Source organism: Peribacillus sp. TH27 (assembly GCF_016650915.1).
Lineage (GTDB): Bacteria > Bacillota > Bacilli > Bacillales > DSM-1321 > Peribacillus > Peribacillus butanolivorans.
This window is the reverse complement of record NZ_JAEKEV010000002.1, coordinates 5,607,371-5,665,041: the sequence shown is the minus strand read 5'-3', so window position 1 is coordinate 5,665,041 and position 57,671 is coordinate 5,607,371. Positions and strand designations below refer to the sequence as shown.

Here is a 57,671-nt window from a genome sequence, read left to right as displayed (position 1 = left end):
TGCATAGTCCCGATCTTGCTATCCACAAGTTGTTCGTCCTTTTAAATAGAATATCTGAGATTTTTGGTCCCAGTAGAACAGTAATACAGGCTAATGCCCAAGGAATCATCCCTAGATAACCTAACGCTTTTAAATCGTAATTGAAGACGTCCTGCAGGTATTTTGGAGCCCAGGTTAAAATTAAAAAATTGATGTAGTTCGCACAAAAGTGAGCAATCGAATTTAACATTAATGTTGGACTTTTTAAAAAATGATACCAGGGGGAAATGGTCTTATCTCCACCTTCATTCTTTTTTATGTCATTAGAATAACGAATTACTTCTAGTTCTTCTTTTGAAACAAGGGGATGATCTTCAGGATAATCTGTAAATATTTTGCGCCATATAATCGCCCAAATTATACCAATCGCTCCCAATACGACAAACATCATTTTCCAACCTACTGTAGAAATTAAAAATACGGCAATTGGGGCCGTAATTAAAGCTCCAAATGGGACTCCTAATATACCTATTCCATTCAAAAATGCTCTTTCTTTTACAGGTGCCCAATTTGCCAACGTCCGGGCATTGCCCACAAGAGCAGGTCCTTCTGCTAATCCAAATAAGATTCGAAATACAGCAAATCCTGCAAGTGCAGAACCTCCAAAAACGGCAATACCAATATCCCCTGAAACCCCCATACCCAAAGCAAATATAGACCAAGTAACAGCCGAAAGCATCCACACAAATTTAGGACCTTTTTTATCGGCTAATAGTCCTCCAAAAAAACCGCCAAAAATATATCCGTATCCAAAAAACCTAATACATGCCCCCATGATTTAGCATTTAATCCATATTCATTTATTATATACTCCTGTGCATAAGCCATTATAGAGCGATCAACATAATTAATAATTGTAATAAAGGTAATCATCATCATTAAGAAATAGCGGTATTTTCCACTCATCTGTTTCACCTCTTTTTAGTATTTTTGTAGAGTTTCTTATTCATCATTACTTAGTGAAATAAATTTAAAATCCAATCAATTTGTAAGGGATTTCATTTCTAATCATTGCTTTCTTATGAAAAATTCATTTAAAATATCTGTTACCAGCACCATACTTTATTCGTTGTGTACTCTTTCCATAATCACCTCTCCTCCTCACAATCGTATATTTAGCTGATAAATTATAATTATTGAAATATTCTAAATTTATCCTATAATGAATTTTAATAGGAGTATATCAGTTATATATTAAGGTTACTTTAGGTTTTCCTAAAGAAAGGAGGGAATATGCTATGCAAATACAACAAATTGAATATATTATTGAAGTGGCAAAAACAGGTTCGATTACTGAGGCAGCAAATAACCTTCATGTTTCTGTAGCTACTATAAGTCAGTCTTTATCAAATTTCGAACAGAAATTTGGATTAAGCTTATTTAAAAGATCAAGATTGGGAACCAAACCCACAGAACAAGGAAAAAGAATAATAGAAAAAGCATATAAAATTAGCGATTTGTTAGTAGACTTAGAAAGAGAAGCAAAATTTCAGAGCACAAATATCGATAAAGAACTTAGAATAGTTGCTAGCCCGAGTACTTTACTTACTTTTTTACCTAAAGCTATTTCCGCCTTTAATAAAAAATATCCAAACACAGAGATTATTATTGAGGAAAATCAGAATGTAATTAGGGAAATTTCAAACAATGAGCATGATCTAGGTTTCATCACGGTTGATGAAATGACTTGGATTAAGTGGGGAAATTCAAATAAAAATGTATTGCATTTTGATACATTATTTCAAGGAAGAATGTATATTTGTGTTTGCGAAAATTCTCCTCTTGCTTTCAAAGAAAGTATTACACCTGAAGAATTACTAAATCAAAAATTAATTTTACATACCATAACCAAACCTATTTTAGATGATATAATACGCCAATATGGACCCCTTAAGGTTTTATTTGAATCTCCTAATACGGAAACGATAAAAAACTCGATAGCCGAAGGGATAGGGATTAGTTTCCTCTCTGAATTTACTGTAATTAATGATGAAAGAGTTATTAATGGTCAAATTATTATAATTCCCTTAGTTAATTATGAACGCTCCAATTTAACTTGTGGTTTTATCCGTTCAAAAAAAGATATTTTTCAACATCAGCAAGAGGTTTCTTAAAAATTATTAAGGAGCAAAATGGTAAGGGGATTTTTTAATTTATCATAATTCTTTCAATTAGGATCTTATTAATATCTCCATCAATAGGCTATAATCAACATTCATTACTATTAACTTCATAAAGTAAACTACAAATCCCTATAATTTTTGAATATTTTTAGTCCATTTCAGTAACCGCTTAAAAAAATCATTAGCTAAGATATTACACCGTACAGATGCATATGTAAGCTTTTGTACTATACTAAATAACTTTTTCACTTTTTAAAAAGATCTTCCCTTCTGTTCTCTCTTTGTTAGCATTATTTCTAATCAAAAAGTACCCCATATTCAGTTTTTTATGTCTTATGTCAATATCGGATTCCCTTTGTATTTTGGTGAAAAAAATAAATCAATTTAAAATTTATTGAGCCTTTCTCTGTACTTATCTCCTTAGTTGATGTATATTTCAACATACTTGGATAATAATCAAGTAAAATGGTTTAAACTAACCATACAATATTAATGGAGTGATTTCATGAGTAAAGCTAAGGCTAAAACTGGAACAGGTAAAGGTACAGGTACGGGAACGGGTAAGAAGGGTTGGAATCGTTGGAAAACTAGTGCCAACAAGAAAAAGAGCGCAAAACCTTATGTAAGTAAAGGCGTTAAACACGCGAATGACTCAAAGACAACTACCAATAATACTGGTGATAAGTCTGAAAGATAATCATTATGTAATTCCTATGAGTTAAATTAAAGGTTACTACATTATGTTCCATATTCTCATACAGGGTATTTAAAAATCTGTATGAGAGAAATGGGTCAAATAGATTAATAATGGGTCAAATAGATTAATAACTCTAACTTCCTTCACTCTATAGCTATTGAATTAACCAAGAGCATTTATATATAATAAAGAAAAAGACACTCCCAAACCGGTAGTGTCTTTCGTGTTCATTTGAGGTTTTTTTAATTTATACAGATACAATCACGAAATGTTCATCTAATCTGACTTTTATGTTTGTTGTGTTAACTTTTTTCGATGATAACTTTATTGTAAAACCGTTGGTAGCCCTTTTTAACAGAGTTTGTTTCTGAATGTATGGCTTCACCAACAACTTGAGCAGATTCAATCAAAGGGGCTACATTATAAAAATGTACTATCTGTTTAGTTTTATTCATAAGCTAAGTAATTTTCGCCATAAGAAGGAACGAATTTTCTACTCTAAGAAATTTTGTCTCTTTTTTGCTAGACTCTTTGTAAAAAGTTAGAAAGCGCTCCAATATCATTAAATTGATATTATTTATTTGGCTACTGCTTTTAATAATTGATTGACTAACAATTGAGATTTCAGACCTTCTAGTCCATCAATCAGTGGTTTCTCATCATTTTGAATACAATTAATAAAATGTTGTACAGCATCTTCAAATCCTCTTTGCTTTAACGTTGTATCCCAAGATGGAGAAAATGAAGTTGAGTGGCTGTTATTAGAAGCAATTTCTAAAGTATTCATGTTCCTAACACTTAAAATTGCTCCATCTGTTAATAGTTCAAGCCTCTCAAGATTAGTACCTGCTTTTCGATGCATGTCTGTAAAGAAAGGTATACCCTCCTTGGATTTATAAACATGTCCTGCATAAACAAGGTAATTCTCACTACTGATATTTACTGTTCCATGCAGCACATCTAAATCACCATTAGCTAACCATCTTGCAGTATCAACTACATGTAAATAATCATCTAACATTCTAAAATCATAAGAATAAGGTCCCATACTATCTGTTCTATGTTTTTCTATACGAACTGATGCTATGTTTTGAGCTTGTTGTTTTGCTTGTACATACATAGGAGCAAAGCGGCGATTAAATCCAACCATAAGCTTTCTTCGTGATTTTTCACTTAACTCTACTAATTTTTCAGCTTCAGCAACAGTTGCAGCTAATGGTTTATCGACATAAACATCTATTCCTTTAGTTAATAGAGAAGATACGACTTCAAAATGTGAGCTAGTGGAACTATGTACGAAAACAGCATCACACTCTGCAGCGAGTGTTTGTAAGCTATTAAAATCTTGAATACGATACTGATTGCAAATCATTTTTCGTTTATCTTTACTTGGTGAAAAAGCACCTACAAATGACCAATCCGTTTCTTTAGTAAGGATTGGTAAATATGCTTTTTGAGCTATACTTCCTAAACCTATCATTCCAATACGAGGTTTTTTCATGTTTGACATCCTTTGCATTGATATTGTTAATAACAAAATTAGTTTACACTGTTTCAGTTGTAAAGCCAAATGAACAAATTATTTTTGCATGTGGTCGTGTAATAGGAGTATCAAGTGAACATACTCGAGTCTGTCAAATCCCTTTGTTATTTTGTAGTTCAGATTCAATGCTACTATTTAATCAAGAACCTGGGGCGTACTACCATTTCATGTATGGTATTAACATCAAAACTCTCTTTTTCAAAATCTCCGAGAACGCGAATAATTTTCTCTATTTTTTCTCCTTCTTGTTGCGTTATAAACACCAAAAACGATTCTTCCATACACTCCATCAATTTTTATTCTTCCATTTTTATACTTTTTCACTTTGTTTGATTGCATACATTAATACGAATTCATGCAATCTCCACTATTCTATCTAAGCGTCTGTCCAAAAACTCTAACTGATCAAGAGTCGTATCATCTGAAAATGATGAAGACAAGTTAAATTTACCCTATAATAGTTACCATTTCCTATTATTTTATATTTAATATTTTTTTACTTTATCAAAAAATACCATATCTCATGATGAATAGTAAAAGAAACAGTGGTTCTGACAGAACCACTGTTTCTTTTACTTAAAATTCCTTTGAGAAAAATGGCAAGAATAACTTTACTCCTCGTCTATTAAAAGGTAAAAATTTCATATCCGCAATTAAATGACTTATGTAGCCTAATATACAAGTAGTGAAAATCCCCTCTATCCCCAAAGATGATTCGAATTGATGAGCAATGACGCCAAAGAAAACGATGCCAGCAATCGAATGCGTATAACTTCTATGAGGTGTGAAAGATGCTAGAATTATATAGATACCTAACAGCCATAACCAGTTTTCCTGTAAAGATAGGCCGCCTCCTAATACCCCTAATCCTGTCAGGGTCAGCATATGCCTTTGCGTTATAAATGTAGATATTATAATAATGCCAATTCCTGCTCCTACACCAACCCACTTTTCCGTTTCAGAACCTTCCAAAACGCTATAAATAATCATGAGAATCCCGATGGTTTGTGCTAAAGTTCGGATGAACTTGTGTGAAAAGGTAATTCTATTGCTTAACTTTCCGTCAATATCCATGTCGGGCATTAGACCTGAAACACCCCCAACCCCAACTAAGAATAAAGTAGTGGTTGGATCGGTTTGAAGTGTGTTTGCTGTTAAAAATCCCACTGTCGCTCCTAATGCCATATGCGCTGTCCCGTTCACTGTCTCTCTCCTGTTCTTCTAAGAAGTTATCTTCCATATCACAATCGAATGTTTGTTCGAACACCTTGCTTTTTAACTATACAATATTTTTTACTGAATTTCTTTATTTCTTTTAAAAAAATGGGATTATTCCTTGATTTCAAAATAAGAAGAACCTTATTCCCTCTTTGTAATGTTCTTAGAATCCTTTGAATTTTGTTCACTCACTTCTAGTCGTATCACCATTTTCAGGTTAAATAGTTATTGGGCTATCCTACTCGTGAAAATCATGAAAAACGAAGAGGCAATAAGTGCTAAAATTCAAAATAAATCATGAACAATATTACAAAGTACACAAAGAGGAATTGAAATAAAGAATATGGAAGCTCATCCTGGTGTCGCTAAGCTCGATGCAATAAGGCAGATTTCTCTTTTTGAGAAAGAAACTCATAATGCTTAAGTAAATATAGCTACACAAAGCTAACCAGAAATGTTAGAGCCAAGTAGACTTCGTCTTGACTTACTCTATAAAAATATTATATTGAAATTAACCTTATTAAAGGCTCGTATTTATATACAAAACCTTTAAAAATTTTTTTCTAACGAGACTTTTTTATTAGAAACTTTATCAATAATATGAATATACTAATCTATAAGGGGAGTGATCCAAATAGCCTTTCTAAACGCCTTCAATAATTTTAAAAAAGGGAAAAAGTCTAAGAAAATAAAAAACATGGATTTTAGAGAGCAACACGTAAAGAAATCTTCTGAGCTTATTGGTAATAATGTAATCGTTCAAAATATAATTAACAATCACCTTACAAAAAAAATAACCACTTGTAGGGTGGTTTTTATTTATTGTATGAAATTTCTTCATTCTTCACCATCGTCAACGTTACATCATATATATAGTTATATTGTAGATAATAATCGTATATGACATTGTGTAGAATTTTTATTAGTGATTTATCGAAGGTATCGAATTCCGTTTGATAACTGCTTAAAACCGTGACAAATTTGCCGTCTAGGTTTTCATAATAATGCAAGAGAAAATTCTTATAATATTCACTGTCACTGTTGCTTTTATTCGTTATACATGGATCACCAGTTTGGATGGACTTATCAAGCATCGATTTGATGGATTTAGGTAGCTTAGCTTTTTTGAATTGATTTAAGTTATAAATTTCATAAGTAAAGTCAAGTCCTAATTGATTGGAATAAAACTCGATAGTACTATCCAATGTATAAATTAAGGGAGCTTTAAAATCCTTGCTATTTGCAATCTCCTCTGATATCTCCAGCTGAAATTCCTCAGATGTTAAATATGCTTGCAAATTTCATTTTTGAACTGCTCACGCTAAACACCTCAAAAACAGCTGCATCTTGTTTTTCAATCTCAATTTCTATATTAAAAAACTTAAAGTGTTTTAGCCGGTAAAAAGCAATCGGTGCTAATAGAAAAAGTAGTATCCACACTAGGTAAAGAAATAATGTGTTGAAGATTATTTGATAAAACTCAGATGTTACAATCGGTTCTATGATTAACGTTATCAATGTATGTTCAAAGCCTTCAGAAATAGCTGGATTCTGTGTATTTACGGGATTGACGACTTTATCAGGCTCCTTCCACGTTTGGATTCCTAATAGGGCCATCGCAACCAGTGTATAAACAAAAATCAAAATAGTCCCAATCACATATAATTTTGGCATGAATCCTATAATTCTGTCGAAAACAGAAATTCGCTTATTTTTCTGCTCCTCTATAGCCAATGTGGACGCTCCTTTTACAAATTAATATAAAATAGAAAAAGTCAATAAAGGGACAAAAAAAGCATCCTAGTCTTTTCCTATTTAATAATATGTTTGTAATCAAGCGAACATACGTAAATGTTGGTTGAGGGTAACTGATTTCCTTTTTTCATCCATTCCGAAACAGATACCTTCCCGTTTGGCTTGATATTTACAGCCATTTCTAGTGTCATCTATGAAGTTTCACTTTCTAGTTTTATCCACACCAACATTATGACGTGGGTATTATCATATGTCCTAAATGTAACAGGATCTATGTACCTAGTGTCACGACGATTGCACCCCGAAATTCGTGAACTTCCCTTATACTTGAAATTAAGGCTATTACGGGTTCTTAAAAAAAAGGAATAATTCGAAAGCGCTTTCGATTAAATCAAAAATGCCAGGCTCCTCAATCGTGTAAATGAGGAGGTCAGCTTTTATACATAGAATTCCGTATCATTTTAGTTGTCCTTTTATCGCAAATTCTCTCACTTTATTTAAAAACATCTCCAATGCTTTTGATGCTTCGAAATCTTTCTTTTTCACCACTGAAAAAGGTCTAATAAAGGCTTCATTTTTCAAATGAAAGGTCTTCAATTCACCGGTTTTCAGTTCTTTTTGCACGGTTAATCGGGATAACAGTGCAATGCCAAGACCAGCCATAACTGCTTCTTTCACTCCTTGAATACTGGTAAAAATAAAGCTTCGTTTTATGTTTAGATCTAGTTTGTTTATAAGTTTATCTGAATACGTACGAGTTCCCGACCCTTGCTCCCTAAGTACCCATGTTTGATCCTGAAGCATGGCACCATCTATGATTTCCATTTGTGAAAGTGGATGATCAGGCGGAACGACGACAATCATTTCATCATTCATGAATGAGTTAACATCAATATCTTTATAATCCGTTTCCCCTTCAATCAGACCTATATCAATCTGGTTAGAACGTACGCCTTGAATAACTTCATTAGAATTTGAAATAATAATTTGAATATCAACTAGAGGATATAGGACAGAATATTCCGCCAAAACTTTCGGAAGATAATATTCTCCTATTGTAAAACTAGCCCCAATTTTTAGAGTCCCACTTACCACGTTATTAAAATCATTAATTTCTCTTATTGCTGTCTCATAGTGATTCAGCATTTGCTTTGCATGCCTATATAAGATTTTTCCAGGCTCTGTTATTTGAACCTGTTTCGGGGAACGGTAAATCAGTTTCGTCCCCAATTCATTTTCCAGATTCCTTATATGAAGGCTAACTCCCGGCTGTGACAGATTAAGAATATCACCTGCTCTTGAGAAATTTTTCTGTTCGATTACGGTTACAAAAACCTTTAAAGGATCCATAGTTACCTCCTCTTTATAATTTATTTTACCATAAGTAAAAGTGATTATTACAATAGCAAATATATATTTCACTTATTTTTAATTTACCCTTAAAGTAAAGGAAACAATAAAGATGGAGTGTTCAACTTGGGAAAAACAGCAAGAGAAACAATAAAGCTTGGCTTTATTAAAGGGATAGTTTTAACCCTACTAATTGCTATTGCAGCAAAATTCTTGGCAGAGCTCCCCTTCCTTCATATAATGGGGCAGCTCGTCATAGCGATATTAATAGGGGTGTTTTGGAAATCCATAGTCGGCTTGCCTGATTATGTGGTTGCAGGGACCAATTATTCTAGTAAGGTTCTTTTGCGATTTGGTATCATTTTGTTAGGGATGCGTTTGAACTTAAAGGATATTTTTAATGCTGGACCAAAAACTTTTGCTGTCGGAGCTATTAGTCTTGTATTTGCTATATTAATAGTTTATGGATTGACCCGTCTTTTTAAGGTCGAAAAAAAGCTGGGTATTTTGACAGCCTGTGGAACAGGAATTTGTGGAGCTGCGGCTGTCCTTGCGATTTCCACACAAATTAAAGCAAAAGAAAAAGATACAGCGATTGCCGTGGCAACGGTTGCGGTATTGGGAACAACCTTTACATTTGGTTACACCATTCTTTACCCATTCCTAGGTTTATCAGATCAGGGATACGGAATTTTCTCGGGAGCTACACTGCATGAAATTGCTCATGTAATTGCCGCTTCAGCACCAGGTGGAAATGAGGCAGTAGATATGGCAGTCATGGTCAAGTTAACAAGGGTTGCCTTACTCATTCCTGTTGCAATTTTTATTGGATTCATAATGAATTTGAAAGAGAGAACAGCTAATCCTGGGAAGAAATTTTCATGGAAATCTATCCAGATTCCTTGGTTTATTTTAGGGTTTTTAGCAACTAGTGCACTTTATTCTACAGGAGTAGTACCAGAAGCTATTGCTGAATACATTGTTTCACTTTCTTATATCCTCATGGCAATGTCTATGGCGGGACTCGGATTAAATATAGATCTTGTAATATTCAAGAAATATGGTGGAAAACCATTTGTTGCTGGTCTATTCGGTTCAATCTTATTATCAATTCTTGGTTATGTATTGGTCCGCGTATTACAATTAAATTAATATTCACAAAACAAGCATTCCTTAATTGGAATGCTTGTTTCAGTTTGTAGACAAAAGGGGTTCGGAATGTTTTAATTCCGGACCCCTTTTGAAATCCCCTTTGAATTTTGCTCAAGATTAAGAGATTGGGCCTCTACGAGCCCACTTTATTAAGCCATTCTTGGACCTTGCCATGTCCAATTGGCTATCTTCTTTAAATTCATGGCAGCGAAAGTAAGCATCGCCTGCATCGACAATTTTTTAAGTCCCCTTAAAGTAGTCCAACGCATACCATGCTTTTCTTTTGCATCTGCGAATACACGCTCTATTGTTTCTTTACGTTTCGCATATATAGGTTTTACATCCTTGTGATGACGCAGATGATCTGCTTCTTCCATATAATTTTGCCAGATATGGCGTGTCACCACTTTTTGATGGTCTTTGCTTACTGTACACTGTGATAAAAATGAGCATGTCGCACAAGTGTGTTTGGGTGATTTGTACTCGCGATAGCCCTCTTTATTTGTTGTTGAGTACTTTAAAATCTCGCCCGATGGGCAGAGATAACAATCAAAATGTTCATCGTAAACATAGTCATGCTTGCGAAAGAACCCTTCTTTTGTTCGTGGACGTGTATAGGGTAAAGCTGGTGTGATTTCTTTCCCAAAAAGGTAGCTTGTAATGGCTGGTGTTTTGTAAGTCGCATCTGCGGCAACAGCTTCAGGTTTTCCAACTTTCTCAATCACTTGTTCAACAAGAGGCTCTAAGATATGACTATCATGCGTATTTCCCGGTGTTACAATCGTCCCCAGCACAAAACCGTTGCGGTCCGCAGCCGCATGAAATGAATAGGCAAACTGTTTTGTTCGTTCATCTTTTACATAGTAGCCACTCTCAGGGTCAGTTGTACTTTCTTTAATTTCTTTGGTTTCTTCTTTATCAAATTTATCCGGTGGAAAAGGCTTCTTTCCATTGTTTTCACGATCTTGATTTATTTCTTCTTGAAGGCGTCCTTGATATGCTCGTGTTTCCTTACGAACGATTTTCTTTTCGAATTTTCGCTTATTCGCACTGGCTTTCACATGTGTTGAATCAACGAATACGTGCTCTGCACTTATTAACTTTCTTTCTGAAGCTGTCATTAAGATACGATAAAAAATCCGTTCAAACAGGTCTGTATCTTTAAAGCGACGCTCATAATTTTTCCCGAACGTTGAGAAGTGAGGTACTTTATCATGGAAACCGTAACCTAAAAACCAACGGTAAGCCATATTCGTTTCAACTTCTTCAATCGTTTTACGCATCGAACGAATACCGAAGGTATATTGAATGAATGTCAATTTAACTAAAATAACTGGATCAATACTTGGGCGCCCTATCTCTGAATACATATCTTTCACCAAGTCATAAATGAAAGTGAAGTCAATGTCCCCCTCAATTTTACGAACCAAATAGTTCGCTGGCACCAGTTGATCCAAAGTAATCATTTCAAGTTGATCTCGCTGAATAGAATTATGTTTCGAAAGCATCGTCATCACCTCAAGTTTTAATACTTCTATATTAAAACAAAAAGGACTGTAGGCAAAAGTGGTTATATCTAATTGTTAAAACAAAGTTGATTGGAACGGAAGGTGCGAGACTCCTGCGGGAAATGCGTGTCCAAGGGAGACCCCACAGGCGCAAAGGCGCCGAGGAGGCTCCCTGACCGCCCGCGGAAAGCGAGTGCCTGGAGTGGAAATCAACGTCGAATTTTTACAACCCCTCAAAAAAACTGTAGACAAGCATTCCTTAATTGGAATGCTTGTTTTTCTTTAATAGATGCGGAACGTTAGCTCCATAAAAAATTTCATCCATCTCTGTTTGTAGTCTTTCTATAATTTCCTGTCGTTCCTCTGAATTTAATTTTTCTTCTGTGAAGCCGAATAAATAATTATTTATATCGAATCTTTTCAACTTACATTTCGTATGAAATATATTTTCCTGATACACATTGACGTCTATCATATCATATAAACTCTTTACTTCATCAGGGATGTAATTTTGAATGGAATTTATATCATGATCAATGAATAATTTCCGTCCATTTTTATCCCGTGTAAATCCTCGGACACGGTAATCAATAGTAATTATGTCAGTATCAAAGGAATGTATAAGATAATTAAGTGCTTTTAGTGGAGAGATTTCTCCACAAGTAGATACATCGATATCAGCCCTGAATGTACTAATGCCTTCATTTGGATGAAACTCAGGGTATGTATGAACAGTAATGTGGCTTTTATCCAGTTGCATGACAACATTATTGGGTAATGGGCCAGGGGATTCCTCATAGGTACCAGTCGGAACTTCGACGACAGGTCCTTCGGAAACAAGCATCGTTACACTTGCACCCTGTGGAATATAGTCCTGTTTTGCCGTATTCAAAACGTGTGCTCCAATTAAATCCGATACGTTTTGCAAAATCTTCGAAAGCCTTTCTGCATTATACTGCTCATCGATATATTCTAGGTAGGCTTCGCGTTCTTTCTTTGTTTTTGTAAAACAAATATCATACATATTAAAACTTAATGATTTCGTAAGATTATTAAAACCATGGAGTTCAATTCGTTGTTCTGGTGTAAGTTTCATGTTTGATCGATTCCCCTTATTTTTTTACAACTGTTCTTATAGTTACCCTTTATTAGAAATAAAAAACTAAAGGGAAGAATTTATGGCTAATAACCTTAATAAAAAAAGAGCAGTTGCAACTGCTCTTTTTCCCTATTTTGCTTCGGATTGTATTAATTTCTTTCTTTTAATTGGTGAAAGTGCACGTTCTAACCACCCTAATAAAATGTCAGCCAGAATAGCCATTAATGCTGTTGGTATAGCTCCTGCGAGAATAATTGCGGTACCATTCGAAGCATTGGTTCCCCTGACAATGATATCACCCAGTCCACCTGCACCGACGAATGTGCCGACTGCAGTTACACCAATCGCAACGACAAGTGCCGTTCGTAGACCAGCCATGATGACAGACAGGGATAATGGCAGTTCGACCATTCCTAGTAATTGGAACTTCGTCATCCCCATAGCCTTACCCGATTCTAAATAGGCATGATCAATGTTTGTAATTCCTACATACGTATTTCTTAGGATTGGTAGTAAAGAATATAAAAACAATGACAAAATAACTGTGTTTGTCCCCAGTCCCATTACTAACATAAGGAGAGCAAGCATTGCTAAGGCTGGTGTGGTTTGTATGACATTAGTTATCGAAAACACCCAATTACTCAACTTTTTATGCTTTGCGATGAATATACCTAGCGGGATAGCAATGATTGCGGCAAATAGAACTCCGTAAGCAGACATTAAAAAGTGGCGATAAAATTCAGTAAGTACGTACATCCAATTCTGGGAGTAATACGTTCCCAGTTGTTCCAAGGTTTCCATTAGATTGCACCTCCCATTTATTCAAAATAATTATGTGCTTCAAGGAACTCCGTTGCTACAATCGATGGTTCTTTCAAGTTTCCATCAACTTCATAGTTCAGTTCCTGCATCGTTTCGGTTGTGATTTCTCCAATTAACTTAGTTAGTTGATTTTCTATTTCCGGATATCGTTCTAACGCATCTTTCGTGACAACGGGTGAACAATCATAAGGAGGGAAATATTGTTTGTCATCTTCTAAAAGCTGCAAATTATTCACCTTAATCCGTCCATCTGAAGAGTATGCGAGGACAATGTCCATCTGACCATTTTTGACAGCGTCGTAAACTAGTCCAATTTGCATCGGATAGGTTTCTCCGAATTCTAATCCATAGGTGTCTACGAATTCCTTATAGCCGTCCCCTTTTCTTTTCAGCCAAGCACTATCGACACCTAATCTCAAATTCCCTGCATCTTTTTCCAAATCGGATATTTTTTTATAGCCTTTTTCCTCTGCCAATTCATTTGATATCGTAAATGCATAAGTATTATCAAATCCATAAGAATCGTAAAATTTGAATCCATATTGTTTTTTAAATTCCTTTTGAACAATTTCCATTGCCTTTACTGGATCTTTTTCAATATCCTGAGCTAAAACACTCGTTAAATCCGTCCCCGTATAACGAGTTGCGGCTACATCAATATCCCCACTCTCCATTGCTTGTTGCTGTACGAAATTCGAACCTAAATTCTTAATAATCTTCGTATCAAGGTCTGTATTTCGTTCAAGTAGTTGTGCTATCATGTTTGCCAAGATTTCGGATTCGGTCATACTCTGCGCACCAATTTTAACCGTTTTTTCAGAAGATGACCCCAACCCAGGCAACGAGCAGCCGCTGATGAATAATGAAAACAATAAAAGGGTAGTAAAACTTATTTTTCTTATTTTTTTATACATGGTATTCCTCCTCAAGCAACTTCCTTCATACCTTTTAATCCTTTTGGTACGACTTTTCGTTCAATGATCGAGAAAACATAATCCACCAGGATAGCCATGATGATTACCGGTACTGCACCTGCGATGATATATTCTGTTTGGTATAAATTCAAACCAATAAATATGTAATCCCCAAGTCCTCCGCCTCCAATAAAGGAAGCCAATGTTGCCCAGCCAATTAAATAAACGGAGGCAGTGCGAATCCCAGCCATAATGACGGAAAGTGCAAGTGGAAATTCAACTAGACGAATTCTCTCCCAACTCGTCATCCCGATGCCTCTACCAGATTCAAGTAAATTTTTATTTACACCTTTAATGCCTGTATACGTATTCCTGAGAATAGGTAAAACAGAATAGAAAAATAACGCAATAATAGCAGGTGTCTTCCCAACACCGAGGAATGGAATGAAAAATGCTAGTACTGCCAAGCTTGGCAACGTCTGCATGATGTTTGCAATTCCAATAATTATAGATGCGCTTTTTTTCATACGGGTCAACAAAATGCCAAGCGGTACAGCAACTAGTATTCCAAGGAATACAGCAATCATAGATATATATAAATGCTCCCACGCCTTGTAAAGCAACTCTAGCCAATTCGTTTGTAAAAAATCGAGCAATGTTTCCATCTCATTCACCTCCTAAAACATCTCAGCCATTTCAGCCACTAGATTATCTTCTTCCCCCCAGATGCTGTCGTACACGATGTCAACCAGTGTAGCTCTAGTAACAATTCCGACCAAATGTTTATTTTGGTCAACGACCGGCACATATTTAAATCCGCGTTTTAAAATCTTCTGAACTGAATCACGGATTAATGAGTCTTGTTTCACAGAATAGACTTCAGTATTGATTACTTCACTAATAAATGTAGCTTTTTTACGATATTCACTAATCGTTTCAACATCTACAAATCCTTTTAATACATTCTCTTCATCTACCACGAGCAGAGAATCAACTCGTTTTTCTCTCATAATAGTGATAGCGTTAGTAAGAGACTTTTCCTCAGTAATTGAAATGGGATTACGACTCATGATTTGTTCGACCAATTGTACGTTCGGTCTTGTTTGAAGCAATCGTTCTTTACCGATAAATTCTTCAACAAATTCATTGGCTGGATTTCTGAGAATTTCATCCGGGGTTCCCACTTGAACAATTTCCCCAGCCTTTAAAATCACAATACGATCAGCAAGTTTAATCGCTTCATCCATATCATGGGTAACAAAAACAATTGTCTTATTAAGTGTGCGCTGCAGATTTTTAAATTCCTCCTGAAGAGCATCGCGGGTGATCGGATCTAGAGCACCAAAAGGTTCATCCATTAATATGAGTGGTGGATTAGAAGCTAGAGCCCTGAGAACGCCAATTCGCTGTTGCTGACCGCCGCTCAGTTCGTAGGGATACCGTTCTAAATATTCGGGACCCATATCAACGAGCTGCAGCAATTCTAGCGCACGTTCTTTTTTCTCTTGATCACTCCATTTAAGTAGTTTTGGAACGAGGGTGATATTTTCAAGAATCGTCATATGAGGGAAAAGACCAATTTGTTGAATTACATACCCGATCTGTCTTCTAAGCTTAACCGGATCCTTTTCCATTATATTTTCTCCATTTATGAGTATCTTACCTTCGGACGGTTCAATCAGGCGATTAATCATTTTCATTGTCGTTGTTTTCCCACAGCCACTCGGACCAATGAAACAGATGAACTCCCCTTTTTTTATATCAAGTGTTATATTCTTTACAGCTTTCTTCCCTCCCTTATAGACTTTCGATACATTTTCAATTTTTAACACGACAAGCACCTCCATCATTCGCATACAATTACAAATTTTACAAATTCATTTCACTTTTCATATGCACAGTCTCTTATACCCATACGAAAAAATATTAAACCTTTTATTAAAATAAACTAGTTCAATGTAATTACATTAAAGAAATGGAATGAAAAAAACTACCTCATTTTAATAAAGGTAGTTAATAGATTTAAGTTTTTAACATTGAATTAAAACCCGATATTTTTAGCGATGAGGGTTTTCACTATTTCATCTGACCCTGTATAGAATGTTGTCAAACGAATGTCTCGATGACGCCGGGCAATTTTATAATCACCCATATTTCCGTATCCATCATGTAACTGCATGCACTTTTCAGATATTCGCTTTGACATCTCCGTAATCCAATATTTAGCCATCGATACTTCAGTTATGATATTCTCCCCATTCATATGTTTACAGATCAAACCATCAACAAACGTTCTACCCAGCTGAATATCGGTCGCTATTTCAGCAATGGTAAACTGTGCCTTATTAAATTTACTTATTTTATTACCAAATGCTTTTCGTTCTTTTATAAAATTCATCGTTAAGTGGAGCATGTCCTTAGCTGCCATTAAAGACCCAATCGCACACATAAGTCTTTCCTGCTGCAGTTTTTGCATTATATATGATAGGCCCTTCCCTTCCTCCCCAAGGATGTTCCCAGCAGGAACTGAAGCATCATCGAAAAATAGTTCGGCTGTTTCTGAGCTATTCTGGCCTGCTTTTTCAAGCTTTCTGCCTCGTGTAAGCCCTGGCGTATCTTTATCAATAAGCAACAAACTGATTCCATCATTGGAAGGATTAGCATCAAGATCAGTTTTACATGCTACAATCAATAAGTCAGCTTTAAAGCCATTTGTGATAAACGTTTTGGCTCCATTGACAATATAATACCCTTCTTTCTTGATGGCTGTGGTTTGGATATTCGCTAATTCTGAATCCATTCCTGGCTCTGTCATTGCAAAAGCAGAAATCATTTCTCCTGAACTGAACTTGGGTAAATACTTTTGTTTTTGATCTATTGTTCCGAATGAAGCAATATACGGGGCTACAACATCAGAATGAATTGAAATGCCTACTAAGGCTGATCCAACCATTTCCAATTCCTCTGCCAGAACAACTGAATATCCAAAATCTGCTCCTACCCCACCGAATTCCACATCAAGCCATGGACATAAAAATCCGTTATCCCCAATCTTTTTCCAAAATGAGCGAGGTACTTCCCCCTCTTTTTCCCACTTATCATAAAAGGGGATAGCTTCCTTGTCGAGAAATTCACGAATTGATTGTTTAAATAATAAGTGTTCTTCTGTGAGGAAGGAACGTGAATCATTCTTATTGAACGCCATCGTGTTAACCATGGGTTAACCTCCATTCGCTAATGATTTTGTTGAGATACATCAATGTGAAATATCTTGTAATCCACAACCATAATCAAGATAAATAGGCTAAATATATAGATGTAAACGGTTACAATAATAAAAATCATCAAACTGTCAAAATGGCCCATAATATTCATGTTCAACAAAAGTATTGAATTCCCTTTTAAAAATCTATTTTTCACCATTTTAAATTCATTTTTGATTATATTATTTGAAAAGCTACATGATTTAAGAAAATGATGATTGATACTTAACTGATTAAATATGGGTTAATCTTGTATTCTGCCGAGGTTATTTTTGTAATATAGGGTATTTTGGGATTTAATAATTCCTCACTTTCCGAATGCCTACATATTGCACAAACGTGGTCTTCTCTTCCTCTGATACATGATATGATTACTTTAGGCATAAGAAAAGGCGATCCTTCTTAATGAAGAATCGCACCTATCATTCCATAAGGAGTACCTCAAGCAAAACGCAGAGTTACAACGTTAAGAATATTCCAGAATAAAAAAAATCCCAATCTCTCAGTGATATAAATGAGAAATTGAGATTTAATTATTCTTCACCATTGCGCCTTAAGTTGGTTACCTTGGAAACGTTTTTAACCAATCATTTCCCTATTAGTGGAAAATTCAGTTATAATCTTTTGCCCAATCATATTCAATCATTAAATAAATTTTTTTCGCCTTGATTGTTTCTTATTGATCTCATTCAAAATAACCGCTATTTCGTGCGAATTTTCAATATGATGTTCCAATTTGGATTTATACAAGCTCAACTATTGATTATATGTTGGAACGGAAAAGTCACCAAATCAGTCGCTTTGGGCTTCATACATGGGGCTATTTTTTATACTAGAAAAAAATTATTGTTGACCCTCTGTGTAAATTTGAAAAGTTACACCGAATTTGTCCGATACAATCCCATAAGCAGGGCTAAAAAAAGCTTCCTGCAGCGGCATTTTTACTTGTCCATCTTGCGACAAGTATTCAAAAATTTGTTTTGATTTTTCGATATCGTTAGTTGAAATACAGATCGTAACCTGATCTCCAGTTTGACTAGTTTGACCTGGAAACATATCTGAAAACATGAGGTCCGTTTCTCCAACCTTTAACATTGCGTGTGACACAAGTTCCTTTGCTTCTTCCGGTATAGGAAATTCCGGGTTTTCTGGCATTTCTCCAAAAGTTTGATTAAAAAGGACTTTTGCACCCAATGCTTTTTCGTAAAATTGGATCGCTTCCTTCGCATTTCCGTTCATCATTAAATAGGGAGATAATCGCATTGTCATAATTAAATAGCTCCTTTGGTTCTAATTTCTTTACAAATCTTGAGTAACTTCCAAGCTTCCTTTTGAACTTGTCAGTGATAATAACTACTATACCATTATTACCCATGATTGTATTTTATAATAAAGAACGTATGTTCGTCAATATATATTACTTGAAGACTAACAATTTTTGAGCATTTCAAACAAGAACTAGAAGATTATATCCATTACTACAATCACCAACGCATCAAGGTGAAATTAAAAGGCATGAGCCCAGTAGATTACTCGGTTCATGCCCTCAAAGCTGCCTAACTAACTAAAAAAAATTGTCTAATTTCTTGGGTTCTCTTTATTTGATAAGCTCTTTTTTTGACTTTAGTCTAGCGTTTCAATTTGGTGAGCATAAAACTTAACACTTTGATATTGTATATCCTTATTAACTCGCTATTATTTCTGAATCTTGTCCTTTTTTATGGTTTGGTAACTTAGAATCTATCGATAGGAATCGGCTTCCATTTAATACTAGGTGAAGTGCAATAATCATAAGAATGAGGTCTAATTCGAATCCTGCACCTTCTCCATTCCCCATAAAGCCTGCTGGAAATTTCACATAAACAATTGCACCAGCCATAATGAATATAAGGAGGGCAGAAATTATTCTTGTTCCAAGACCTAAAATTAAAGCAATTCCTCCAACCAATTCAATTGTACCAACTACATAGGCCATAAATCCCGGAATGCCTATACTTTGAAACCATCCAGAAATGTTATCCAATCCACTTTGGAATTTTGACAAACCATGCATCAAAAATGTAAGTCCCAACATTACTCTTAATAAAAAGGTACCGATTTCTTGTTTTTTCATGACACATCTCCTTTTATTATATTTCACACTACAAAGTGTAGTGTAATGATATAAAAAAATCAAGTGAAAGTCATCCGACAATCACTATAGTCATTCCCAATAGTATAATCAAAACATATATAGAAACAAAAATCGTGGTAGTATCAGCCTTTAAAGGAATTCTACTTTTAGGATCAACTAATTCCTGAAGTCTATAGTTAACTGATTCATTCGAGAAGTGGACAAGGACGGGAGAGGATTTATCAGAGCAAGAATGTTTAATTAACTTCAACAAAGCAGCGCTTATGCCTAATTCAGTCCCCATTTTATTAATCGCATATTCATCGGCTAATAGTTCACTAATTATTTTGTAATTTTCATAACACCATTTTGTCAGTGGGACAAACCATAACGCCTGTGAGATCAACTGTAAAATAAAGATTACTAATGGATCATATTTTTTTTGGTGAAAGGCTTCATGCTCTACTACTGCTTCTAGCTCATCAAAGTCCAATAATTGAATTAAACCAGTACTAAACACAATGAAAGGGCGCCTGAAACCAAGCGTAAACGCAAGAGGTTGATCAGCATTCACAACTAAGATATCTTTGTTGGCCCGTTTGAATGTTTCGTTTATAGACCTTGTCTTTTCAACGTTTTTGTAGTTAAAAAGCTTTTGTTTAAACCTTCTGGAAAGGAGATATTGCTCTGCAATTTTGAATAGTGTGATCAAAATACTATAGGATATTACTATAATGAGCAGTGTGATGACGACAAAGTAGTATACTGAACCTTCTTTAAATAGACTAAAGCAAAATTTAAAAAAGTTGGCTTTAATATTTACTCCAAAAAAGATGTGTACCAAAAACGCTCCCATTTGGCTCCATACTACACCGGCAATTAAAAGACTAAGGCTTATCACAAAATAAGACTTTTTCTTCCACATTATAATTTATCCTTTTTTAACGATTGAATTTTTTGTTCCAATTTTTCAATTAAAGCTTGGTCAGCGTCTTTCATGGCATCAAGCATATGGCTAATGACAGCACCACCAAATTCATCTAGCAAATTCTCAGTCAGTTTCTTTGACTGCTCTTCTAAAAACTCCGCTTTAGATTGCACAGGGCGAAATAATGAAAGCCTTCCTTCAGACCACTTTTCAAGAATGCCTTTTTCGACTAGACGATTCATGACTGTCATTACAGTATTAAAGTTGATAGGCTTTTCAAGCTCCAATGATTGCTGCACCGCTTTAATACTCTGTTCATTTTTATCCCATAAATATTCCATGATACTAGCTTCCAAGGGACCAAAGAAACGATTCAGTCCAACTTCATCATATTTAAAATTTTTAATATTCATCTTTTACCCTCCCACTACGAATTGTAGTGGAAATTCTTGTTAGAATCAAGTTTCATCAGGAAGATTAGATCTGATGTATATCCAAATATCTTTATGGGCGGCACAATCGAATTTGTAACCCTTCTTGGATTATTAATTGTTAAGCTTAATTGAGTCGAGTAATGCATACAAGATTGAAGTATGGTTGGAAATAGCGTGTTAATTACATGATGCCGACCATCGAAATGATTTTTCATGACCTGACAACATTTGATTAATTGCTTTAATAGCTTTTCTAGCACCAATATGGCCTACCAAATGATTATTTTGCCATTCATTACCTCCAACACTGGCCTGGCTTTTTCCAGTACTTCTGGATCTCCACCTGCTATTACAGTCAAAATTCCTTTCAGCTCCAAATGTTCCCCTGCTAACAGGTACATCCAAAACCCGGATCCTTTTTTCCTGATAAGCAGAATGAATCTCCATAATAATTTGTTTTCACATTAAATCTCAGTTTTTGCTTCGAATTTTAAAGAAACGAGCCTAATGAAGGCTCGTTTCACTAATTAATGATTAACTCCTTGTTGTAAGTTTTTCTATTTCATCAGAATTATAGAAATGATACCCTAGTGTCGGCTTTTGGGCCGCACCATACATTGCAGCAGCTACTTTGTTTGCTTCTATGGCACGATATGGACGTAAAGGGCCAACTAAGAGAAATTTAGCAAAAGAACCAATCATACCAGAAATCTTTTCACCTGCCCTAAATTCCTTTCGTTCACCAAGAAGTAAGGACGGGCGAAATATATGTACAGAATTCAATTCTAGTTGTTGTAGTGTTCCTTCCACATCGCCTTTAACACGACTGTAGAAAAACTTGGATTTGGAATTGGCTCCCATGGCTGTTATGACGAGAAATTTCTCAACATTAGAGGCTTTCGCCATTTTCGCCGCTTCAATAACAAATTCATAATCAACTTTACGAAAAGCTTCTTTCGATTTGGCTTTCTTAATAGTTGTACCTAAACAAATAAAAACATCAGTGACATTGAATAAATCTGCATATCTGACTAAATTATCAAACTCCACAATATGGACTTCGCAATTAGGTTCTTTAGATTCTATTTCCCTTCTAGTTAGCAAGTGGATTTCCTTATAATTATTGCTGTTACTTAACTCTTTAACTAAATGGGTACCAACGACTCCAGTTGCACCTAAAATCAATGCAGTTTTTATAGTCATGATTTCCTTCTTTCCTTTATAAGCTACTAAATAGCAGACTATACTTTTATTTCATTTTTTCTTCCTAAAGAACTTTTTGAAAATCATAGAGTATTAGGATAGATGATTTACTTGATTAAAATCCTCAATAATCCAGGAATCCATCTCAAATTTAATCGTACTTAAACAAGCATTAAATAACCTCATTTGTTTTGAAACGATTGTCTCATTTGACATCAATCGTAAAATAAAATGAATCACTGCGCCATGTGCAACAAGGATCACTTTCTTCTCAGGATACCCCTGCTGAATCTCTTGAAGTCCTTTTACCAGCCTACCACGTAAAGACTCCTGACTCTCCTGATTAGGATAGACTTTATCACTGAATGCAGACTCTCTTTCATGCGCTGTCATTCCTTCAGCAGAGCCAAAGTTCTTTTCTATGAATTCTAATTTTTCAATCACTGGCCTATCAATATAGAAGCTAATGATTTCGGCAGTTTCTTTAGCCCTTTTTAGAGGGCTTGTAATAATTACATCCCAATCTGCTTTAGACAAAAATTCACCACACTTCTGTGCTTGTATCTTTCCTTGTTCATTTAGTGGGATGTCAGTCTGTCCCTGCAGTTTTCCCAGTGCATTCCAATCAGTTTGACCATGACGTACTAGACAAATAGTAGTAATTGTCCCCAAACCTCTCTATGTAAAATCTTTATTTTTTCACTTCTTCAATGATGGAATGACCTTCACTCTGCTCGAGATCTAACCATTTCCACTTTTCATGCAATCGGACTCGTCCATCAGGCAACATTTCCGGCGTGGAAAGACAGCTACCTCCTCTAATTTCACCTTTTTCATTAATATGATTGTACCTAAATTCCAGTGACCCATCCATATTAACAATACCTTTTAAAGTCCCTTTAATAATCTCTCCCCCTTCATAACTTGCTGTAAGAATATTTCCTTCTTGTGAATAGTAAAAGAATGTATTTGCCGATACTTCTCCATTTTCCGAATTATCTTTAGCTATAAATGTTCTTCCGTTATAATTAAGCATAGACAATCCCCCAGATAAATTATTTAGGATAATGATACCAAATTAAAGCAAAAAAGAGTATTATGAAATTCTCAAACACATTAAATTATAGGATTTTCTATGATTAGAAATGCTGAGAATAAATACATAATATTTCCATTGAATTCATCCATTGTCTTATGATTAGATTATGGAAGATGTTTCATATGGGCGGGCGATTCTATATGAAATATCAAAGAAATTATAAAAAAATTGGTGAGGTGCTCAATTGAAAGAAATTCTGCTCATTTTATTATTGCAACTTATTTATGTTCCAATTTATACACTACGGACTATATTTTTAGTGAAAAATATAACCGTACTGGCATCTATATTAGGCATTGCAGAAATGTTAGTATACGTTTTTGGTTTATCTCTTGTATTTGGCGGTGACCAAAGCATAATCGCCATGGTTGTATATGCAGTTGGTTTTGGTATCGGGATTATTTTTGGAACGAAAATTGAGCAAAAACTCGCCATCGGTTATATAAATGTAACCGTTAATACTCAAGCAAAAAATGAATATTTGATTGATACTTTAAGAAACATTGGATTCGGTGTCACTCTTTATACCGGTGAAGGAAGGGACAGCAACCGTTATCGGATGGAAATTTTAACAAAACGAAACCGAGAGCAAGAATTAATTGCAACAGTTGAAAAGTTTGAACCAAAAGCCTTCATTATTTCTTATGAACCAAGGTATTTTAAAGGTGGGTTTTTACTGGATCGGTTGAAAAATAAAGCAAGCTGAATAAAAAGACTGCAAAAGCCCATCTTTTTCAAGATGGGCTTTTCCTTACGTTATATAATTTTTTGGCTATCTCACGATTTGAATACAAGACGTGAATTTGTTTATGACACGATTTATAGAGAAGAACACGATCTTCCTAGGTGTTAATTGATAGTTGATCAAGCTCACAAGTACCTCACAGACCATAATCTAAAATCGGTTACGGTTTAACGGACTTTCCTTCTTCAACTACATGAAACATCAAGTGTGCAAGATGATGAATTGGTCCATAATCTTCATCCTCTTCCTCTTCCTCTTCCTCTTCCTCTTCCTCTTCCTCTTCCTCTTCCTCTTCCATTTCATCCATGCCTTGTAAATAAAGGGCCATGAATTCATAAAAATCATTTTTGGAGAACGAGTAACAATCACCAGGATCCTGACTATCTTCTTCATATTGTAGAACAAGATGTGATAAATCTCCTTCATCATCCTCTGCATCAAAAAAGACGAAAGATCCCATATTTGTATCCAGTTCAAATAACCTGCGGAATCCACGTGATGCTGATTTTTCAAATTCTGCGGTCGTCAATTTTTGTACCTGCATGCTGTCAACATTATCTTCTTGATGGAAACTCACAATAAATGTGTTCATAACGTTTTACCTCCTGTTGAGTATGGATAACCCATAGTATCCCCATTTTACCGAATTTATCCGAGTTAAAGAGCTGTTTCCAAAACAACCGGACAATGATCACTGCCCATAATATCGCAATGAATATTGGCCTCTATTAAAGAATCCACGAGACGTTGGGAAACAATAAAATAATCGATTCTCCATCCGATATTCCTCTCCCTTACCTTACTCATATATGACCACCAGGTATAAGCACCTTCCTGGTCAGGATAAAAATGGCGGAACGTATCAACAAACCCTGCATCAAGTAAATCAGTCATTTTACCTCGTTCTTCTAATGTGAAACCAGAATTCCCAACATTTGGTTTAGGGTTTTTCAAGTCTATTTCCTGATGTGCTACATTTAGATCGCCACAATAAATAACTGGTTTTACTAAGTCTAGCTCTCTCAGATAATTACGAATTTCATCTTCCCATTCAAGACGGTAATCAAGTCTTGATAAATCTCTTTTAGCATTTGGCGTATAAACATTAACCATATAAAATTTCTCATACTCGAGTGTTATGATTCTGCCTTCCGGTTCCTCACCGCGTTCCCCTACACCATATTTGACTGAAAGCGGTTTTTCCTTCGTGAAGATGGCTGTACCTGAATAACCTTTTTTCAAAGCATAATTCCAATATTGATGATACCCCTCTAGTTCAAGTGAAATCTGCCCTTCTTGAAGTTTAGTTTCTTGAAGACAAAAAATATCTGCGTCCACATCTTTAAAGTAATCTAAAAATCCTTTTTTTACACAAGCTCGAATTCCATTTACGTTCCAAGAAACCAATTTCATATTCTTTTACAATCTCCTTATAGCAAACTTTTCTTTTCTATCACAACTATACTATTGATTTGATTTTTTGCCCATCAGAGTACATTGGAAAATAACCGGGCAAAAGATTCTTTTGAACGTTCCAGCAAACCTCGATTATTATAACTTAATGGATCTAGTTTTTCGCTATCCTTCATATCCTCTTGATAATGAGTGACTAGATCGTTAATGGAACTGCTACCCATAAGGAAGACATTCACCTCGAAATTAAGATGGAAACTCCTCATATCCATGTTTGCCGTTCCAATTGAAGCAATATCACCATCCACAATGATAAGTTTTTGATGCAAGAAACCCTTTTTGTACGAGTAAACTTCTACACCAAATTGAAGAAGTTCACCGAAATAAGAACGACTCCCATATTGGGTTAAAAAACCATCATTTACCGCAGGAACCATAAGTCGGACTTGTATCCCTTTTAAGGCAGCATGCTTAATCGCTGCTTTGATCGCTTGATTCGGTACAAAGTATGGACTTGCAATCCAGATTGATTTTGTTGCACAAGTTATCAGAGAATAGTAAAAATCACTCATGATTCCCTGCTGTGTATCAGGGCCACTAGCAACAACCTGAACCGCTCCATCTCCTTTTTCAACTCTGGTATTGATCTCCGGACGTTCTTCTAAAACATCTTCTCCACTTACATATTCCCAATCTAACAGGAATACCGTATGAAGCATGTAAACGGCTTCCCCTTCAAGGACCATATGCGTATCACGCCAAAATCCAATGTTTTTATTTCTTCCTAAATACTCCTCACCAATGTTCAAACCACCCACAAAACCAATTTCCCCATCTATGATGATGATTTTTCGGTGATTCCTAAAATTAAACTTTTGATTGAAAAATCCGTGCTTTAACGGCGAAAATGGGTATGCTTTAACACCTGCCTTTTTCATCCGCTTAACTTCATTATTTGAAAGACTTAAACTACCTGCGAGATCAAAAATAAATAAAACTTCTACACCTTTTTTTGCCTTTTCAATTAGAATATCTATAATTTCTGTTCCAAGTCTGTCTGAACGGAAAATATAATACTCAATATGAATGAATTTTTCCGCTTTCTTTAACTGTTTAATGATTTCTGAAAACGTTTCATTTCCATTTTTCAACACTTCCGTTTTTGAAGCTGTACTTATAGTCGTCTCAGAAGCATTCTTGGCAAAAGCTGCAAAGGACTTCTGATGATTGTTCAAGAACGTAAGGTCTGGTGAAGATACATGAGTGACAAGACTTTTCCATTCTTCCCGGTCTTTTTTTCTTTTACTTTGGAACAAATACCCCTTTAAATAAAGTTGGCCCGAAAACAAGTAAAAGACATAGCCAAATACAGGGAAAAATAAAAGCACATACATCCATAGAAGAGTATCATGCGCAAATCTATTTTCTAGCATCAGTGAGTATATTGTAATAAACATAACAAAAACATATAACCCAATAAAAAATAGCTTCGTGTTGAAGCTAACCTGACTAAAAACGATCATATAAACCGATACGAGTAAAATAAATAAAAATACAAATTCCATTCTTCTTCTTCTCATTTTTTCATTCTCCTACACTGCAATATTTTATATATCTGTCATATACCCATATTTCATTGCAAAAGAAACAAAAACACTTACGAAGACAAATTTCGTAAGTGTTTATCTTTTTCTTTATCTGATTTTTACAGGAATTAAGCTTTCATACAGGTCAAGATATTTTACGGATGACGAAGCCCAACTAAAATCTAGTTTCATTGTATTTTCAACCAACTTCTTCCACCTTTTCGGCTGGAATTTATACATTCCTACTGATTGCTCAATTGTATGAAGCATATCGTGTGCATTATAATTCGTAAAACTAAAACCATTTCCCTCGTCAGTAAATTGATTGTATGGAATCACCGTATCCCGAAGCCCACCGGTCTCCCTTACTATCGGTAATGTACCATACCTCATCGCCAAGAGTTGCCCGATTCCACATGGTTCGAATTGAGAAGGCATTAAAAATAAATCAGATCCAGCATAAATCCGTCTTGCCAATCCTTCATCAAAGTATGTATTCACCGAAACTTGATTTGGATATTGATCAGCCAGATTACGGAAGACCGATTCATATTGTTCATCACCGGTACCTAGTAGAATGAATTGAATTCCTTGGTTTATCATTTCATGAAAAACATGAAGAATAAGGTCAATTCCTTTTTGATCAACCAGCCTGGTTACCATTGATATAACAGGGATGCCATCATTGACTGGGAGATTCAATGATTCCTGTAACTGACGTTTATTTTCCATCTTTCCATTATAGGTGTTAAAGGGAATCGAAAGGAATTCATCTGTGACAGGATTATATTCTTCATAATCAATCCCATTAATAATTCCTCTAAGATCGCCACTTCGTTTACTCAAGAAACCATTCAAATTCTCACCATAATATGCAGTCTGAATTTCTTCTGCATAACTTGGGCTTACAGTTGTGACAATGTTTGAGAAAGCAATACCTGCTTTCAGATAACTGACATTTCCATGGAATTCTAGTCCGTCGATATTAAAATACAATTCACTCAAATCCAATAATTCTGCTAGAACAATTTTTGAATAAACTCCTTGGTAGCGTAAATTATGTATCGTAAATACTGTTTTAATATCTTGGTAGAAAGGATGATTGTGATAATGAGCTTTCTTCAGGACACTGACCAGGCCTGTTTGCCAATCATGACAGTGAATGATGTCCGGCTTTTCTTCTAAATAAGGTAGAGCTTCTAAAATGGCACGGGAGAAAAAGGCAAATCTCTCACCATCATCGAAAAACCCATAACTTCCATGTCTTTTGAAATAATATTCATTATCAAGAAAATAATATGTAATTCCATTTGCAACAAGCTTTTCAATTCCGCAAAATTGCTGACGCCATCCAACAGGAACTTCGATACTCGTAATATGTCTCATATCCTGTTTAAAATGAAAAGGAAGATCCTCAAATTTTGGAAGAATAACACTTACATGGACTCCCTGTTTTTTTAGTGCTTTCGGGAGCGCACCTATTACGTCTCCTAGCCCTCCCGTTTTTATAAAAGGGGCGCATTCTGAAGCGACAAATAAAACATTCATTGCCGCACCTCCTCTATTAAATAATTTCTGCTTTTTTTATTACAGTCGATTGTTTTATACCAATAACTGTTTTCTCACTAGTAATTTTTACTTCTTTGTCAGTAATAATATTTTCTACGATTGCCCCTTCTTCTATCTCACCTTTTTGCATGATGATACTATTCCTTATGATAGCACCTTTTTTTACCTTTACCCCACGAAAAAGTATACTGTTTTCGACAGTCCCCTCAATAACACAACCGTTGGCTATTAAAGAATTGGTAACCTTAGAGGATCCTGAATATTTGGTAGGTGCTTCATGTTTAATTTTTGTATAAACATCCCATGTATCACCGAAGAAAGAGCGGATAACTGAGGGATTCAAAAAATTCATATTGCTTGAATGAAAACTTTCAATCGAGTGGATAAATGGCATATCTCCGGTGAAATTGTAACCTTTAACATTAAAACGATGAAGGTTAGCTTTTACAGCATCTTTCAAGAAGTCATTTTCCCCACTAGCTACACAGCCTTTGATCAATTTCACCAAAAGGGTTTTACTAATAATGAAGGTTTCTAGACACACATGGTCTCCAGGTCTAGGGATCGTATAAAAGCTAATGTCCGTGATATCTTCATCTGAATCAACTGAGCAGGTGTGATAAATTGGTTTTTCTATCAATTCCCCTACATAATCTTTATAGACGACTGTGATATCTGCTTTATGTTTTTTATGATAAGCAAGTACTTCATTAAAATCTATTTTGCATACATGACTTCCAGGAGAAATGATAACTGTTTCTGCATCAGCCCTCTCAAAAAAGCTGAGATGATCATAAAACTGTTTCATATCACCTGTCACAGTTTCATCTGGATGGATAGGAGGCAAGATGAACAACCCTCCTGAACGCCGATCCAAATTCCATTCTTTCCCCGACCCAAGATGATCCATAACAGAAAGATATTTTTCCTTTGGAAAAACGGCTACCTTCGATACATCTGCATTTATGAAGTTCGACATCGTAAAGTCAATTAGACGGTAACGTCCACCAAATGGCACAGATGCTACATTACGATGAGCAGTCAACTCTTTTAAATGTTGTCTTTCATTGATTAAGTTAATAATTCCCAACACGTTATCCATAACATCGTCCCCTTTTTCTAGTTAAGAGTAATCTTTTTTTTGTTTGGATTTGTAATGGTCTGATTTTCGCCTATCAAGGTAATTTCAGAATTAACGGCTGAATTGCCTACTACAGCACCATCTTCTATAACACAATTGCTGGCAATAATACTTCTTTCTATATGAACGTTTTTACCAATCGTAACATTAGGCATAATGACTGAATCTTTAATCGTTGATCCATATCCCACCTGTACATTATAGGATAAAACTGAGTGATCAATGTTTCCATGTATCATGCAGCCCTCATTAATAAGCGATTGGCTGACCTCTGCTTCTGATGATATATATTGTGGAGGGTGATTTGCATTTCGAGCAAAAATCTTCCACTGCTGATCATCCAACTGGAAATTTGGTGTTTCCTCCAATAAATCCATATGTGCCTGCCAAAGGCTCTCAACGGTTCCAACATCCTTCCAATAATCATTAAAACGATAGGCAAAAAGTTTTTTTCGATCTTCCAGCATCTTTGGAATAATGTTGCTGCCGAAATCATTGGATGAATTCACATCTTTTTCATCGTTAATTAAGTATTTCCTTAAGGTCTTCCAATTGAAAAGGTAAACACCCATAGAAGCCAGGTTACTCTTTGGATATTTTGGTTTCTCATCGAATTGGGTAACCCTATCGGCCTCATTCGTATTCATAATGCCAAAACGGCTTGCTTCCTGCCAAGGTACTTGAATGACAGCTATTGTGGCCTCTGCATTTTTTTCGATATGATAATCAAGCATTTTGCTGTAATCCATTTTATAAATATGGTCACCTGATAGGATCAACACGTGTTCCGGATCATAGTTATCAATGTATTGGATATTTTGATAAACAGCATTGGCTGTTCCTTTATACCACTCGCCGCCTTCTTTCCCTTGATATGGAGGAAGAACAGAAACCCCGCCAACATCTAGATCTAAATCCCAAGCTTTACCGTTACCCACATAATCATTAAGTATCAAAGGCTGATATTGGGTCAGTACCCCAACAGTATCAATACCAGAATGAGTGCAGTTACTCAATGGAAAATCGATGATTCTATATTTACCCCCGAACGGAACAGCTGGTTTTGCCAGCCCAATAGTTAATTCACCTAATCTTGAACCCTGCCCTCCTGCCAATAACATTGCAATCCATTTTTTCGCTCCCATTAATCGTTCACTCTCCCGCGTCTTTTTTTGGTTTGCTTCATGTAAATCGATACGCCTAATGGAGGTACTGTTATTTCCATACTGAATAGTTGATTATGATAAGGCTCTTTTTTTACATTTATGGGTTCTTTATTAACCTGACCTGACCCTCCGAAAGCTACAGAATCACTATTAAAGACCTCTATATATTTCCCCTGAGATGGTACACCGATTTTATAATGATTATGAGTCTGAGCAGAAAAATTACAGACTACAATACAATAATCGCCTTTGCGTTTACCTTTTCTCATAAAGGTAAGAATACTCTGACTACTATTGTTAGGATCTATCCATTCAAAACCCTCCTGATCATGATCTAGTCTCCATAGGCAAGAAGTTTCTCTATATAATTCTTGGAGGCTACGGAAGTAATGTGCTAGCTTTGTGTGTGATTCATATTCCAATAGCAGCCAATCTAATTGCTCCTCATCTTTCCACTCAATAAACTGACCAAATTCCCCACCCATAAAGAGAAGTTTCTTTCCAGGATGAGTCATAAAATAACCCAAGAGTAAACGCAAATTCGCAAATTTCTGCCAATAGTCACCTGGCATCTTATTCAATAAAGACCTTTTGCCATGAACTACTTCATCATGTGAAAAGGGTAATACGAAATTCTCTGAAAAAGCATAGAAAAATGAAAAGGTTAAAAGGCTGTGATGATTTGGTCTTTCACTCGTATCAAGTTTCATATATCGAAGAATATCGTTAGTCCATCCCATATTCCACTTATAATTAAAACCTAGACCGCCTATATCGGTAGGAGAAGTTATAAGTGGCCGGTCTGTTGCTTCTTCAGCCATCATTAAGGCGTTTGGATACTTCTTAAAAACCACTTCATTAAGTTTTTGCAAAAATTGTATTGCCTCAATGTTTTCTTCACCGCCATTTTGGTTTTTTAACTTTACCGGCAAAGGGTTATCATGATTTAAATACACCATAGAAGATACCGCATCGACACGAACCCCGTCGATATGGTAAACGTCCATCCAAAACAACACATTTGATATGAGAAAACTAATTACCTCTGGTTTAGTAAAATCGAAATTGTATGTTCCCCATATTGGGCGATCAGCTCTAGTATAGTCAATTGGTTCATAGAGAGGTGTTCCATCAAATCGGGCAAGACCATGCGCATCTTTACAAAAATGGGCGGGAACCCAGTCAAGAATTACACCAATACCATTTTGATGGCAGCGGTTTATAAAATACTTGAAATCTTCTGGTGAGCCATAACGGCTATTTACTGAATAATATCCAGTAACCTGGTATCCCCAAGATTTATCGAATGGGTGTTCCAATATGGCCATGATTTCCACGTGTGTAAAACTATTATCAATCACATAGTCAACTAATCTATCAGCCAGTTCACGGTACGAATAAAATTCCCCGTCCTCTGTCTGTTTCCATGTTCCCGGATGAACTTCATATATCGACATAGGTTTATGATAAATATTTTCTTTTTTCCTATCGGCTATCCATTTCGAATCTTGCCATTCAAAATTATCCAACCTTTTAATGATAGAGGCTGTATTTGGTCTTATTTCCGAATAAAAAGCATAAGGATCGGCCTTTAGGATACGTTTATTTCCGGGTGTATGTATTTCGTATTTGTATAGCTCTCCTTCTTGTAATCCTGGTACAAACAACACCCAGATACCTGAACGCTCAATCCGCTCCATAGCATGATCATTTCCATCCCAATTATTAAAATTACCGACTACTGAAACTTGCTTGGCATGGGGTGCCCAAACGGCAAATCTGACTCCTGTTTTACCTGATGATGTAACAAAGTGTGCCCCAAGCATTTTATAACTTTCATAAAGGGTTCCTTCATGAAATAAATACAAATCAAATTCGCTTGGATAAATCTCTTGTAGCTGGTCGATAATTGTATTCAAATTTTACCCCTCCATCAACATGAACTCGATAGCATTTTTCCCTTCCTTCCCCAGATATTATATATATTCGATGGAAATTATATTAATCCTTCAAATGGAGGTGAAGTTATTGTAATTAATGCCCTTTTTTTAAATTTTAAAACATTTTTCGTAAAATATAACCATTTTATGTAAAAATAAAGTACAAAATTAAAGCCCTTCCCATATTTTAGGAAGAGCTCTAAGTAGCCATGTACGAAAACTTCATGTTACTTGTTCAGTACGTATCATTTTAGTTTTTGTTAAGAATAAATAAGATAAAGAAACGGACCATGCCAGAGGAGTATTTCCGTTAGGAATATTACTGCCTCCGATATATAATTCAGGAACTTCCCAGTTCTCTGGTATTATATTTTTTGTTTTCTCTATATATTCCTTTGCCTTGTTCATCATACCTAGTTCATGATAGCATAATCCCAGCCACGGAAGTCCGAAACACCACTCTGCTTCTTGACCTTCATTATAATAAAGGTCCCTTTCATACCGTATACAGCCGTTTGTTCTTTCAAGACGTTCTGAAACATTCTGCAATATTTTAAGGGCTGTATCTCGATCGACAAGCCGGTAAGGATAAATTAAAGATAGTAGGGCTAAGTCCGTCTCTTTCGTATAGCTTTCTCTTGGAAGCAAAAAACGAAGTGTTTCCTCACCCCTTTTAATTAATTCCTCTTTTACGTTGACCAGCATTTTAACGGAATTCAAACCAGCTACACAGGCACCGATACTGGAAGCGTGAATTTCTATATTTTCTTCCCACATGCCATTATCTTCTGATTGCCAATATTGAAGGCATTCCAAGTAGTTAACTAACTTTTGAACAATCCGTAAATCATGCTCATCTCTTAACACCTTTTTACCATGCCGATACCCTTCACCAACTCCCCATAAAAAGGCACCAATCGCATCATTTTGAGCATGCCCCCACTCTTCCGGAAGTTCTTTAAGATCAGTGGAATATCTAGAATGGATAAATTCAAAAAGATACTGGGGTTTCTGTTCAGTATGAATATCTATTTTCCATTCGTAGGTTCGAAATAACTCAAATAAAGCATGGTACGCTTTCTCATAACGATCGGATGTATCATTTAAAAAAGGCAATACTGTATATACGACATCCCGGATCCAGACATAATTATAATCATTGGAAACACTCGCTGTATACGCTCCATTGGAAAGACGCATACGATCAAGAACCTCTAGTGCACCGTTTACATTCATTAGTTATACACCTCCGAAGCTATTTGCTTATTCTCATTGTTGACAGCCTTCCATTTTCTAAACGTTTTGTCATTTATTTTAAATTAGAAGCGCTTTCAATTCAGTTATCAGAAACTACATTCTAGAAGTTCATTTACATTAGTTTATGTACTAAAGGTCTCTTTTGATAATCAAGCTTTCAATGTTCTCTAAAAAGCGTTATATGCCTATTTGATAAGAAAAAACTTTATATTTTTTGCTATTTATATATGAGCACGAAAAAACTAGTAATGATTACTCACTACTAGTAATATTGTCCTGTCGTTATAATGTTTAGTCTTTATTTTGCCTATTTTAAAAGAAAAATCTCATTACCATCAAAGATAGTACTCCTATTAGAACAGTTACTAATAAACTTCTAGTAAAAATGGCAACTATAAACGTCGGTATAGCCGCAGCTAAATTCAGTGCATTTTCCTTAATTGAAAAGACCTGCTCTGATAAAAGAAGTTCTTGTGCAAGCAAAGCAGCCATAACGGCTACTGGTACATGCTTTAACCAATTGATTCCCCACTCAGGAATCTCCATTTTGCTAAGCAGCATTAATGGAACGACTCTGGGGATGAAGGTTACAATTGAAGTACCTAAGATAACAAGAAGGATATATCCTGTTATTTCCATCTTTCAATCACCATCCCTATCGCTGAAGCTAATATTGTTGCAACTATAACGCCTGTACTTCCAGGAAAGATAAAACTTATAGCAACCACAATTAAAATGGCACTTAAAGCGACTACAAGATCTATGAAAAACTTTTTTTTACTTAGAATCTGTAAAACTAATAGACCAATAAACATAGCAGGCAAGGCAAAGTCCATCCCGTATTTTTCTGGATTCGGAATCCACTGGCCAAAATAACCCCCTGCCATGTTTGCAACAAACCAGTTTAAATAGGCTGCTAGATTCAGGCCTAACATCCATTTAAAATCAAGTTTTTTCTTTTTCTGCGCTTGGGTGACAGCCACTCCAAACGTTTCATCAGTTAATAAGGCTCCTGTTATCAGGTTTTGCCTCGAGGTTTGATGTCGGAAATAAGGTGCCAATGCTGCACTTAATAAAAGATGACGACTGTTAACGAAAAATATCGTGAAAATAATGGCCGATACCGGATGGCTTGCAGCAATCATACCTGCTGCTATAAATTGGCCGGATCCTGCATATAGTAAAAGAGACATAAGTGCCACTTCAATCATGCTTAATCCTGACGTTTTTTCGACTACCCCTGCTGCAAAACCAATGCTTAAGTATCCCAATAATGTCGGAATACAATCCTTAACGCCCTGCCAAAAGCCTTCACCTTCTTTAACATCGGAAAAAGTACCACTTTTCCATTCCGCACTATCCTGACTCATATAAAACTCCACCCTTGTTTTAGTATGTAACATTAACTATATTTTAAATTGTCGATAAGTACTGGCAACTCACTATATATTTCAATAATTTCTTCAATTCTCATTCTTACTAAACCGCTTGATGATGGAGCAACAAATTCCTTCGTCACGACATCGTCTGAATTTTTTTGGAGTCCCCATGCAATTTTTCGTATTTGCCGATATTCCTGATAGACACCCTTACCAACGAAACAGACTAGTAAAGGTTTATATTTTTCAATTTTTTTCTTTAATTGTTTCCTGCCTTCTTTATACTCTTCTTTTGTGATTTCATCAGCAGCTTTGGTAGGCCTAGAAACGATATTTGTAAAACCATAGCCTAAATCTAGTAATGAAGAATCTTCAGTTGGGTGATATTTTCTAGGTGTAAGTCCAGATTCGAAGAGAATTTTCCAAAAGCGATTGTTGGGATTCGCATAATGATGACCTGTCTGTCCCGAACGGATACTTGGATTAAAGCCAACAAACAAAATATCTAGGTTTTCTTTCAAATGATCGGATATGCCTTCCATTGTAAAACCCCTTTTCCATTTTCTTATATATTATTGTACAAAACTGAAAAATATTTTCCTACCTTTTCCGACATTATTTTGCTGAAAATGTAATAGGTAACTAGGAGTGTTGGCGCCACCCATATAGTCCGAGGTTTTCGGGCCATATAATGCCGAATCGACACGCACCAGACTTTACAGAAAGGGTCTTTTCCTTTCTGGAAAGTCTGTAGTAACACCCGCCTAACACAATGGAAAGGTAGTGGATTTATTCATGAGTAAAATAAAGAAGAAACCTGCTAGCAAAAATCGTTAGCAGGTTTCTTCTTTTCCTTTTACTGCCGCTTTCATTCTAAGTAAAGCCTCAGTTAGAACCTCACGCGGACATGCAATATTTATACGTTCAAAACCATAGCCACCGCTACCGAACTTCATACCTTCATCGAGGCGAACTCTTACATTTTCTAAGAAGAACGAATGCAATTTGTCATGTGGAATTCCTAGATCTCGACAATCTAACCAAATCAAATGGGTTGCTTCTGGTTTCACAACTTTAATTGAAGGAATATATTCTTTTAAAAAGGAACAAACATATTGAAGATTCTCTTCCAAATACTCCTTTACTTCTTGTAGCCAAGGTAAACCTTTATAGTAGGCAGCAATCGTTCCCTCCACGGCAAAGGCATTTGGACGCATTAATCCATATCCTGTTAAAAGCGCCTCATACTTTTCTTTAACATCTCTATTCGGAATAATAAAAATAGAGCTTTGCATTCCCGCAATGTTAAATGTTTTACTCGGTGCAGCACATGTAATAGAAAATTTTAAATGGTTTGGATGAACCGTTGCAAATGGTATGTGTTTATAACCTGAGTAAGTTAAATCTCCATGCATTTCATCCGAAATAACAAAGACACCATGTTTATCACAAATTTCTCCTATTTTTCTCAATTCTTCAGGAGTCCACACTCTACCTACTGGATTGTGAGGGCTACACAAAATAAATACTTTCGTATTTGGCTGTGATGCTTTTTCCTCAAAATCTTCAAAATTCATTTCATAGGTACCATTCGAATAAATGAGAGAATTGTTTAAAATGGTACAACCTTGTGTTTCAATCGTAGAAAAGAACGGATAATATACGGGGTCTTGTACGATAACCCCATCACCCGGTTGTGTTAATGCTTTTAATAATAAATTAATTCCAGGAATGATTCCCGGGCTAAAAGAAATCCATTCTCGTTTTAACTCCCAATCGTATTGTGTTTTCCACCAATACTGAACAGCATCATAATAACGCTCACAAAACGTACTATACCCGTAAATTCCGTGCAGTGCCTTTTGACTTATGGCATTTACTATTTCTTCTGAAACTTGAAAATCCATATCGGCAATACATAATGGAATAATATCTTGATCTTCTATGTACCATTTAACCGAATGTGTTTTTCTTCGATCAATTAATTTTTCTAGATGCATGACTTTCTCTCCTATCTTTCATCCCCTATTGATAATCTATTCATATTATATAGGAGATTGAAGCACATATTTGGTATGACTTTGGCTTTAAATAAAGTCAGTTATTAACTTAGCGACCTCGTCCATAAATCTCCTCCAACAAATAATAACATATCAAAAAATGCAGTAACTTTAAGAATAAAACTAAAAAAACAGGCATGCCAGTTAAGTAAGCGTCAATAACAAAGCCAGGAGTTTGTAGTGCCCAAAACATCCATATCTACTTAATTTTACTCGAAAAATTTATAACGCCTTAGATTAAACAACATAATTGATGATACTTAAAAACATACTACAGATCATAAACAAAATCCCTATTTTTTTGATGTCCCCATTTCAGAGCCCCTTCGAATTATTATTTGCTTCAATAACTGCATTAATAATTTTCACATCATACTCACTTTTTACTCTTTCTGACTTCCCACACCCTTTATCTTCCAAACACTAATCATTATGCTTCTAAACGGTCAATTCAGACTGGCGACGACTTTAGACTACCAGTAGACCTCATTTTCACAAGTTACGATGATGTTTACGAAAAAAGAGGAGCCGGCACGAACCTAAATATAAAAAAAGCAGAAAAAGAAGTTCATGAATTTTTCAATAAACCTAATGAAGTGGTCTATATAATAACCCTATTGTACTAAAAAAAGCAAAAGCCAGTCCTTTTTTAACAGAACTGGCCTTAAACTCTATATTTATATGTCAGAAAAGTAACCCTATCATTTATATGTTTTTGCTCCTATATATCTATCCGACCAATAACTATTATTCATCGAAGTAATTGATACACCTTTTGAGGAGGAGCTATGAATGAATTGGTTTCCACCGATATAAATCCCCATATGAGAGGCACCTGATTTATAGGTTTCAAAAAACACAAGATCCCCGGCTTTTGGGGAAGAAACCTTTTTCCCCTTCTTGTATACTTCCCCAACAGTTCGTGGCATAGTCACATTGGAACTTTCTTTAAAAACATATTTTACAAACCCACTGCAATCAAAACCTTTTGGCGAACTCCCTCCCCATACATAAGGGACATTCAAATGTTTTTTAGCGTTACTTACCAGCTTAGCAGATGAATAACTGTTTGCTTGTTGGGCGTTTTTTTTGGTTATCCCCAAAGCCTTATAGGTATTCGAACCGACAATACCATCTGCTTTTAGGCCTTTTCTTTTTTGAAATTTCACAACTGAGCTTTTCGTAACCGTCCCAAAATATGTAGTCGTGTTTTTACTAGTGAAGTATCCTTTTTTCTTCAGAACCCCTTGTAATTGTTTAACTTCGGTATGCGTCATTCCACTTTTCAACGTACGATCACCTAATGCAAAGCATTACTAACTAAAGGATTGGATAGCAACAAACCGGTCACAACACATGCAGCCTATAATTTTTTTCATATTATATATTTTCCTCCAGAAAATCTCTTTTTTTAATTCTATCACTCATTCACGACACTTTTTTTACAGTTTCATTACAAAATCATGCATATTTTGATCTTATATGACATAAACTACAAAACTTGGTAATATATTAGTAATTTTTGCTTACAGTCGAGAAAGTCAACAAATTGTGAACATACTATGTGGCTTTTTACCTTGTCTTTAGCAAAAATATCAAAATGACAAAAGGGGTGCTTCGTTAATTCTTGAAAATAAAAAAACACCAAATGGTAATAGGTGCTTTAATTTCTCTCTATTTTGACTATTTCTTAACGCCTAGATACATTTTTTCGCTCATTTCAATATAGGTCTGATTAGATTATAGTACTCTTGCCGATATTAACGAATGACGTCTCTGAACGATTAAATAAATAAATAAATAAATAAATAAATAAATATAACGCTACTGATTTAGAGCTAAAAGTTGTATTTGACATATCATATCAATGCGCAAGATTTTCGCCAGCAACTTGTACTAATTCACCGGTCACAATTGGTGCAACTATACTTTAGTTAACATTTGCATCACTAACTTTTTTTATAAGTTTAAGAAGATTTATAATCTATCATAATAAAATCTGTGCCCTTTTCAGTATAAATAGTCAAAAAGAAATATTGGATATTAGAAACGTTGATTCCTTCATTTTTCTTCTTTTTGTTTCGGTTCAATGAGGTTTTTTCCGCAATTCCAAACGCCTCTCTCTTACCAGTGAATAGCATTTGCTTCCTTGAGCAAACCCTTCTTCTTTTATTGTCGAGTTTCTTTTATATATAAAATGCTCTTCTTAAAATCTTTTTCATATTCCTTAACCAACTTATAAAAAGTCGTCTTTATAATGTCTAGTTCTGACATGGCTTTAGCTTTACCAGCTGTCATCTCTTCTGCTTTCCAAAAATCATAGACTTCATTAAACTCTTCCGTTTCTTGAATTTTCGGTCGTCCGAATAGCACACCATTTTGCAAAGCCACATCAATTGCCCCATTCCGTAGTTTTCGAATACGGTCCTGTTCCACTTCCACCATCTAGGAATTGATTTGTAAAACAAGATCCGCAATGAATGTACCTTGGACCTTGGCTATCTTTAAATTAAGTAGTATCCAATAATGGAATATCCATGACAACGATATCCGCTTGGATATTTTTTGTGATCTCATGCCAATCCTGAAGGATTTCTTCTTTGTTTCTGCCAAAACGATCTTGTGAATGAAAGTATAGAACATTCCTGTTCCCAATCATGGGCTTTAATAATTGATATTGAAATTACTTGAAATCCCCCCTTTTTTTTCATAAAGATGTCTCGTTCATTTAGTACTTTAACAAAAGGATAAAAAAACCATTTTATAAAAAAAGACCCATCCGCAAAGGTTTTACTTTTACGAACGGATCTTCCCTTATATCTAATTCTATTTTCTACCAGACATTTTTAAAATTACCAATGACTTTTTGAGCTGGCATGGCTGAAATAAATGCGTGATCATCTATACTTTGTACAGTTTGACATAATTCTGACCATTGAATATTCACAATCACACAAAGTATGACTTGTTTTTCACTATGTGAGTAGGCACCTAAAGCGTCCCAAGATGTAACACCGCGATGGAACGCTTGATTGAGAGCTTCAGATATCTCTTCTCCCTTATCCGTCACAATAATTACAGAACTTCTTTCCGCCATATTAAGTAAGGATTCATAAGTCTTAGCTCCAACATATAGCGAAAGAATGGTAAACATGGCTGCCTGTACATCAAAAATCACAGCAGAAATAGCAACAATAATCAGATTAACGATAAGACCAAATTTTGCAATGGACAGATTTTTGTGTTTAGCAATGATCCGTCCAAGAACATCTAATCCGCCATTTGAACCTCCTACACGAAGCATGATTGCTCCGCCAGCAAAAGAAATTATACCCCCGAAAATAGAAGCTAAAATAATATTATCCGTCCACATTAGACGAATGGGGATAAAATGAAGGAATATGGTGTCAGAAATGACAGCAAGAATTGTATAAAGGATAAATTTTTTCCCTAAATGGATATATCCTAAGATTAATAGTGGGATATTATAGATAAAATATTGTACTCCCACTGACCAATGAAAAAAGTGGTACAAAATCATACAAATCCCTATGACACCTCCAGACAGTAAATTAGCTGGAAGTAACAATGTATTTGCACCAATAGCAATTAATAAGCTACCAAATATAATACTCAATATCTCAATAACAATGCGGTATTTTCCTTTATTTCTCATATTGTATCCCTTCTCCAATTGTTTGGTAAATTAGATTATTCTCATTCAGAATTATACAATAAAATTCGATTAAGCGTTTACTAATTTTAGGAAGAAACTCTTCAATAATCATGACTGTTTGATCCAAAATACGAAACCACTTCCTTTAAAAAAAGCATCTGCTAGTCTGCAGACACTCCTTTTTGACTTGTTTCTTTTATTATTGAATATAAAGAAGCCTTGAGAATTAAATCTCTAGGCTTCCATTCAATAGAATACATCTTCCCATTCCCTTTAAGAGACACTTATATGACCGCTTTATACCATCAGTTTAGAAATCTTTTTTTATGACTATTTCAATGGTTTCCACATTTATTAGACCTGCTTCGTCCATGTATTTGCAACATTTTTACTGAGTTTAACTGAGCTCTTTTCAGTGTAGAAACAGGCAATAAAAATAATATTTAGTATCCACATCGAATAAGGAATTATATTTAGCGTAAAGTAGAATGCAATTTCGCTCTCAATTCTTCCTGTAACGCTAACTTTTTAATTTTCCCACTAGGGGTCATAGGCAGCTCATCTAAAAAGATAAAACGGTCAGGTACTTTATAATTTGCTATACGTTCTTCAATAAATTCCCGAATGGATTCCTCTGTTTCCTCTTTACCCGGTTTTAATTTAATAGCCGCACAGGCCACCTCACCCATAACAGTATCTGGCAGACCAATAATGGCCACTTCTAATACACTATGATGCTGATAAAGCAATTCTTCGACTTCTCGGGGATAGATATTATAACCTCCCCTAATAATCAGCTCTTTTTTCCTGCCTACGATTCGGAGGTTCCCCTGATCATCTATTGTTCCAAGATCCCCCGTATAAAACCAGCCATCTGAATCAACGGCTTCACTAGTTTTTTCAGGCATCTCAAAATAACCTTTCATGACCCCAGGGCTCCGACAGATTATCTCTCCAATTTCACCTGTAGGCATCTCTTTTCTGTTTGAATCAATAATTTTCACTTCTGAACCAGAAGTTGGCTTTCCAACTGTTTGAGAGCGGATTATATCATCATCTTCCAAGGATGTTACAGTAAGTGTAGAAGACGTCTCTGTAGAACCATAAGCAACAACAATATTACAACCCATTTCGATTCTTATTTTTTTAACAATTTCTTCGGGACATGGAGCTGCAGCAATAATCCCTGTTCTTAGTGAGGATAAGTCCATGTCTGCAAATTCAGGGTGATTAAGCTCCAAAATAAACATAGTTGGGACTCCTTGATGGACTGTTATTTTCTCTTGTTCTACTAGTCTTAAGGCTTTTAATGCTTTATACTCTTCCAACAAAACCATTTTTGCTCCAGCCTCAACGGCTGGCACAATCGATGCAGCCATCCCAAATATATGAAAGACAGGAACAGGAATTAAGAATACATCCTCCTTCGAACTTTCCAATGCTACATTGGTTAATTGAGCAGTTTTTAATACATTATAATGAGTCAGCATTACACCTTTTGGATTACCAGTCGTACCAGATGTATATAGAATCGAAAATATATCTTCTCGAGAATCAATCATGATTTTAGGGGTAGACTTTTCCCTACCTAGCTCGATTAATTCTTCTAAAGACCTATATCCTTCAGATTTACATCGAACCGTAAAGATTTGTTCAAGTCCTTTACTTACTGTTGTGTTATTTACTTTATTCTTAAAAATCTCTATATGATCATTATTGTCTATTAAAAACACTGCTTTTGACCTCGAATTTTCTAATATGTATGAGAGCTCATCTGCTTTATATCTTGTATTACAAGGAACAATGATCGCTCCTATTTTAGCAAGGCTGAATGTAATAGTGACGAATTCATGCCAATTTGGCAAGCAGACCATCACTCGATCTCCTTTTGTAATATTTAAATGAGCAAGCGCTGATGACAGATTTTCTACATCTGAATATAACTCCCTATAGGTAATTCTCCTATAACCATCGAATATAGCTTCCTTATCCGGTTCAGCCTTGTAAGCATTCTCAAGAATACTCTGTATGTCCTTCATCATATTAGCCCCTCCCTGTAATCGCTTTCATTTTTCTGTAAGTCTTATCACCAAACCTTTTAAAAACCACACTTGTTTTTTGTTTATTCTGTATTTTCATTATAAAAAAATAGGGCAGTCAAAAATACCTGCACCGTGAAGGAAAAAGTATTTAGTTTTTCATCATCATGTCGAATTACAAATCAATGATGTCATTTAATTTAAATGCGAGCTGCAGATTAAATCGCTGTTCAGAACTAGTCAATTCGATATCCAACAGGCTCTGAATCTTTTCCATTCTGTACTGCAGTGTACTGCGATGAATGAAAAGTTCCTCAGAAGTTTCTTTAATGCTTCCATTATTATTTAAATAAGCTCGCAGTGTCTGAAAAAGGGTATTATTTTTGTCATCAGAGTCATTTAAAATAGGGCTTAGATATTTTTTTATGAACAATCGGGTCGATGTACTGTTCTTCAAATGATGAAATAAAGGGTATGCTCCTAAATCATCATAAAGAACAAAATTCGATTCTTTAAACTGGTTTATTATCACGTTTTGCGATTCCACAGCTTGTTGATAAGAAACAAAATAGTCACCGATTGCTGCTGTTTTTCCTCCTATACCTAAATAGAAGGGCTTTGCCAGTTCAGTCTTGCTCCACTTTTGGATATAGGTAAAGAGTTTAGTCCAAAATTCCCTCGGGTTATCTTTCTCTATTGAAATTGGGACGATTAATATAAATAATTCCCCTTTAGTTGCAAATAGAATTTCTTTATCAAATGCTGCAATCCACTCCCTCACCCGGTTAAATAACAAGGTTTTTTTCTCTTGAAACTCAATAATTCCATTTTCAGATTCAACTTTGTTTCCAAAATTAAAAGAAAGTACAGAAATACGGTGAGGTAAAAATAAATTCCAATTGAATACATTTGCATATTGAATGATTTCTTCTTCATTTATCAAATTATGCACTAACAATTTATTGATAAAACCATCCTTAACCTGTTCTTTCGTATCAAACACAAGCTTTTGTTTAATAAATTGCAAATAGAATATATTTCTAGCGATATTGACACTGAGCTTAAAAAAGTCATCCATGTGATTTTGGTTTAGATGAATAGCCAAATGTCCGAGAAGATCTCCTCCGTGATTAATTGGCCAGATCATTAGTTTTTTTTCCGTGTCACCCATGGATGCCTGCCAAATTTCTTGATTACGCCCTTGAAATACCTGGTAAGTCGCCTGTTCAATAAGTAACTGAACGTCAGCGTTATCTAATGGATACATGGAATGGGCAATAGGTCTCATGAACCGATCAAAGAGTAAGACCGAACTAGAGAAAAGTTCGCTGACTGTATTGGTTATACCAATAAAACTATCTTGCTCAATCGTTTCTTTTACCAAAGCCTGCTGATAATCTAGCAGCATATGCAATCTTTGCTTATGCTCCTTTTCACTTTCAAATAATCGGATATTTTCAATTAATGCAGCCATATGTTGAGCCATCAATTTTAAAGTTTGTAAATCATCTGCTGTATATATTCCGTTGTTAGTTTCCTTCTCTTCTACGTGGAGCACACCAATCGTTTTTAAATTCATCGTTAAGGAAACTGTTAATGCTTTACCTCCCCATGCAGCAAGATATGGAAAGTAGTCGATAAGTTTATTATTCTGGGGAACGATTCTTTTTAGTGACAGTGGTTGGCCAAAGCATGGTTCTTGCAAAATGAAACTATTATCTTTTTCTATATATAAATAAACACAAGCTCTCTTTGATTGCGTTCCCTTTCCCGCTCTCTCTATTATTTTCCCAATAGTTTTTTCTATTGGCGAATTAACGGATAAACTTTCCGTAATCCACTCAATTCCAATTTTCTTTTGTTCTTCTCTTTGCTTTGCTAATTTGATTGCAACCGCAATATCTTTTCCAAAGTCAGTAAAAATCAATACCATTTCTTGATATAAAGGAACCAAATCTTTAAAACCAATTAAACAGACACCTGATACTCCGTAATCCCCTTTATAAGGAACAGTGAACCATGATTGTATCTTTTCTTTTCTAATCACATCCGAAAGTTCATGTATTTTCTCTACTTCCGAATCGGAAAACGCCAAGGGATATTCTAAAAGGTCAGAACTGTTATTCCTGATATTAATAGGGAAATTCTCTATGAATGAATCGGATTCACCGTTGAATACCTTTGGAATTAAATATCCATCTTCATTCAAAAGAATACAGACAAAGTCACAGTTTAAATCTGATTGAAACGAATCTATTAGAAACTTCAGCGTCTCTTCTTCTGTATCGAACATAATAAGTTGCCTAGCCGTTATACGAAGATGACGGTCAATTCTTCTTATCAATTTTTCTCTCTTTGTAAGCTCCAATCGATTTCTCCCCTTTTCATATACATTTACAACAAAATCCTTTTATACCAATATTAACACATCACGATTTTACATTTTTCTAAATTAACAGAAATTTCAATTAATAACGAACCTCTTATTTGGAAGTTTTTCAGTTTAATGCCTTTTAATAATAATTATGTCGGCTCTTGTACCATGCCTAACTTGTTTGTTTCTATTCAGCATCATACTAATAAAGTTCTTGTAAGCAATACTTTACTTTTGAATACTACATCGAAAAAACTTGAAGATTGATAATTTATTGCGTTTAACGAACGGAATTCTGTCGATAAAGAGAAATCACTTTTTAGTTCACTCTGAAACTATCTGGAAAGCAGATTATGCAGCGGGGCTATAACATGGTTCATCAAATTCATTCGGTTGAAAGCAGTAAATAGAGATTGGAACGATATATTGGATCTATAATAAAGAATGGAATATTGAATGAGGGAGAGTTGGGATGAGATTTTTATACATGTTCGTTTAATAATGTAGGAGCTGAATTATTCAATGAGGCGTTTAGACACGAACTCCAGAAATGGTCAAATCAGTCCTATAAAGTCTGAACAAGAATGAAACGTTAAGAACTCATCATGTCTGGTAGCCTTTTGGTTCGATAGTTTTAGTCGTGGTCTCTTTATTGCAAGGCGAATACGTCCCTTCCCTTTATTAATGAAAGAAGCCATTTCAATGTTTATTTACATTATTGCATTGTAACAGGTGTAAACTATACAGAAGAATACATAGGTAGATTTCATACTCAAAAACATATTGCTTTTATTAAAAGACCTTTCTCGTAGGTATTCTATGTACCTACGAGTTTTTCATTAGTTATTAAAACAAATCTGTAATATCAACTTCTGCCTTCTACCGCAATTAAGAAACATTCTGCTGTTGTTCCACGTAACCTTGTTTTTTCGCCGTAGACATCTTATTGATTGTAAAATAAATCCCTGCAATCCATCCAATGACAATAACTGCATAAATATAGATGTGTGCATCGTCTGGAACCCATGTAGATAAAAGGGTTCTTACATTAATTAAAATGATGAAACCACCTACTAAAACCCCCATTAATTGAGCAGGAAGCATACGAACAAGCCAGGCCGCAATCGGTGCGGCAATTACTCCACCGATAATCAGTGCTCCAACCCAAAGCCAATTAACCGCTTCCCATCCAAGAGAAATGATAAAACCAAGGCTACCAAAAAAAGCAATCGCAAACTCACTAGTATCAACTGTCCCGACAGCTTTCCTCGCAGTCATTCCTTTTTTGGACAATAGAACAGGCGTCGCTATCGGTCCCCATCCCCCTCCACCTGTTGCATCACAAAACCCTGCAAAAAGTCCTAGCGGGATAGATTGTTTCGCTGTTAATGGCTTTACGGTTTCATTTTCCTTAGACGGCTTGAAAATAAATAGAAAACGAAACAAAACGTATACTCCTAGGCCAAATAGAAAGATAGCAATATACGGTTTTGCTAATTCAGCTGGCAAATTGCTCAGAAAACATGCACCCACAAATGCTCCAACAGAACCTGGAATAATCAAACGATAGACCATATTCTTATCTACGTTCCCAAACTTGATATGAGATGCTCCAGAAACAGCTGTAGTTACTACTTCAGATAAGTGAACAGATGCTGATGCTACTGCAGGTACGATCCCGAATGTCAACAATAAGGAAGTTGAACTTACTCCATACCCCATTCCAAGTGAACCATCTATTAATTGGGCTAATAACCCGATAAAGGCTAAAACGATTAACTTTTTCATGACTTCCCCCTTTTTTTTACTTAGATAGAACCTAAATTACCCTCGACCCGACCTACATACAATTCTCTAGTAAATAGAACATTCAAAATTTATTTTCAGACACAAAGAGGCACCTAACCAAAATAATTGTTTCATTTTGATTAGGTGCCTTCAGTTTTTCTGATCAGCCCAATGATTTATATTCAGTTTCTACTGGCAAAAGCCTAGCTAAAAAACGATATCTTTCTTTAAGGGAATATTTATAAATATCCTCAATTGAATCTTTTAGTAACTGAGATTTTTCATCTTTTGATAATGAACTCTTTTTTATATGCATCCTTACTTCGAAAAGAAATTCAAGGTATTCTTCATATGACTCATCATAAACTTCCTGTAAATCATTTCGGATTTTTTTAGCGAGTTTTGGACTTGCCCCATTGGTAGAAACGCTAATTGTGAGCTTACCTCTATTCAATGTAGCTGGTATATGAAAGTTGCCCAGCTCTTGATTACTAATAACGTTAACAAGTTGGCTATGAGATGTGTTCTTATAGACTTGCTCGTTAATTTCTGAGGAGTTTGTTGCAGCTATGATTAAAAAAGCATCTTTATAGTCAGTTTCTTCTACTTCTTTAAGTAAAACATGGATTTTCCCTTCCTCTTGTAGCTTCTGGAAACCTTCGCATATTTCAGGACTTACAACAGTTACTTCAGCACCTGCTTCTAGTAAGGGGCCCGCTTTAAAGTAAGCTATTTTACCACCGCCGATAATGATACACTTTCTATTCTCAATATTAAGAGTAATTGGATACATAAGCACCCTCCTCAGACACTTCGTGAATTCGTTCTGATAATGCTTTTTCTATCTTCGGATGATAACCGAGATAACGGCAGAGAACAAAATTCTGTTTGCCTTTTTTCTGGATCTTTTTAATAGCTGTTTGGATGGATTGCATTAAAATACCGGTAAATAAAAGGTAAGGAATAATAAAAATTTGATCTGATTGGGAATCTTCAGCCATTTCCAATGCTTCTGCAAAAGTTGGTGAAGCAGCAGTCAGATAACAATCTTGTACTTGGCTTTTTGGTAACCTGCGCTTAAGTAAACCCGCTAATTGGCTTAAATCTCGTTTCACGTCGGGATCACTGCTGCCCCTTCCAACTAATAAAACTAGTGAATTCTCCGTTACCTTTTCGTTTGTCTCTTTCAATCTTTCTACTAAAATGTCAACCATTTTATCACTGACCCCTATGGGTCTTCCGTACTTCAACTCTACCTCTGGATACTGTTTTTTCATTTTACATAGAATTACTGGAATATCATATTTTGCATGTGCAGCAGTTAACAGAAGAACTGGAATAGCAATGATTTTCGTCGCTCCGCGTTGCACACATCGATCATAGGCATCTTCTATCGTAGGACTTTGTAATTCTAAAAAGCAATACTCCTGAATTGTGTTAGATTGTCCTTCCATGCATACATGAATAAAATCAATCGCTTGGGCAGATGCTTCTTTGACACGGCTTCCATGGCAAATATATAATATAGCTTCCATTAAAAGGCCTCATTTGCCAACAAATTTTCCGCTTGTTTTTGTTCAAACCATTTGATCTTCTCTCGTAAATTGACCACATCTCCTACAACTATCATGCAAGGATTGGAAATTTGCTCACTTTTGGCTGTTTCTACTACATTATCTAATGTACTGACAGCTGTCTTTTGTGTTTTTAACGTTCCCCAATGAATAAGAGCTACTGGAGTATTGGGATTTTTTCCATGCTCCAAAAGTTTCCCTTGAATATACGGTAGATTCTTCACTCCCATGTATATAGCTAATGTATCAATACCATTTGCAAGAGATCCCCACTTGATATTATCATCTTCGTCTTTTTTCCGATGGCCGGTAACAATGGCAAATGAAGAAGCATGATCTCGATGGGTCACTGGAATTCCAGCATAAGCTGTGGCAGCAATTCCAGCCGTAATGCCTGGCACAATTTCAAAACTTACGCCATTTTTTGCAAGGGCTTCAGCTTCCTCTCCGCCTCTTCCAAAAACAAAGGGATCGCCACCTTTTAATCGCGTAACAATTTTCCCCTTTTTTGCATATTTAACTAGAAATCGATTGATTGTATCTTGCTGCAACAAATGATAATCCGGCAGTTTACCGCAATTAATCAATTCGACTCCTTCTTTTGCATAATTCAACAGTTCTTTATTGACAAGACGGTCATATAAAATGACATCGGCTTCTTGAATGCACTTTAATCCTTTTATTGTAATTAAATCTGGATCTCCAGGACCGGCTCCTACTAGATATACTTTCCCCATTATGCAACCTGCCTTCCCTTAGAGAATTGTTTCGAATTCCGATAATACGTAACCTGTTCCATAATTAATTTTTCTTTTTTCGTATAATGATATATCATCCACTTCAGGCATTTTCAAAAAACGCTTTTCCAGCTCGATATCAACGAGCTGGAAGGCCTTTTCATCCGAATCTGCGGCGATGATGACATGAATTAGTTCTTCTTTAATAGTGACTTCAAAACGGTATAGATTCATATTCTTCTTACCTTCCGCTATTTAAACAGCAACCTCTGTTAAAATATTATCAAGTTTACTTTGTAATTCTGATTTTCCTACTCGCTCTACAAAATCCAAGAAAGTTTCAGACAATAGCTTTGTTTCTTTGAAAAACAGGATAAGCTCTTTTAATACGTCATAAAGCTTTTCAGCTTCCACTTTCCCTTTTAATTTTTCATTGAACTTCCCACCAGCATTAAGTGTTCCGCCTACGTATATTTCAAAAGCCTCGACCATTTTTTTGTCTTGGTTTTTCATTTTGATACCTTGCAACCCGATTTCAGCAATAGCTCGTTGACCACAGTTATTAGGGCAACCCACCATATGCATTCTTACCGGTACATCTAAATCAATTTCTTTATCCAGTTTTTCAGCAATAGTTTTCATCCGGTTTTTTGTTTCAACAAGTGCCAGGTTGCAATACTCAATGCCTGTGCAAGAAACGGAATATCCAATGAATTTTTTTGGTTGATATGGAAATCTTTCAAAAATTGATTCTTGTTTTAATTCTTCAAGTTTTGCATCCGGAACATTAGGAATAATTAGATTTTGCGAATTACAGTTGCGGATTTCACCATTTCCGTATTTTTTAGAAAGTTCAGCAAACTCAATAACTTCGTCTGGAGTTAAACGGCCAACTGGGATATTGACTCCAACATAGTTAAGTCCTTCTTGTTTTTGTTTATGGATACCATAGAAATAGCCAGCATTCCATTCCTTCAATGCACTTTCTCCCTTTTCTGGAAGTGGACCGGTGTATTCAAGCAATTTTTCCTTAAATTGCTCTGGACCCCAATCAGCAACAAGGAATTTCAAACGAGAGCGATGACGCTTTTCACGGTAACCGAAGTCACGGAAAATCGTTGTGATGGCGGCTGCCACTTCCACTGTTTTCTCCGGTAAAATGAATAAATCAAGTTCTTCTGCTAGCATAGGAACGGAGGATAATCCACCCCCTACTTTAACGTGAAAACCAACTTCTGTCTTTCCATCAATAACCTTCGTAGCTGGATTAAATGAAACGCAGTTAATTTCAGCATTGGCAGCATTATGAACATTAGCACTGACTGACATTTTATATTTCCTTGGAAGGTTTGAAAAATCTTCGTTAAGTCGGAAATACTCAAATACATTATAAAGGACGTCACGTGTATCAAAAAGTTCGTCAGGATCGATTCCAGCTAATGCATTTCCGATTATATTCCGTGTAATATCACCACATGCACCAGCAGTAGTCATCCCAACCTGTTCTAGACGGTTCAAAATATCAGGGACTTGTTCAATAGTCAACCAGTGAAACTGAATAGCTTGGCGAGTTGTGATGTCATAAACATCTCTACCGTAATCTTTCGCAATATTAGCAAGTGTGATTTGTTGGTCATAAGTAAGGATACCACCAGGAATAACGACACGCATCATCCAATAGCCCGCTTCTTTTGGTCGTTGCAAGTATAGACCTGCCCACTTGAACATATCCCACTTTTCTTTAGGAATGGATTCAAATCCATTTGCTGCATAATGAGGAATATCGTCAAAGATCTTCAAACCATCTTTTTCTAATTTCCAGACTTCAGTTTTGTTTTTAGCAATTACCGGATTTTCAGACCAAAACTTCTCATATACCACTACTTTTTCCTCCTCGATTAAATCGCTCTCTTAGTTGTCAAATAGTTGATTACCTGTTCGACGCACTCTTCAACACTATATTGGTTGGATTCTAAAACGATTTCCGGCTGTTCAGGTTCTTCATATGGAGAGTCAATCCCAGTAAAGTCTTTAATGATTCCCTTACGTGCCTTATCGTAAAGACCTTTTGGATCACGCACTTCACATTCTTCAATCGGACATTTTATGTAGACCTCAATAAACTCGCCTTCTTCAAGCAAATCGCGTACAATTTGACGGTCTGCTCGAAAAGGGGAAATAAATGCCGTTAATACGAACTGCCCGCTATCCACAAAAAGCTTGGAAACTTCACCGATCCGCCTAATATTCTCAGTCCGATCCTCTTCAGAAAAACCCAAATCTTTATTTAAGCCATGACGAATATTATCTCCATCCAAGACATAACTTCGAATATTTCGGTTATACAACTCTTTAGCGACTGCATTTGCAATCGTTGATTTTCCGGAGCCTGAGAGTCCTGTGAACCATAGAACTGTACTCTCATGTCCGTTTTGCTTACGACGGAGTTCCTTAGTCAAAGACGCTTCATGCCAAGTTACATTCGTGCTATTACTCATTATTATCCCCCTCTTACTACTTACATATATTTGAAACTAGTTTAGTTAAATACTTCATTCTTTTTCAGGCCTTCGATTAACACTTCGATGACTTCTTTACGACTGAAGGTAGCTGGTGGAATTTCACCATTACGCAACATTTCCCTAACCTTCGTTCCGGATAAGATAACATGATCTTCTTTACCATGCGGACATGTTTTAGCAGAAGCCATATTTCCACATGTTTTACAATAAAAGCTATGTTCAAAGAATAATAGCGTGATTCCTAACTCGTCAGGTTTGAAATTACCAAAGATTTTTTGTGCATCATAAGTGCCGTAATAATCGCCCACACCGGCATGGTCACGGCCAACAATAAAGTGGGTGCATCCGTAATTTTTACGAACCATGGCATGGAAAATGGCTTCTCTTGGCCCTGCATAACGCATGGCAGCAGGGAAAACTGCTAGGGAGACACGATCCTTAGGATAATATTTCTCTAGTAGTACTTTATAACTCTCCATCCGTACATCAGCTGGTATGTCATCTGATTTAGTAGCACCTACTAGCGGATTTAAAAATAAACCGTCTACAATCTCCAATGCAGTTTTTTGAATGTATTCATGTGCACGGTGAACAGGATTTCTTGTTTGGAATCCAACAACTGTTTTCCAGCCTTTTTCAGCAAAAGTTTTTCTTGTGTCAACAGGATCCAAATAATGATCTTGGAATAGTGGACGTTCGATTCGTTTAACTAATTTAATATCCCCGCCGACATATACTTCACCACGGTTATACAAATTTTTCACACCAGGATGTTTCTCATCATCCGTTTGATAAACTAATGTGGCTTCCAATTGTTTATCAGGTCTGAAGATATCAGAAATAATGAGAACTCCGTATGTTTCTCCTTCATGATTCAACTTTACTTCTTCTCCTAGAGTAAGAGCTTTTGCTACTTCATCAGTAATCGGCAAAGTAATCGGGATGCTCCAAACATGGCCGCTGCTAAGCCTCATATCCTTAACCACTGCTTGATAGTCATCTTTTGTAAAGAATCCTTTAATAGGACTATAGGCCCCAGTACCTATTAATTCCAGGTCACTTAAAGCAATCTCATCAATTTCGATTGAGTTGTTTATTTTAGTAATATCATAGTCTGGTTCCCAACGATTGATCAACGTTCCTCCGTGCGGTAAGCTAACTGTCATACTAATTTCCCCCTAAATTTTCTATTTATTAAGATAAATGTAATCCGCATTCTGTTTTTTGCGCGCCCTGCCAACGTCCTGAGCGTAAATCATCGGCATTGATAGCAGGTGCCGTACATGTTTTACAGCCAATACTAGGATATCCATTATCGTGAAGAACATTATATGGAAGTCCATTTTTATGGGCATAGCGCCATACATCTTTCCATGTCCAATGAATAAGCGGGCATATTTTAATTGATTTAAACTTATTATCTTGATTAATATATTCCGTTAATGCTCTTGTTTCAGATTGCTCCCTGCGTAGTCCCGAGAGCCAAGCAGTTGCCGTTGAAAGTACCTCAGTAAGCGGCGCGATCTTACGTATGCTGCAACATTTATTTGAATCACGGAGCCATAACTCATCTCCATATTCAGTTGCTTGTTCCTCGAGCGTCAATGCCGGCTTTTTCATTTCAATTGAAAGCTGCGGATAGCGCTTTTTAACTTGTTCAATTAATTTGTAAGTCTCTTCAAAATGAACATCCGTATCCAGAAAAACAATTTTGGCTGAAGGATTGACCTTTGCCAATAAATCCGTAAGTACTATTCCTTCAATGCCGAAACTACATGCATAAATGAGTTTGTTACCATATTGGGAATTTGCCCACTCAAGAACTTCTAAAGCACCTTTTGTCTCACTGTCCTCAGGAAATGCAGGCAAAATCTCTGTGTCGAAATTTTCATAGTTTACTAATGCAGACAATCTTAAAGCCCCCTCTAAAAACTTGCTAAATGTTTCACAGAATAGAGTAACTTGCGATTAATACTCGCTGTTGTTTTTTAACGCTTAAAAGACCCTAGAAAAAAGAGACGAATTTAACTAATACTCTCTTTTATATCAGTTAAATCCACCTCTAGTTTTCTAGTCAGCAGATACCTTATTTAATTCTCAGCTTTTCATTTCTTTCCATTTGAATAATTTTACCATCCTGGACGATAAGTGTTATGGATCCATATTTCATCGACTTAAGCATTTCTTGTAGGCGTTCAAATATTTCCTCCAGCTGATTCTCTTTTTCCAAGCCAGTTCCTCCTTTAAGAAAATCCGAGACTAGCTTATCGTATAGCTGACCCGTTTATAAAATGCATTTTCTTAAATTTATATATTCCAAAACATCTTACAATGCTATGGTTTGCAAACGAATTTTACAGAAATAAAAACCCTTCCATGATGGAAAGATTTTCAAGGTAATATTTTTTACCTTATCTTCCAAAATGATCAACATTTTGTTGGATGTAGCACCTTGCATCCATCATGCAGGTTGCTGGACTTCAAAGGGCCAATTCCCTCCGTCGCTCTGGATAAGTTTTATTATTTTAAATATTAACATATATTTATTCCTTGTCAATGGAGTTTTCTTATAAAATAACTTGGATTAATAAAATGGGTGAACTGTTATTATTATACACACTTTTCCTTGAACGGATATTGTATAAGTTAAATATGAAAATAGACTCATTTTCAAGAGAAACTCTTAAAAAAAATGAGTCTATTTCATTACTTACCTCTTTTTACAATTGTTTAAGGCCTAATTGTTAAGGTTAATTAGTTTTAATGATTGTACATAAATAATCTTTAATCTCATGAAAATAAAAATAGTTCAAAACCTTAAGCCTTTACTTTTAGTCTATTAACAGCATTTAATTATTTCTTAATTGAATCGCTTCAACAAATTCTTGCACCTGACTTTGCACACGATCAACTAATTCGCCATCTTTAATTGGGCTTTCTGGATTCTGCTTATCTATTTCCTTATCTACAAAATATAAGCCCTGCAACGGCTCACCTTTTAAAATTGAAATTAAAGGTTTAAGTGCGTAATCAATCGCCAATAAATGCCTGTTACTTCCACCAATCATAATTGGCAGAACAGGCTTATTTTTAAATGCACCCTCAGGTAGCAAATCAATCAAAGCTTTTAACACGCCTGTGTAAGATGCCTTATATACTGGTGAACCAATAATGATACCTCTAGCTTCCTGAATTTTTTCTGAAAGCTTTATTATATCTTCACTATTATACCGGCCTTGGAATAGATCATCTGCGGAAAAATCCGTTATAGAGTAATAAGCAGTGGTAAACCCCACTTGTTCAACTAGTGATCGAACATGTTTTAAAGAGATGTCAGTTCTTGATGGACTCGCTGGACTGCCCGATAAAATTACGATTTCGCTCATATAAATTTCCTCCTATTATTTTCTTATCTGCGTTAAGACTTGCTGATTCAATAAAAATCACTCAATCACATAAATCGGATAAGAACCCTGCCTAGGTAAAGTCATGTATCATATAATCATCGTAATATTCAGAAAAATAAAAGTCAAGTGTTTAACTCGGGATTAATGTGAATAACCTATTCAGAAACTTTCATCAGTTATCCCCCTCTATTTTTCCTGAAATTTAAAACTGTTTCTTCCTTGACCTTTTAATTTTTGCATCTCCAAAATAACAGGTATAGTTCCATTCTTCGGATTACACTAGTTTGCACAATGTATCGTCAAGTCTAGAGGTACAAGCTTGAATAACTAATACTAATAGTAGATAAAGCAACGGTCATATTTGCGGCTTGTTGACTCATACGCCTTAAATATGACCGTTTATTTATGTATTATTGCTTTTTCCATGAATCCCATATACTAAAAGCTGAGCAATACTCTTTATTCCTTCCTCAGTAAAATACGGTTCCGTTTTCTGTTGATGAATCTCATAATGGGTCGATAAAGCTAATGTAAAAGAAATAATTCCTACATTAAATAAGATAATATCGGAAATATAGTGAATCTCTCCAGTATCAATTCTCTTCTGAAGTTCAATAAGCTTAGCATTTGGCTTGAAGATTTGCTCAACATATTGTTTAGAAATTTCTTGATCGTATTGAGTTTCTCGAAATAATATCGAATACTGTTCTTTATTTTCAAGAATTTTTTTATCAATGTGATAACGTGATTCTCTACAAGCTCATCCGTAGAAAGGTGGCTAGTCTCAACTTCCGCATCTTCTTTTTCACTAGGAGTAATCGTAGCCAAAAGCAAATCTTTTTTGCTGTCAAAGTATTTGTAAATCGTAGCTTCGGAAACATTACAGGCAGAAGCGATTTCATTCGTTCTGGTCATGTCAAAACCTTTACTGGCAAAAAGAGTCCGGGCTACATTAATGATCCGTTCTTTTGTTTGCTGCCCTTTTTTCAAAAATATCAACCTTCTTTTATAAAAGATAAGACCGGCTTGTCCGATCTATTTTCCATAATAGCCTGATGATACCAATCGGTCAATATAACCTTTGGTCTATGAGACTTGCATTAGTCATATAAGACATAAAAAGAAAACATCGTCGGATTAAGACGCTGTTTTCCTTTTCAAAATTATTTAAAAGATGCATAGCCATCATCAACCATAACAATACTGCCATTAATCGCATCAGCTTCATCTAATGATAGTAGATAAACAGCATTCGCAATTGCTTCCGGCTTAATTAATTTGCCGCGCATTTGGCTTGCATTCAATTTATCGATGATTCCCATATCTTTATATCCTTGGATAATTGGAGTATCCACACCGCCTGGTGCGATACCTACTACTCGTATTCCATAAGCACCCAATTCCAAAGCCGCTGTTTGTGTCATCATTCTTACAGCGCCTTTAGAAGCCTGGTATGCGAAAGTCCCATGTGAAGCTAAATAGCCAAACACCGAAGCAGTATTTATAATAACTCCCTTACTTCCTAGTTCCTTCATTTTACGTCCGGCTGCCATGATGCCAAAAGCCACACCGTGTTGGTTTACTCCGATCGTTTTAAAGTACCCTTCCATATTTTGTTCAAGAATCATGCCACCCGCACCTATGCCAGCGTTATTGAACATAATATCAATTCTTCCATAAACATCTACAGCGATATTGACCAATGCTTCCACATCTTCTTGCTTTGAAACATCAGTTTTAACAAAAATAGCTTCTCCGCCTTCTGCCTTAATCAGTTCAACAGTTTCTTCTGCCATGGCCTCGTTAAAATCCGCAACAACGACTTTGTCCCCTTTTTTTGCAAATTTTAGACATGTTGCACGGCCTATTCCACTTGCTCCACCTGTAATAACTGCCACTCTTGCTGTCATATAAATTCCCCTTTCAACGCTCAAAATAAATAAGTAAGTATTTACTCACTTTTATTATAGATTTATTGAATAATAATTTCAAGCGAAATGATGTTTTTTTAAAGTTCCCTTTATATCTTATTGCATAC

Annotated in this window: 54 protein-coding genes, 2 pseudogenes and 1 riboswitch (1 of these 57 cut by a window edge); of the genes and pseudogenes, 5 read left to right on the top strand and 51 right to left on the bottom strand. The window is 35.6% G+C overall.

What is annotated here, in order from left to right:
- A pseudogene (locus JFU24_RS28660) lies at positions 1-945 on the bottom strand (MFS transporter); it reaches 371 nt to the left of the window's first position.
- A 332-nt stretch (positions 946-1,277) separates the two neighbouring features.
- Between JFU24_RS28660 and JFU24_RS28655 the strand changes: the two are divergent.
- Together JFU24_RS28655 and JFU24_RS28650 are read left to right on the top strand one after the other, a co-directional pair.
- Positions 1,278-2,153: a LysR family transcriptional regulator gene (locus JFU24_RS28655; protein WP_201185088.1), complete on the top strand. Its 876-nt coding sequence runs from the start codon at positions 1,278-1,280 to the stop codon at positions 2,151-2,153.
- Between the two features lie 514 nt (positions 2,154-2,667).
- On the top strand, positions 2,668-2,859 hold the full coding sequence (locus JFU24_RS28650) for a DUF3934 family protein (RefSeq protein WP_201185089.1): 192 nt from the start codon (positions 2,668-2,670) through the stop codon (positions 2,857-2,859).
- Positions 2,860-3,436: 577 nt separating this feature from the next.
- On the opposite strand, the gene JFU24_RS28645 is transcribed toward JFU24_RS28650, so the two are convergent.
- The 5 genes from JFU24_RS28645 to JFU24_RS28625 all read right to left on the bottom strand — a co-directional run bounded on the left by JFU24_RS28645 (position 3,437) and on the right by JFU24_RS28625 (position 8,725).
- Positions 3,437-4,360: a Gfo/Idh/MocA family protein gene (locus JFU24_RS28645; protein ID WP_201185091.1), complete on the bottom strand. Its 924-nt coding sequence runs from the start codon at positions 4,358-4,360 to the stop codon at positions 3,437-3,439.
- Positions 4,361-4,978: 618 nt separating this feature from the next.
- Complete coding sequence (locus JFU24_RS28640) at positions 4,979-5,605, bottom strand: metal-dependent hydrolase (protein WP_201250824.1); 627 nt, start codon at positions 5,603-5,605, stop codon at positions 4,979-4,981.
- 830 nt (positions 5,606-6,435) lie between these two features.
- On the bottom strand, positions 6,436-6,918 hold the full coding sequence (locus tag JFU24_RS28635; protein WP_201224254.1) for a hypothetical protein: 483 nt from the start codon (positions 6,916-6,918) through the stop codon (positions 6,436-6,438).
- Positions 6,896-7,354: a hypothetical protein gene (locus tag JFU24_RS28630; protein WP_201224253.1), complete on the bottom strand. Its 459-nt coding sequence runs from the start codon at positions 7,352-7,354 to the stop codon at positions 6,896-6,898. The genes JFU24_RS28635 and JFU24_RS28630 overlap by 23 nt, the downstream gene beginning before the upstream one ends.
- 477 nt (positions 7,355-7,831) lie before the next feature.
- A complete protein-coding gene (locus tag JFU24_RS28625; RefSeq protein ID WP_201185095.1) occupies positions 7,832-8,725 on the bottom strand; it encodes a selenium metabolism-associated LysR family transcriptional regulator in 894 nt (297 codons plus the stop codon).
- Between the two features lie 126 nt (positions 8,726-8,851).
- Between JFU24_RS28625 and JFU24_RS28620 the strand changes: the two genes are divergently transcribed.
- On the top strand, positions 8,852-9,877 hold the full coding sequence (locus JFU24_RS28620) for a YeiH family protein (protein WP_201185096.1): 1,026 nt from the start codon (positions 8,852-8,854) through the stop codon (positions 9,875-9,877).
- A 149-nt stretch (positions 9,878-10,026) separates the two neighbouring features.
- On the opposite strand, the gene JFU24_RS28615 is transcribed toward JFU24_RS28620, so the two are convergent.
- The 8 genes from JFU24_RS28615 to JFU24_RS28580 all read right to left on the bottom strand — a co-directional run bounded on the left by JFU24_RS28615 (position 10,027) and on the right by JFU24_RS28580 (position 18,752).
- On the bottom strand, positions 10,027-11,385 hold the full coding sequence (locus tag JFU24_RS28615) for an IS1182 family transposase (RefSeq protein WP_201250823.1): 1,359 nt from the start codon (positions 11,383-11,385) through the stop codon (positions 10,027-10,029).
- Positions 11,386-11,644: 259 nt separating this feature from the next.
- Positions 11,645-12,481, bottom strand: coding sequence for an adenosylmethionine decarboxylase (speD, locus tag JFU24_RS28610; RefSeq protein ID WP_201185097.1), 837 nt, complete (start codon positions 12,479-12,481; stop codon positions 11,645-11,647).
- A 132-nt stretch (positions 12,482-12,613) separates the two neighbouring features.
- Entirely contained in the window at positions 12,614-13,285 is a 672-nt protein-coding gene (locus JFU24_RS28605; RefSeq protein ID WP_053346307.1) for an ABC transporter permease, read from the bottom strand.
- 17 nt (positions 13,286-13,302) lie between these two features.
- Positions 13,303-14,220: an osmoprotectant ABC transporter substrate-binding protein gene (locus JFU24_RS28600; protein ID WP_201185098.1), complete on the bottom strand. Its 918-nt coding sequence runs from the start codon at positions 14,218-14,220 to the stop codon at positions 13,303-13,305.
- An 11-nt stretch (positions 14,221-14,231) separates the two neighbouring features.
- Positions 14,232-14,885, bottom strand: a complete 654-nt coding sequence (locus JFU24_RS28595) for an ABC transporter permease (protein ID WP_056527266.1) — start codon at positions 14,883-14,885, stop codon at positions 14,232-14,234.
- A 12-nt stretch (positions 14,886-14,897) separates the two neighbouring features.
- Positions 14,898-16,052 (bottom strand): betaine/proline/choline family ABC transporter ATP-binding protein, encoded by a 1,155-nt coding sequence (locus tag JFU24_RS28590; protein ID WP_201185099.1) that lies wholly within the window; start codon positions 16,050-16,052, stop codon positions 14,898-14,900.
- Positions 16,053-16,261: 209 nt separating this feature from the next.
- A complete protein-coding gene (locus tag JFU24_RS28585; protein WP_201224249.1) occupies positions 16,262-17,437 on the bottom strand; it encodes an acyl-CoA dehydrogenase family protein in 1,176 nt (391 codons plus the stop codon).
- Positions 17,438-18,326: 889 nt separating this feature from the next.
- Positions 18,327-18,752 (bottom strand): VOC family protein, encoded by a 426-nt coding sequence (locus tag JFU24_RS28580; RefSeq protein WP_053346312.1) that lies wholly within the window; start codon positions 18,750-18,752, stop codon positions 18,327-18,329.
- A gap of 171 nt (positions 18,753-18,923) precedes the next feature.
- On the opposite strand from JFU24_RS28580, the pseudogene JFU24_RS28575 reads away from it, so the two are divergent.
- Positions 18,924-19,043, top strand: a pseudogene (locus tag JFU24_RS28575) (IS3 family transposase); the annotation flags it as partial.
- 124 nt (positions 19,044-19,167) lie between these two features.
- On the opposite strand, the gene JFU24_RS28570 reads toward JFU24_RS28575, so the two are convergent.
- From JFU24_RS28570 to JFU24_RS28540, 7 genes are all read right to left on the bottom strand, one after another.
- On the bottom strand, positions 19,168-19,596 hold the full coding sequence (locus tag JFU24_RS28570; protein ID WP_201185102.1) for a DoxX family protein: 429 nt from the start codon (positions 19,594-19,596) through the stop codon (positions 19,168-19,170).
- 70 nt (positions 19,597-19,666) lie between these two features.
- A complete protein-coding gene (locus JFU24_RS28565) occupies positions 19,667-20,521 on the bottom strand; it encodes a M56 family metallopeptidase (RefSeq protein ID WP_201250822.1) in 855 nt (284 codons plus the stop codon).
- Positions 20,521-20,937, bottom strand: a complete 417-nt coding sequence (locus JFU24_RS28560; RefSeq protein ID WP_201185106.1) for a BlaI/MecI/CopY family transcriptional regulator — start codon at positions 20,935-20,937, stop codon at positions 20,521-20,523. Before JFU24_RS28560 ends, JFU24_RS28565 begins: the two co-directional genes overlap by 1 nt.
- A gap of 290 nt (positions 20,938-21,227) precedes the next feature.
- The gene (locus JFU24_RS30910; RefSeq protein ID WP_201250821.1) at positions 21,228-21,335 is read right to left on the bottom strand and encodes an NAD(P)-dependent oxidoreductase; all 108 of its coding nucleotides are present in this window, start codon (positions 21,333-21,335) and stop codon (positions 21,228-21,230) included.
- A 157-nt stretch (positions 21,336-21,492) separates the two neighbouring features.
- Positions 21,493-22,161 (bottom strand): NAD-dependent epimerase/dehydratase family protein, encoded by a 669-nt coding sequence (locus JFU24_RS28550; RefSeq protein ID WP_201185110.1) that lies wholly within the window; start codon positions 22,159-22,161, stop codon positions 21,493-21,495.
- 93 nt (positions 22,162-22,254) lie between these two features.
- On the bottom strand, positions 22,255-22,824 hold the full coding sequence (locus tag JFU24_RS28545; protein WP_201187876.1) for a histidine phosphatase family protein: 570 nt from the start codon (positions 22,822-22,824) through the stop codon (positions 22,255-22,257).
- A 28-nt stretch (positions 22,825-22,852) separates the two neighbouring features.
- The gene (locus tag JFU24_RS28540; protein WP_201224245.1) at positions 22,853-23,197 is read right to left on the bottom strand and encodes a n-acetylglutamate synthase; all 345 of its coding nucleotides are present in this window, start codon (positions 23,195-23,197) and stop codon (positions 22,853-22,855) included.
- Between the two features lie 247 nt (positions 23,198-23,444).
- On the opposite strand from JFU24_RS28540, the gene JFU24_RS28535 reads away from it, so the two are divergent.
- Positions 23,445-23,966, top strand: a complete 522-nt coding sequence (locus tag JFU24_RS28535; protein ID WP_056527290.1) for a DUF2179 domain-containing protein — start codon at positions 23,445-23,447, stop codon at positions 23,964-23,966.
- 199 nt (positions 23,967-24,165) lie between these two features.
- Here JFU24_RS28535 and JFU24_RS28530 read toward each other — a convergent pair whose 3' ends face one another.
- The 30 genes from JFU24_RS28530 to JFU24_RS28385 form a co-directional block, all read right to left on the bottom strand.
- Positions 24,166-24,597 (bottom strand): cytosolic protein, encoded by a 432-nt coding sequence (locus JFU24_RS28530; protein WP_201250820.1) that lies wholly within the window; start codon positions 24,595-24,597, stop codon positions 24,166-24,168.
- A 65-nt stretch (positions 24,598-24,662) separates the two neighbouring features.
- On the bottom strand, positions 24,663-25,418 hold the full coding sequence (locus JFU24_RS28525; protein ID WP_201224241.1) for an exodeoxyribonuclease III: 756 nt from the start codon (positions 25,416-25,418) through the stop codon (positions 24,663-24,665).
- Between the two features lie 74 nt (positions 25,419-25,492).
- On the bottom strand, positions 25,493-26,998 hold the full coding sequence (gene cls, locus JFU24_RS28520) for a cardiolipin synthase (RefSeq protein WP_201250819.1): 1,506 nt from the start codon (positions 26,996-26,998) through the stop codon (positions 25,493-25,495).
- Positions 26,999-27,112: 114 nt separating this feature from the next.
- Positions 27,113-28,552 carry a glycogen synthase GlgA gene (gene glgA, locus JFU24_RS28515; RefSeq protein WP_201250818.1) on the bottom strand — a complete coding sequence of 480 codons (1,440 nt, stop codon included), beginning with the start codon at positions 28,550-28,552 and terminating at the stop codon, positions 27,113-27,115.
- Positions 28,553-28,568: 16 nt separating this feature from the next.
- Positions 28,569-29,675 carry a glucose-1-phosphate adenylyltransferase subunit GlgD gene (gene glgD / locus JFU24_RS28510; protein ID WP_201250817.1) on the bottom strand — a complete coding sequence of 369 codons (1,107 nt, stop codon included), beginning with the start codon at positions 29,673-29,675 and terminating at the stop codon, positions 28,569-28,571.
- Positions 29,676-29,692: 17 nt separating this feature from the next.
- A complete protein-coding gene (locus tag JFU24_RS28505) occupies positions 29,693-30,859 on the bottom strand; it encodes a glucose-1-phosphate adenylyltransferase (RefSeq protein ID WP_201185117.1) in 1,167 nt (388 codons plus the stop codon).
- Positions 30,859-32,799: a 1,4-alpha-glucan branching protein GlgB gene (gene glgB, locus JFU24_RS28500; protein ID WP_201185119.1), complete on the bottom strand. Its 1,941-nt coding sequence runs from the start codon at positions 32,797-32,799 to the stop codon at positions 30,859-30,861. The genes JFU24_RS28505 and glgB overlap by 1 nt, the downstream gene beginning before the upstream one ends.
- 243 nt (positions 32,800-33,042) lie before the next feature.
- On the bottom strand, positions 33,043-34,056 hold the full coding sequence (locus JFU24_RS28495) for a glycoside hydrolase family 15 protein (RefSeq protein WP_201185121.1): 1,014 nt from the start codon (positions 34,054-34,056) through the stop codon (positions 33,043-33,045).
- Positions 34,057-34,389: 333 nt separating this feature from the next.
- Complete coding sequence (locus JFU24_RS28490; protein WP_201185123.1) at positions 34,390-34,716, bottom strand: AzlD domain-containing protein; 327 nt, start codon at positions 34,714-34,716, stop codon at positions 34,390-34,392.
- Positions 34,707-35,447 (bottom strand): AzlC family ABC transporter permease, encoded by a 741-nt coding sequence (locus JFU24_RS28485; protein ID WP_056527315.1) that lies wholly within the window; start codon positions 35,445-35,447, stop codon positions 34,707-34,709. The genes JFU24_RS28490 and JFU24_RS28485 overlap by 10 nt, the downstream gene beginning before the upstream one ends.
- Positions 35,448-35,479: 32 nt before the next feature.
- Complete coding sequence (locus JFU24_RS28480; protein ID WP_201185125.1) at positions 35,480-35,998, bottom strand: mismatch-specific DNA-glycosylase; 519 nt, start codon at positions 35,996-35,998, stop codon at positions 35,480-35,482.
- Positions 35,999-36,289: 291 nt separating this feature from the next.
- Positions 36,290-37,456: a MalY/PatB family protein gene (locus tag JFU24_RS28475; protein ID WP_201224225.1), complete on the bottom strand. Its 1,167-nt coding sequence runs from the start codon at positions 37,454-37,456 to the stop codon at positions 36,290-36,292.
- Positions 37,457-38,217: 761 nt separating this feature from the next.
- Positions 38,218-38,805 carry a C40 family peptidase gene (locus tag JFU24_RS28470; protein ID WP_242485410.1) on the bottom strand — a complete coding sequence of 196 codons (588 nt, stop codon included), beginning with the start codon at positions 38,803-38,805 and terminating at the stop codon, positions 38,218-38,220.
- 880 nt (positions 38,806-39,685) lie between these two features.
- A complete protein-coding gene (locus JFU24_RS28465) occupies positions 39,686-39,952 on the bottom strand; it encodes a hypothetical protein (protein WP_242485409.1) in 267 nt (88 codons plus the stop codon).
- A gap of 397 nt (positions 39,953-40,349) precedes the next feature.
- Positions 40,350-41,192: a YitT family protein gene (locus tag JFU24_RS28460; protein WP_098175024.1), complete on the bottom strand. Its 843-nt coding sequence runs from the start codon at positions 41,190-41,192 to the stop codon at positions 40,350-40,352.
- A 473-nt stretch (positions 41,193-41,665) separates the two neighbouring features.
- Entirely contained in the window at positions 41,666-43,234 is a 1,569-nt protein-coding gene (locus tag JFU24_RS28455; protein ID WP_201250816.1) for a class I adenylate-forming enzyme family protein, read from the bottom strand.
- 172 nt (positions 43,235-43,406) lie between these two features.
- A complete protein-coding gene (locus tag JFU24_RS28450; RefSeq protein WP_201250815.1) occupies positions 43,407-45,599 on the bottom strand; it encodes a helix-turn-helix domain-containing protein in 2,193 nt (730 codons plus the stop codon).
- An 894-nt stretch (positions 45,600-46,493) separates the two neighbouring features.
- On the bottom strand, positions 46,494-47,393 hold the full coding sequence (locus JFU24_RS28445; protein WP_201185132.1) for a sulfite exporter TauE/SafE family protein: 900 nt from the start codon (positions 47,391-47,393) through the stop codon (positions 46,494-46,496).
- A gap of 163 nt (positions 47,394-47,556) precedes the next feature.
- Positions 47,557-48,186, bottom strand: coding sequence for an NAD(P)-binding protein (locus JFU24_RS28440; RefSeq protein ID WP_201185134.1), 630 nt, complete (start codon positions 48,184-48,186; stop codon positions 47,557-47,559).
- Positions 48,167-48,928 carry a sirohydrochlorin chelatase gene (locus JFU24_RS28435; RefSeq protein ID WP_201185136.1) on the bottom strand — a complete coding sequence of 254 codons (762 nt, stop codon included), beginning with the start codon at positions 48,926-48,928 and terminating at the stop codon, positions 48,167-48,169. Before JFU24_RS28435 ends, JFU24_RS28440 begins: the two co-directional genes overlap by 20 nt.
- A complete protein-coding gene (cobA, locus tag JFU24_RS28430; protein ID WP_201185138.1) occupies positions 48,928-49,704 on the bottom strand; it encodes a uroporphyrinogen-III C-methyltransferase in 777 nt (258 codons plus the stop codon). Before cobA ends, JFU24_RS28435 begins: the two co-directional genes overlap by 1 nt.
- Positions 49,705-49,722: 18 nt before the next feature.
- The gene (locus JFU24_RS28425) at positions 49,723-49,938 is read right to left on the bottom strand and encodes a DUF3906 family protein (protein WP_201224221.1); all 216 of its coding nucleotides are present in this window, start codon (positions 49,936-49,938) and stop codon (positions 49,723-49,725) included.
- A gap of 21 nt (positions 49,939-49,959) precedes the next feature.
- Positions 49,960-51,585: a nitrite/sulfite reductase gene (locus JFU24_RS28420; RefSeq protein WP_201185140.1), complete on the bottom strand. Its 1,626-nt coding sequence runs from the start codon at positions 51,583-51,585 to the stop codon at positions 49,960-49,962.
- Between the two features lie 17 nt (positions 51,586-51,602).
- Positions 51,603-52,202 carry an adenylyl-sulfate kinase gene (gene cysC, locus JFU24_RS28415; protein WP_201185142.1) on the bottom strand — a complete coding sequence of 200 codons (600 nt, stop codon included), beginning with the start codon at positions 52,200-52,202 and terminating at the stop codon, positions 51,603-51,605.
- Between the two features lie 41 nt (positions 52,203-52,243).
- Complete coding sequence (sat, locus tag JFU24_RS28410; protein WP_201250814.1) at positions 52,244-53,392, bottom strand: sulfate adenylyltransferase; 1,149 nt, start codon at positions 53,390-53,392, stop codon at positions 52,244-52,246.
- Between the two features lie 28 nt (positions 53,393-53,420).
- Entirely contained in the window at positions 53,421-54,098 is a 678-nt protein-coding gene (locus JFU24_RS28405; protein WP_309559283.1) for a phosphoadenylyl-sulfate reductase, read from the bottom strand.
- A gap of 214 nt (positions 54,099-54,312) precedes the next feature.
- Positions 54,313-54,456 carry a YezD family protein gene (locus JFU24_RS28400; RefSeq protein WP_082527691.1) on the bottom strand — a complete coding sequence of 48 codons (144 nt, stop codon included), beginning with the start codon at positions 54,454-54,456 and terminating at the stop codon, positions 54,313-54,315.
- Between the two features lie 178 nt (positions 54,457-54,634).
- A riboswitch (SAM riboswitch) is annotated at positions 54,635-54,743 on the bottom strand.
- A 332-nt stretch (positions 54,744-55,075) separates the two neighbouring features.
- Positions 55,076-55,612, bottom strand: coding sequence for an NADPH-dependent FMN reductase (gene ssuE / locus JFU24_RS28395; RefSeq protein WP_201185148.1), 537 nt, complete (start codon positions 55,610-55,612; stop codon positions 55,076-55,078).
- 567 nt (positions 55,613-56,179) lie between these two features.
- The gene (locus tag JFU24_RS28390) at positions 56,180-56,623 is read right to left on the bottom strand and encodes a TetR/AcrR family transcriptional regulator (RefSeq protein ID WP_201250813.1); all 444 of its coding nucleotides are present in this window, start codon (positions 56,621-56,623) and stop codon (positions 56,180-56,182) included.
- A 173-nt stretch (positions 56,624-56,796) separates the two neighbouring features.
- A complete protein-coding gene (locus tag JFU24_RS28385) occupies positions 56,797-57,543 on the bottom strand; it encodes an SDR family NAD(P)-dependent oxidoreductase (RefSeq protein WP_201250812.1) in 747 nt (248 codons plus the stop codon).
- Between the last annotated feature and the right edge of the window lie 128 nt (positions 57,544-57,671).

What these genes read in the sequence shown, in the direction of transcription:
- JFU24_RS28655 (WP_201185088.1), top strand. Translation starts at nt 1,278, where the DNA reads ATGCAAATACAACAAATTGAATATATTATTGAAGTGGCAAAAACAGGT.
- JFU24_RS28650 (WP_201185089.1), top strand. Translation starts at nt 2,668, where the DNA reads ATGAGTAAAGCTAAGGCTAAAACTGGAACAGGTAAAGGTACAGGTACG.
- JFU24_RS28645 (WP_201185091.1), bottom strand. Translation starts at nt 4,360, where the DNA reads ATGAAAAAACCTCGTATTGGAATGATAGGTTTAGGAAGTATAGCTCAA.
- JFU24_RS28625 (WP_201185095.1), bottom strand. Translation starts at nt 8,725, where the DNA reads ATGGATCCTTTAAAGGTTTTTGTAACCGTAATCGAACAGAAAAATTTC.
- JFU24_RS28615 (WP_201250823.1), bottom strand. Translation starts at nt 11,385, where the DNA reads ATGCTTTCGAAACATAATTCTATTCAGCGAGATCAACTTGAAATGATT.
- speD (WP_201185097.1), bottom strand. Translation starts at nt 12,481, where the DNA reads ATGAAACTTACACCAGAACAACGAATTGAACTCCATGGTTTTAATAAT.
- JFU24_RS28605 (WP_053346307.1), bottom strand. Translation starts at nt 13,285, where the DNA reads ATGGAAACCTTGGAACAACTGGGAACGTATTACTCCCAGAATTGGATG.
- JFU24_RS28600 (WP_201185098.1), bottom strand. Translation starts at nt 14,220, where the DNA reads ATGTATAAAAAAATAAGAAAAATAAGTTTTACTACCCTTTTATTGTTT.
- JFU24_RS28595 (WP_056527266.1), bottom strand. Translation starts at nt 14,885, where the DNA reads ATGGAAACATTGCTCGATTTTTTACAAACGAATTGGCTAGAGTTGCTT.
- JFU24_RS28585 (WP_201224249.1), bottom strand. Translation starts at nt 17,437, where the DNA reads ATGGTTAACACGATGGCGTTCAATAAGAATGATTCACGTTCCTTCCTC.
- JFU24_RS28580 (WP_053346312.1), bottom strand. Translation starts at nt 18,752, where the DNA reads ATGACAATGCGATTATCTCCCTATTTAATGATGAACGGAAATGCGAAG.
- JFU24_RS28570 (WP_201185102.1), bottom strand. Translation starts at nt 19,596, where the DNA reads ATGAAAAAACAAGAAATCGGTACCTTTTTATTAAGAGTAATGTTGGGA.
- JFU24_RS28565 (WP_201250822.1), bottom strand. Translation starts at nt 20,521, where the DNA reads ATGTGGAAGAAAAAGTCTTATTTTGTGATAAGCCTTAGTCTTTTAATT.
- JFU24_RS28560 (WP_201185106.1), bottom strand. Translation starts at nt 20,937, where the DNA reads ATGAATATTAAAAATTTTAAATATGATGAAGTTGGACTGAATCGTTTC.
- JFU24_RS28550 (WP_201185110.1), bottom strand. Translation starts at nt 22,161, where the DNA reads ATGACTATAAAAACTGCATTGATTTTAGGTGCAACTGGAGTCGTTGGT.
- JFU24_RS28540 (WP_201224245.1), bottom strand. Translation starts at nt 23,197, where the DNA reads ATGCTTAATTATAACGGAAGAACATTTATAGCTAAAGATAATTCGGAA.
- JFU24_RS28530 (WP_201250820.1), bottom strand. Translation starts at nt 24,597, where the DNA reads ATGAACACATTTATTGTGAGTTTCCATCAAGAAGATAATGTTGACAGC.
- JFU24_RS28525 (WP_201224241.1), bottom strand. Translation starts at nt 25,418, where the DNA reads ATGAAATTGGTTTCTTGGAACGTAAATGGAATTCGAGCTTGTGTAAAA.
- cls (WP_201250819.1), bottom strand. Translation starts at nt 26,998, where the DNA reads ATGAGAAGAAGAAGAATGGAATTTGTATTTTTATTTATTTTACTCGTA.
- glgA (WP_201250818.1), bottom strand. Translation starts at nt 28,552, where the DNA reads ATGAATGTTTTATTTGTCGCTTCAGAATGCGCCCCTTTTATAAAAACG.
- glgD (WP_201250817.1), bottom strand. Translation starts at nt 29,675, where the DNA reads ATGGATAACGTGTTGGGAATTATTAACTTAATCAATGAAAGACAACAT.
- JFU24_RS28505 (WP_201185117.1), bottom strand. Translation starts at nt 30,859, where the DNA reads ATGGGAGCGAAAAAATGGATTGCAATGTTATTGGCAGGAGGGCAGGGT.
- JFU24_RS28495 (WP_201185121.1), bottom strand. Translation starts at nt 34,056, where the DNA reads ATGAATGTAAACGGTGCACTAGAGGTTCTTGATCGTATGCGTCTTTCC.
- JFU24_RS28490 (WP_201185123.1), bottom strand. Translation starts at nt 34,716, where the DNA reads ATGGAAATAACAGGATATATCCTTCTTGTTATCTTAGGTACTTCAATT.
- JFU24_RS28485 (WP_056527315.1), bottom strand. Translation starts at nt 35,447, where the DNA reads ATGAGTCAGGATAGTGCGGAATGGAAAAGTGGTACTTTTTCCGATGTT.
- JFU24_RS28480 (WP_201185125.1), bottom strand. Translation starts at nt 35,998, where the DNA reads ATGGAAGGCATATCCGATCATTTGAAAGAAAACCTAGATATTTTGTTT.
- JFU24_RS28475 (WP_201224225.1), bottom strand. Translation starts at nt 37,456, where the DNA reads ATGCATCTAGAAAAATTAATTGATCGAAGAAAAACACATTCGGTTAAA.
- JFU24_RS28460 (WP_098175024.1), bottom strand. Translation starts at nt 41,192, where the DNA reads ATGAGAAATAAAGGAAAATACCGCATTGTTATTGAGATATTGAGTATT.
- JFU24_RS28455 (WP_201250816.1), bottom strand. Translation starts at nt 43,234, where the DNA reads ATGATGAAGGACATACAGAGTATTCTTGAGAATGCTTACAAGGCTGAA.
- JFU24_RS28445 (WP_201185132.1), bottom strand. Translation starts at nt 47,393, where the DNA reads ATGAAAAAGTTAATCGTTTTAGCCTTTATCGGGTTATTAGCCCAATTA.
- JFU24_RS28440 (WP_201185134.1), bottom strand. Translation starts at nt 48,186, where the DNA reads ATGTATCCAATTACTCTTAATATTGAGAATAGAAAGTGTATCATTATC.
- JFU24_RS28435 (WP_201185136.1), bottom strand. Translation starts at nt 48,928, where the DNA reads ATGGAAGCTATATTATATATTTGCCATGGAAGCCGTGTCAAAGAAGCA.
- cobA (WP_201185138.1), bottom strand. Translation starts at nt 49,704, where the DNA reads ATGGGGAAAGTATATCTAGTAGGAGCCGGTCCTGGAGATCCAGATTTA.
- JFU24_RS28425 (WP_201224221.1), bottom strand. Translation starts at nt 49,938, where the DNA reads ATGAATCTATACCGTTTTGAAGTCACTATTAAAGAAGAACTAATTCAT.
- cysC (WP_201185142.1), bottom strand. Translation starts at nt 52,202, where the DNA reads ATGAGTAATAGCACGAATGTAACTTGGCATGAAGCGTCTTTGACTAAG.
- sat (WP_201250814.1), bottom strand. Translation starts at nt 53,392, where the DNA reads ATGACAGTTAGCTTACCGCACGGAGGAACGTTGATCAATCGTTGGGAA.
- ssuE (WP_201185148.1), bottom strand. Translation starts at nt 55,612, where the DNA reads ATGAGCGAAATCGTAATTTTATCGGGCAGTCCAGCGAGTCCATCAAGA.
- JFU24_RS28385 (WP_201250812.1), bottom strand. Translation starts at nt 57,543, where the DNA reads ATGACAGCAAGAGTGGCAGTTATTACAGGTGGAGCAAGTGGAATAGGC.